The organism is Niabella sp. ZPM-14 (assembly GCF_055693045.2).
Map to the genome: position 1 here is coordinate 1,782,590 of NZ_CM181148.1, position 57,671 is coordinate 1,840,260.

General features: G+C 45.4%; 54 protein-coding genes (2 of these 54 running past the window's edge). 21 read left to right on the forward strand and 33 right to left on the reverse strand.

The window, feature by feature from the left end:
- The 3 genes from ACU37H_RS07565 to ACU37H_RS07575 form a co-directional block, all read left to right on the forward strand.
- A protein-coding gene (locus tag ACU37H_RS07565) for a GMC oxidoreductase (RefSeq protein WP_472702136.1) crosses the window boundary here: on the forward strand, positions 1–85 show its 3' end. The gene continues 1,595 nt to the left of window position 1, outside the view; only the last 85 of its 1,680 coding nucleotides appear in the window; its start codon lies off the left edge, out of view; it ends in the stop codon at positions 83–85.
- Positions 86–183: 98 nt separating this feature from the next.
- On the forward strand, positions 184–843 hold the full coding sequence (locus ACU37H_RS07570; protein WP_472702135.1) for a gluconate 2-dehydrogenase subunit 3 family protein: 660 nt from the start codon (positions 184–186) through the stop codon (positions 841–843).
- A 157-nt stretch (positions 844–1,000) separates the two neighbouring features.
- The gene (locus tag ACU37H_RS07575) at positions 1,001–2,050 is read left to right on the forward strand and encodes a 3-oxoacyl-ACP synthase III family protein (RefSeq protein ID WP_472702134.1); all 1,050 of its coding nucleotides are present in this window, start codon (positions 1,001–1,003) and stop codon (positions 2,048–2,050) included.
- Positions 2,051–2,247: 197 nt separating this feature from the next.
- Here the strand turns inward: ACU37H_RS07575 and flxB are convergent, their stop codons facing one another.
- From flxB to ACU37H_RS07590, 3 genes are all read right to left on the reverse strand, one after another.
- Positions 2,248–2,976, reverse strand: a complete 729-nt coding sequence (flxB, locus tag ACU37H_RS07580; protein ID WP_472702133.1) for a flexirubin biosynthesis SDR family reductase FlxB — start codon at positions 2,974–2,976, stop codon at positions 2,248–2,250.
- 175 nt (positions 2,977–3,151) lie between these two features.
- A complete protein-coding gene (flxA, locus tag ACU37H_RS07585) occupies positions 3,152–4,699 on the reverse strand; it encodes a flexirubin biosynthesis tyrosine ammonia-lyase FlxA (protein ID WP_472702132.1) in 1,548 nt (515 codons plus the stop codon).
- A gap of 85 nt (positions 4,700–4,784) precedes the next feature.
- Positions 4,785–5,402, reverse strand: a complete 618-nt coding sequence (locus ACU37H_RS07590) for a helix-turn-helix domain-containing protein (RefSeq protein ID WP_472702131.1) — start codon at positions 5,400–5,402, stop codon at positions 4,785–4,787.
- A 141-nt stretch (positions 5,403–5,543) separates the two neighbouring features.
- On the opposite strand from ACU37H_RS07590, the gene ACU37H_RS07595 reads away from it, so the two are divergent.
- From ACU37H_RS07595 to ACU37H_RS07620, 6 genes are all read left to right on the forward strand, one after another.
- Positions 5,544–5,930 (forward strand): hypothetical protein, encoded by a 387-nt coding sequence (locus ACU37H_RS07595; RefSeq protein WP_472702130.1) that lies wholly within the window; start codon positions 5,544–5,546, stop codon positions 5,928–5,930.
- 111 nt (positions 5,931–6,041) lie between these two features.
- Positions 6,042–6,779: a PspA/IM30 family protein gene (locus ACU37H_RS07600; protein ID WP_472702129.1), complete on the forward strand. Its 738-nt coding sequence runs from the start codon at positions 6,042–6,044 to the stop codon at positions 6,777–6,779.
- A gap of 11 nt (positions 6,780–6,790) precedes the next feature.
- Positions 6,791–7,426 (forward strand): NfeD family protein, encoded by a 636-nt coding sequence (locus tag ACU37H_RS07605; protein WP_472702128.1) that lies wholly within the window; start codon positions 6,791–6,793, stop codon positions 7,424–7,426.
- Positions 7,427–7,445: 19 nt separating this feature from the next.
- Positions 7,446–9,512, forward strand: a complete 2,067-nt coding sequence (locus ACU37H_RS07610; protein WP_472702127.1) for a hypothetical protein — start codon at positions 7,446–7,448, stop codon at positions 9,510–9,512.
- 236 nt (positions 9,513–9,748) lie between these two features.
- Positions 9,749–11,143 (forward strand): serine hydrolase domain-containing protein, encoded by a 1,395-nt coding sequence (locus tag ACU37H_RS07615; protein WP_472702126.1) that lies wholly within the window; start codon positions 9,749–9,751, stop codon positions 11,141–11,143.
- A 79-nt stretch (positions 11,144–11,222) separates the two neighbouring features.
- Positions 11,223–16,073 carry a DNA repair ATPase gene (locus ACU37H_RS07620; RefSeq protein ID WP_472702125.1) on the forward strand — a complete coding sequence of 1,617 codons (4,851 nt, stop codon included), beginning with the start codon at positions 11,223–11,225 and terminating at the stop codon, positions 16,071–16,073.
- A 6-nt stretch (positions 16,074–16,079) separates the two neighbouring features.
- Here ACU37H_RS07620 and ACU37H_RS07625 read toward each other — a convergent pair whose 3' ends face one another.
- The 10 genes from ACU37H_RS07625 to hemA all read right to left on the reverse strand — a co-directional run bounded on the left by ACU37H_RS07625 (position 16,080) and on the right by hemA (position 25,968).
- On the reverse strand, positions 16,080–17,423 hold the full coding sequence (locus ACU37H_RS07625) for a YopA family protein (RefSeq protein ID WP_472702124.1): 1,344 nt from the start codon (positions 17,421–17,423) through the stop codon (positions 16,080–16,082).
- A gap of 1 nt (position 17,424) precedes the next feature.
- Positions 17,425–18,714, reverse strand: a complete 1,290-nt coding sequence (hemL, locus tag ACU37H_RS07630; protein WP_472702123.1) for a glutamate-1-semialdehyde 2,1-aminomutase — start codon at positions 18,712–18,714, stop codon at positions 17,425–17,427.
- Positions 18,715–18,827: 113 nt separating this feature from the next.
- Positions 18,828–19,349: an STM3941 family protein gene (locus tag ACU37H_RS07635; RefSeq protein ID WP_472702122.1), complete on the reverse strand. Its 522-nt coding sequence runs from the start codon at positions 19,347–19,349 to the stop codon at positions 18,828–18,830.
- Between the two features lie 89 nt (positions 19,350–19,438).
- Positions 19,439–20,422 carry a porphobilinogen synthase gene (gene hemB, locus ACU37H_RS07640; protein ID WP_472702121.1) on the reverse strand — a complete coding sequence of 328 codons (984 nt, stop codon included), beginning with the start codon at positions 20,420–20,422 and terminating at the stop codon, positions 19,439–19,441.
- 31 nt (positions 20,423–20,453) lie between these two features.
- On the reverse strand, positions 20,454–20,855 hold the full coding sequence (locus ACU37H_RS07645) for a four helix bundle protein (protein WP_472702120.1): 402 nt from the start codon (positions 20,853–20,855) through the stop codon (positions 20,454–20,456).
- 102 nt (positions 20,856–20,957) lie between these two features.
- On the reverse strand, positions 20,958–22,013 hold the full coding sequence (gene hemF / locus ACU37H_RS07650) for an oxygen-dependent coproporphyrinogen oxidase (RefSeq protein WP_472702119.1): 1,056 nt from the start codon (positions 22,011–22,013) through the stop codon (positions 20,958–20,960).
- A gap of 11 nt (positions 22,014–22,024) precedes the next feature.
- Positions 22,025–23,062: a uroporphyrinogen decarboxylase gene (gene hemE / locus ACU37H_RS07655; RefSeq protein WP_472702118.1), complete on the reverse strand. Its 1,038-nt coding sequence runs from the start codon at positions 23,060–23,062 to the stop codon at positions 22,025–22,027.
- 17 nt (positions 23,063–23,079) lie between these two features.
- Positions 23,080–23,778, reverse strand: coding sequence for a uroporphyrinogen-III synthase (locus ACU37H_RS07660; protein ID WP_472702117.1), 699 nt, complete (start codon positions 23,776–23,778; stop codon positions 23,080–23,082).
- The gene (hemC, locus tag ACU37H_RS07665; protein WP_472702116.1) at positions 23,768–24,727 is read right to left on the reverse strand and encodes a hydroxymethylbilane synthase; all 960 of its coding nucleotides are present in this window, start codon (positions 24,725–24,727) and stop codon (positions 23,768–23,770) included. Before hemC ends, ACU37H_RS07660 begins: the two co-directional genes overlap by 11 nt.
- Positions 24,727–25,968 (reverse strand): glutamyl-tRNA reductase, encoded by a 1,242-nt coding sequence (gene hemA / locus ACU37H_RS07670; RefSeq protein ID WP_472702115.1) that lies wholly within the window; start codon positions 25,966–25,968, stop codon positions 24,727–24,729. The genes hemC and hemA overlap by 1 nt, the downstream gene beginning before the upstream one ends.
- Before the next feature lie 287 nt (positions 25,969–26,255).
- Here hemA and hemH point away from each other — a divergent pair, with 287 nt between their 5' ends.
- From hemH to ACU37H_RS07690, 4 genes are all read left to right on the forward strand, one after another.
- Positions 26,256–27,278: a ferrochelatase gene (gene hemH, locus ACU37H_RS07675; protein WP_472702114.1), complete on the forward strand. Its 1,023-nt coding sequence runs from the start codon at positions 26,256–26,258 to the stop codon at positions 27,276–27,278.
- A gap of 83 nt (positions 27,279–27,361) precedes the next feature.
- Positions 27,362–27,832, forward strand: a complete 471-nt coding sequence (locus tag ACU37H_RS07680) for an OsmC family protein (RefSeq protein ID WP_472702113.1) — start codon at positions 27,362–27,364, stop codon at positions 27,830–27,832.
- Positions 27,832–28,389, forward strand: coding sequence for a CopD family protein (locus ACU37H_RS07685; RefSeq protein ID WP_472702112.1), 558 nt, complete (start codon positions 27,832–27,834; stop codon positions 28,387–28,389). Before ACU37H_RS07680 ends, ACU37H_RS07685 begins: the two co-directional genes overlap by 1 nt.
- A gap of 43 nt (positions 28,390–28,432) precedes the next feature.
- The gene (locus ACU37H_RS07690; protein ID WP_472702111.1) at positions 28,433–29,653 is read left to right on the forward strand and encodes a purple acid phosphatase family protein; all 1,221 of its coding nucleotides are present in this window, start codon (positions 28,433–28,435) and stop codon (positions 29,651–29,653) included.
- A gap of 56 nt (positions 29,654–29,709) precedes the next feature.
- Here the strand turns inward: ACU37H_RS07690 and atpH are convergent, their stop codons facing one another.
- From atpH to ruvC, 7 genes are all read right to left on the reverse strand, one after another.
- Positions 29,710–30,273 carry an ATP synthase F1 subunit delta gene (gene atpH / locus ACU37H_RS07695; protein ID WP_472702110.1) on the reverse strand — a complete coding sequence of 188 codons (564 nt, stop codon included), beginning with the start codon at positions 30,271–30,273 and terminating at the stop codon, positions 29,710–29,712.
- Positions 30,274–30,318: 45 nt separating this feature from the next.
- Positions 30,319–30,813, reverse strand: a complete 495-nt coding sequence (gene atpF / locus ACU37H_RS07700; RefSeq protein WP_472702109.1) for a F0F1 ATP synthase subunit B — start codon at positions 30,811–30,813, stop codon at positions 30,319–30,321.
- A 217-nt stretch (positions 30,814–31,030) separates the two neighbouring features.
- Positions 31,031–31,282, reverse strand: coding sequence for an ATP synthase F0 subunit C (gene atpE / locus ACU37H_RS07705; RefSeq protein ID WP_346236528.1), 252 nt, complete (start codon positions 31,280–31,282; stop codon positions 31,031–31,033).
- Positions 31,283–31,404: 122 nt separating this feature from the next.
- Complete coding sequence (gene atpB, locus ACU37H_RS07710) at positions 31,405–32,553, reverse strand: F0F1 ATP synthase subunit A (protein WP_472702108.1); 1,149 nt, start codon at positions 32,551–32,553, stop codon at positions 31,405–31,407.
- Between the two features lie 122 nt (positions 32,554–32,675).
- Positions 32,676–33,152: a nucleotidyltransferase gene (locus ACU37H_RS07715; RefSeq protein ID WP_472702107.1), complete on the reverse strand. Its 477-nt coding sequence runs from the start codon at positions 33,150–33,152 to the stop codon at positions 32,676–32,678.
- A gap of 14 nt (positions 33,153–33,166) precedes the next feature.
- A complete protein-coding gene (locus ACU37H_RS07720) occupies positions 33,167–33,385 on the reverse strand; it encodes a hypothetical protein (RefSeq protein ID WP_472702106.1) in 219 nt (72 codons plus the stop codon).
- Between the two features lie 73 nt (positions 33,386–33,458).
- Positions 33,459–34,016 (reverse strand): crossover junction endodeoxyribonuclease RuvC, encoded by a 558-nt coding sequence (gene ruvC, locus ACU37H_RS07725; RefSeq protein WP_472702105.1) that lies wholly within the window; start codon positions 34,014–34,016, stop codon positions 33,459–33,461.
- A 29-nt stretch (positions 34,017–34,045) separates the two neighbouring features.
- Between ruvC and ACU37H_RS07730 the strand changes: the two genes are divergently transcribed.
- Positions 34,046–35,056, forward strand: a complete 1,011-nt coding sequence (locus tag ACU37H_RS07730) for a lysylphosphatidylglycerol synthase transmembrane domain-containing protein (RefSeq protein ID WP_472702104.1) — start codon at positions 34,046–34,048, stop codon at positions 35,054–35,056.
- 65 nt (positions 35,057–35,121) lie between these two features.
- Positions 35,122–35,946: a DUF3108 domain-containing protein gene (locus ACU37H_RS07735; protein WP_472702103.1), complete on the forward strand. Its 825-nt coding sequence runs from the start codon at positions 35,122–35,124 to the stop codon at positions 35,944–35,946.
- Between the two features lie 75 nt (positions 35,947–36,021).
- Here the strand turns inward: ACU37H_RS07735 and proS are convergent, their stop codons facing one another.
- A complete protein-coding gene (gene proS, locus ACU37H_RS07740) occupies positions 36,022–37,500 on the reverse strand; it encodes a proline--tRNA ligase (RefSeq protein WP_472702102.1) in 1,479 nt (492 codons plus the stop codon).
- A gap of 438 nt (positions 37,501–37,938) precedes the next feature.
- Between proS and ACU37H_RS07745 the strand changes: the two genes are divergently transcribed.
- Both ACU37H_RS07745 and ACU37H_RS07750 read left to right on the forward strand, forming a co-directional pair.
- Positions 37,939–38,940 carry a hypothetical protein gene (locus ACU37H_RS07745; RefSeq protein WP_472702101.1) on the forward strand — a complete coding sequence of 334 codons (1,002 nt, stop codon included), beginning with the start codon at positions 37,939–37,941 and terminating at the stop codon, positions 38,938–38,940.
- 50 nt (positions 38,941–38,990) lie between these two features.
- Positions 38,991–40,481, forward strand: coding sequence for an OmpP1/FadL family transporter (locus tag ACU37H_RS07750; protein WP_472702100.1), 1,491 nt, complete (start codon positions 38,991–38,993; stop codon positions 40,479–40,481).
- A 70-nt stretch (positions 40,482–40,551) separates the two neighbouring features.
- On the opposite strand, the gene ACU37H_RS07755 is transcribed toward ACU37H_RS07750, so the two are convergent.
- The 5 genes from ACU37H_RS07755 to ACU37H_RS07775 all read right to left on the reverse strand — a co-directional run bounded on the left by ACU37H_RS07755 (position 40,552) and on the right by ACU37H_RS07775 (position 44,316).
- Positions 40,552–40,965, reverse strand: a complete 414-nt coding sequence (locus ACU37H_RS07755) for an OsmC family protein (protein ID WP_472702099.1) — start codon at positions 40,963–40,965, stop codon at positions 40,552–40,554.
- A 59-nt stretch (positions 40,966–41,024) separates the two neighbouring features.
- Entirely contained in the window at positions 41,025–41,819 is a 795-nt protein-coding gene (locus tag ACU37H_RS07760) for a segregation and condensation protein A (protein ID WP_472702098.1), read from the reverse strand.
- Between the two features lie 93 nt (positions 41,820–41,912).
- Positions 41,913–42,296, reverse strand: a complete 384-nt coding sequence (mscL, locus tag ACU37H_RS07765; protein ID WP_472702097.1) for a large conductance mechanosensitive channel protein MscL — start codon at positions 42,294–42,296, stop codon at positions 41,913–41,915.
- Between the two features lie 240 nt (positions 42,297–42,536).
- The gene (gene frr / locus ACU37H_RS07770) at positions 42,537–43,100 is read right to left on the reverse strand and encodes a ribosome recycling factor (RefSeq protein WP_472702096.1); all 564 of its coding nucleotides are present in this window, start codon (positions 43,098–43,100) and stop codon (positions 42,537–42,539) included.
- A 70-nt stretch (positions 43,101–43,170) separates the two neighbouring features.
- Complete coding sequence (locus ACU37H_RS07775; RefSeq protein WP_472702095.1) at positions 43,171–44,316, reverse strand: glycosyltransferase family 4 protein; 1,146 nt, start codon at positions 44,314–44,316, stop codon at positions 43,171–43,173.
- A 145-nt stretch (positions 44,317–44,461) separates the two neighbouring features.
- Here ACU37H_RS07775 and ACU37H_RS07780 point away from each other — a divergent pair, with 145 nt between their 5' ends.
- Positions 44,462–45,295 carry a transketolase gene (locus ACU37H_RS07780; RefSeq protein WP_472702094.1) on the forward strand — a complete coding sequence of 278 codons (834 nt, stop codon included), beginning with the start codon at positions 44,462–44,464 and terminating at the stop codon, positions 45,293–45,295.
- A 77-nt stretch (positions 45,296–45,372) separates the two neighbouring features.
- On the opposite strand, the gene ACU37H_RS07785 is transcribed toward ACU37H_RS07780, so the two are convergent.
- The 7 genes from ACU37H_RS07785 to ACU37H_RS07815 all read right to left on the reverse strand — a co-directional run bounded on the left by ACU37H_RS07785 (position 45,373) and on the right by ACU37H_RS07815 (position 54,176).
- A complete protein-coding gene (locus tag ACU37H_RS07785) occupies positions 45,373–46,422 on the reverse strand; it encodes a hypothetical protein (RefSeq protein WP_472702093.1) in 1,050 nt (349 codons plus the stop codon).
- Between the two features lie 49 nt (positions 46,423–46,471).
- On the reverse strand, positions 46,472–47,191 hold the full coding sequence (locus ACU37H_RS07790; RefSeq protein WP_472702092.1) for an EcsC family protein: 720 nt from the start codon (positions 47,189–47,191) through the stop codon (positions 46,472–46,474).
- A gap of 92 nt (positions 47,192–47,283) precedes the next feature.
- Positions 47,284–49,017, reverse strand: coding sequence for a sodium:solute symporter family transporter (locus ACU37H_RS07795; protein ID WP_472702091.1), 1,734 nt, complete (start codon positions 49,015–49,017; stop codon positions 47,284–47,286).
- 76 nt (positions 49,018–49,093) lie between these two features.
- Positions 49,094–50,596 carry an L-arabinose isomerase gene (gene araA, locus ACU37H_RS07800; protein ID WP_472702090.1) on the reverse strand — a complete coding sequence of 501 codons (1,503 nt, stop codon included), beginning with the start codon at positions 50,594–50,596 and terminating at the stop codon, positions 49,094–49,096.
- Positions 50,597–50,739: 143 nt separating this feature from the next.
- Positions 50,740–51,438, reverse strand: coding sequence for an L-ribulose-5-phosphate 4-epimerase (locus ACU37H_RS07805; RefSeq protein WP_472702089.1), 699 nt, complete (start codon positions 51,436–51,438; stop codon positions 50,740–50,742).
- 78 nt (positions 51,439–51,516) lie between these two features.
- Positions 51,517–53,154: a ribulokinase gene (locus ACU37H_RS07810; RefSeq protein ID WP_472702088.1), complete on the reverse strand. Its 1,638-nt coding sequence runs from the start codon at positions 53,152–53,154 to the stop codon at positions 51,517–51,519.
- Positions 53,155–53,204: 50 nt separating this feature from the next.
- Positions 53,205–54,176 (reverse strand): glycoside hydrolase family 43 protein, encoded by a 972-nt coding sequence (locus tag ACU37H_RS07815; RefSeq protein ID WP_472702087.1) that lies wholly within the window; start codon positions 54,174–54,176, stop codon positions 53,205–53,207.
- A gap of 351 nt (positions 54,177–54,527) precedes the next feature.
- Here ACU37H_RS07815 and ku point away from each other — a divergent pair, with 351 nt between their 5' ends.
- The 3 genes from ku to ligD form a co-directional block, all read left to right on the forward strand.
- Positions 54,528–55,298, forward strand: coding sequence for a non-homologous end joining protein Ku (ku, locus tag ACU37H_RS07820; RefSeq protein WP_472702086.1), 771 nt, complete (start codon positions 54,528–54,530; stop codon positions 55,296–55,298).
- 3 nt (positions 55,299–55,301) lie between these two features.
- Positions 55,302–55,943 (forward strand): DNA polymerase ligase N-terminal domain-containing protein, encoded by a 642-nt coding sequence (locus ACU37H_RS07825; RefSeq protein ID WP_472702085.1) that lies wholly within the window; start codon positions 55,302–55,304, stop codon positions 55,941–55,943.
- Between the two features lie 62 nt (positions 55,944–56,005).
- Positions 56,006–57,671 carry the 5' portion of a DNA ligase D gene (gene ligD, locus ACU37H_RS07830; RefSeq protein ID WP_472702365.1) on the forward strand. 233 nt of this gene lie beyond the right edge of the window, so only the first 1,666 of its 1,899 coding nucleotides appear in the window; its start codon is at positions 56,006–56,008; the stop codon falls past the right edge of the window.

The following is a 57,671-nucleotide window of genomic DNA, read 5'->3' on the forward strand; positions in this document are numbered from 1 at the left end:
TGTTAATCCATCACTGACCTATATGGCTTTTACGGCTCGCGCGGTTGATCACGCAGTAAGTGAGTTAAAGAAAAACAATCTTTAAACAATTCGCCGTTTTAGAATATAGTTCCCGGGGAAATTGACATTTCCCGATGGCTATATTCAGCATATGTTGTTCATCTGTCACTTCAAAATAATATTATGAATAGAAGAGAAGCTTTAATGCGGGTATCTGTTTTACTTGGAGGAAGCATCGTTGGCGCCGAAATCTTTTTGTCCGGCTGCAAAAACGCAACCGTTGACAATAACTTATTTTCAGCGGAAGACATTAGCCTGCTAAACGAAGTTGCGGAAACGATCATCCCCGCTACACCCGACTCAGGTGGGGGAAAAGTCGCTTTGGCCGGAGCTTTTATGGGCACCATTGTCACAGACTGTTATAATGAGGAAGAACAAAAAGTTTTTTTAGAAGGGATTAAGAAGCTGAAGACATCCTGCCAGGAAAAATACAAAACGGACTTTATCAGCTTGTCTGACACGGAAAAAGCTGCATTTTTAACCGACTTGTACCAGGAAGCCAAAGACTATGTAAAAACTGACGCTTATAAAAAGCAAAAAGAAGCTTTTGATCAACAACAGGAAGATTGGGTAAAAGCAGAAGCAGCCAGGCAAAATTTTGGCGCCGCTTATCTAAAGAAACAATTTCCACCTCACTATTTCAGCATGATGAGACAACTGACATTGTGGGGATATTTTTCTTCCAAAGAAGGTATGACGAAAGCCTTGCGTTATGTTGAAACGCCCGGCCGGTATGATGGCGCCTATCCTTATCAAAAAGGAGATAAAGCCTGGGCCTTATAAAAGCCCATAAAAAAAACTATCTATTTTACGGACCTGCGCATCTTTTAAAGTTCGCAGGTTTTTCATTTTTACAGATCATCAATGCGTCAAATTATTTCGTTCACCCGCTTCGCTACTTGATGTATTTTGTTATCTTGCCTGAATAACGACCATTAGTATGAATTCGACGATTATAGCCGGCATAGGAAAATATGTTCCGGAGCAGGTAGTAACTAATGAAGACCTCACAAAAGTGATGGATACCAGCGACAGCTGGATACAGGAGCGCACCGGCATACAAGAGCGCCGGTATGCCGCACGCTTTGAAGAAACAACGGCTACACTAGGCGCCAAAGCCGCCAGAGTGGCTATGGAACGGGCGGGCGTAACCGCGTCTGACATCGATTTCCTGATTTTTGCCACGTTGAGTCCTGATTATTTTTTTCCGGGTTGCGGGGTGTTAGTACAACGCATGCTGGGATTGAAAGAAGTGGGCGCACTCGACGTCCGAAATCAATGCAGCGGCTTCGTGTATGCACTGAGCATTGGCGATCAGTTTATCAAAACGGGGATGTACAAAAACATCTTGGTGATCGGTGCAGAGATCCACTCCTACGCACTGGATTTTAGTACCCGCGGACGTAATGTTTCTGTCATCTTTGGCGACGGCGCCGGAGCGGTGATCCTCCAACCCTCGCCCGATAAGGATCGTGGCATCCTGAGTACGCATCTGCACAGCGACGGTGCGGAGGCTGAAATTTTGAGTATGCCTAACCCCGGTTTTCATGCAGGCGTTCATAATCATGCCTGGAAACCACCTGTTCCTGACGCGCCTTACGGCAACTTGTTCATCACGCAGCAACTGTTAGACAAAGAAGATGTCTTCCCTTATATGGACGGACAAGCGGTGTTTAAGAGAGCGGTGGTGAAAATGCCCGAGGTCATTTATGAAGCGCTACATCAAAATGGCTACACACCGGAGGACCTGAAACTGTTGGTGCCTCATCAGGCAAACCTTCGCATTGCACAATTTATCCAGCAGCAACTCAGGCTCAGGGATGACCAGGTATTCAATAATATTCAAAAGTATGGGAACACCACAGCGGCGTCGGTGCCGTTAGCATTGTGCGAAGCCTGGGAAGCGGGGAAGGTTCAAGAAGGCGACCTGGTTTGCCTGTCGGCTTTTGGAAGTGGGTTTACCTGGGCGAGCGCCCTGATGAAGTGGTAAAGGTTAAAGCGTGGAAAACAGGGAGAAGCGAGTGGCATGGTGTCAAGCGAGGCTCGCTGTTCAGCAGGAGAGAGCCGGTTACAAAAATACCCCGGGAAGGGTCGGCCCAGCAGCTTCTGGCGCTTTAGTAGCGAGTGGTTCCTGTTGTAACATTCGATAATAGTTTTGACACCTAGGGATGCAGATGATAGTTTCCCTTAAGTATACAATCCGCCGTTTACAGAAAGCACCTGGCCCGTGATATAAGCAGCTTCTTTCGTTACAAAAAAGCCGACGGCATGGGCTACTTCTTCGGGAGTACCAAAACGATTGGCCGGAATCAGTTGTTTCATCTGTGCTTCGTCCACATCAACGGTCATGTCGGTTTTAATAAAGCCCGGCGCGACCGCATTTACCGTAACATTCCGCTTGCCTGCTTCCTGTGCGAGCGCCTTGGTGGCGGCAATGACCCCGCCCTTAGCAGCTGAGTAATTGGTCTGACCAGCCAGCCCCTTTAAACCGCTCAGCGACACCACATTCACAATCCTTCCATAACGCTGGCGCAACATACTATTGACGATGATCCTGGTCACATTGAAAAACCCACCCAGACTGGTGTCCAGCACGTTATCCCATTGCTCGTCTTTCATCCACATCAGCAATACATCGTCCTTGATGCCGGCGTTGTTGACCAAAACTTCAATTATTTTATCGGAATTGGCTTCTATCCAGCCGTTCAGTACGGTTTGTACCTCGTCGCGATTGGCTACGTCAAACTGCAACAACGCTCCATCACTACCCGCTGCTTTCACCTCAGCCAACGTTTCCGCGGCTTTCTGCTGATTGCCTTTGTAATTGATCAATACATAATAACCCATCGAAGCAAGCTTGATGCAAATGGCTCTTCCTATTCCCCGGGAGCCGCCTGTTACTAAAGCACAGTTCATTTTTGATTTCTGATTTGGGATGTCTGATTTCTCATCTGGGCAACGCACCTCGTCAACCAAACATCGTATATAAAGGATGATTTATATTCTGCAGCACAAGAGTGCGACGCCCGTCCGAACGGGTCTTCCGGGCCGACAATACCGACACTATCAAGTCTTCAGCCGGTAATATCATTTAACCAACCACTGTATCCGGCGCATTCGCTTCCAGCCAGGTTCTCACCTTAGCCAGGCTTTTATACAACGGACCATCTTCTACAAACTTTGGAAAAATATTTCGCAACGCACTGTAAATAGCTTTTGTCTTAGCAGACATTTTTTCCTGGCAATCGAGGTAATCCACCGCCTGTAAAAGGGTCATGGCTTGGATGGAAATGATTTCATAACTATTATCGATCACCTTTTTCGTCAATTGCGCCGCGTTGAAGCCCATGCTCACGATATCCTGATTGTCGTTATTGTTCGGGATACTGTGCACATACATCGGGAATGACAATGTTTGATTTTCAGCCGTTGTAGAGGTGGCAGTAAACTGAATACCCTGCATACCAAAATTCAGTCCCAAAACGCCGAGATTTACAAATGGCGGAAACTTCTGATTCAACCGGCTGTTCAAAAAATAATTTAACTGGCGCTCGCTCAGCATGCTCAGCTTGGTAACGGCAATCTTGATCTTATCCATTTCAAAGGAGACATAATCTCCGTGAAAATTTCCGCCATGGAAGATGTTCTGATTGGCCACATCCACCACCGGGTTATCATTTACTGAATTCAGTTCATTCACCACCGTCTCTTCCGCATGCATCAGCGCGTCGTATACCGGGCCTAACACCTGGGTCACGCATCGCAGTGAATAGTATTCCTGCACTTTATCTTCAAACACATCGTGCTGAATATTTTCAGGATTGTATAAATATTCAGAGCGGCTGCGGATCATCTGGCTGTCCTGCAGGATATTCCTGAAGGCTTCCGCGATATGATTTTGTCCTTTATGATGCTTAACGATATTCAGTTCGTGAGAGAAATGATCATCATACACTTCCATTAACTCGTTGGTGATGGCAGAAAGCATGATGGACCAATCGAGCAATTTGTGGGCGCGGATAATATTCAGCAGGCCGACCCCTGTCATAGCCGAAGTGCCATTGATCAGAGAAAGCCCTTCGCGGATATGCACCTGCAACGGCTTCAGCCCGGCCAGTTCAAAACCCTGGGCCGCCGGCATCAGCTGCCCCTGGTACCACACTTCCCCTTCCCCTATGATACCCAGTGCCAGGTGGGCCAATTGTACCAGGTCGCCACTGGCGCCTACCCCGCCGTGCTCGTAAATGCAAGGCACGAGGTCGGCATTGATCATAGCGGTCAGAAGCCCGACGAGCTCCATATGCACCCCTGAGTATCCCTGTAAATGATTGTTTAATCGCGCGATCATCACAGCCCGGCCCAATAGCGGATTGAGTACGGTGCCACCGCCGCTGCTGTGGCTTCTGATAAGATTGTATTGCAGCTGAAGAATATTCTCATCACTGATCTTGTATTGAGCCATCGGCCCGAAGCCGGTGTTAATGCCGTAGATCAGTTTATGGTTCGAAAACTGCTGTAAAAAATTGAACGAGGCCTCAACACGCTCCCTGGCTGCATCGTCAATGGTTATCGGCTTTTTATATAAAAGGATTTCTTCAAAATCCTTCAAGGACAGCTTACTACCTCCTATTTTTATCATTTCCAATAGAATTATTTAAACAAGGTAACAAAAGAACAAAATATATGGGTGGCAGCAAAAAATAACTTTACTTTCAGGACCGGGCCTAAGACACCCTTTCCTCCAGGTCTCTGAGTCTGCGTTTAATGTCCTCGATCTCTGTGTGAATATCTGTAGCCGCTCTTTCAATCGGCTGGTAATAGCCCAGGACAGTGAATATACCGGAGAGCTTTGCCAGCGGAATCTTGTGATTCCCTATGACGATCACATCTTTTTCTACTTTTTTCCGGCGCGCCACATACATGGCTTCGGGCGTAACAATCACCTGCGGCAGCTCCTCGCGGAGCTCATCTTGCTTTGCTAATATTATTGGATTATTGTTGGTCAACTCGTCAACTGTAATAGCACCCCGTATGCTAATCCACTTTGCATTTACGGGAAACAGTGAAGCGGGAACACCAGAATCCGGCAACGAGGTCTTTTCAATGGACGGGAGTTTAAAATTAGTCAAATCGTTAACAGTGAGCTTTTTACCGATCAGATCGTCCATGCTAATCTCGAAGATCTGTGAAGCCCTGGAAAGGGTTTCGATCTTTGGCTCCGCCCTTCCTTCTTCATAAGAGCTAACCGCTGCTCTTGTCAGCCCCAATATCTCCGCAAGGTGTTGCTGGGTATAGTTCTTAAGGCTTCTGATCTTTTTGATATTACTGCCAAAATAGGACATACTTGCTCCTTTTACTGCAAATATATATAACAAAAAAGCAAATTAGAATAACAATATGCTAATATTTGTGCTAATAATATTTGCATAATTCATTTTTTATTGTATCTTTGGTTTAACATTAACTACTTAAACAAACAAACTATGGAAAAATGGTTCGGTAAGGTAAAGAACTACGTTACAGAGCTTGACTACGAAATTCTATATGAAAATGAGGCAGACGGGATCATGGTCATAGACAAGCAGGAAAACGGCATTCACAATATGGTACTGGGTGTCGCAAATCCCATCCTGATTGTGGAGCAGTATTTATTTGACTGTAAAGACGACGCTGTCTATCGCGAATTACTGATTAAAAACCGGGACATCGTCCACGGAGCTTTTGTCCTGGATGAAACCGGCACTAAAGTGATCTTCAGAAATACGCTGCAGGTAGAGTCGCTCGACAAAAGAGAACTCGAAACCACGATCAACTCGTTGTCACTCTTACTTTCCGAATACTCCAACGAAGTTTTGAGATTCAGCAAATGAGGTCTGCAACAAGTGCTATGCTATAAAGCTAAAGACGCGCTGCCTGCTTTAGGATACAGTCGTCAAATGAAGCTGCAATCATCCATTTCTTAACAACTAAATTCAAATGCAATGAATATTTTTAAAAGACTCTTTAAAATCGGCCAGGCCGAAACGCATTCAGCCATTGACAAGCTGGAAGACCCCATCAAAATGATTGAGCAGGGAATCAGGGACCTGCACACCGAACTGGACCAGGCTAACCGGGCATTGGCAGAAGTGAAAGCGATGCACATCCGCCGCGGAAATGAGCTGAAGCAATACCGCGAAGACCAGGGCAGCGTTCACAACAAATCTGTGCTGTTGCTCAAAAAAGCACAGGAAGGCGTGATTCAAAATGACGAGGCTGATCAGCTGGTAAAAGAAAATCTCAGAAAAAAATCAGATATTACGAAAAAGATCGCTAACGCTGAACAGGAAGTGGCATCGCTGAGCCAGCAAGTCAACGGCCTGGAAGCAAATGTGATAAAGATCAAAGCCAGTATTGCGCAATGGGAAAGCGAGCTTAAAACCTTACGGGCCCGCGTAAAGGTCAGCAATGCCACGCAAAAGATCAACAAACAACTGATGAAGATGGATTCTAACAGTGTTGCTAACATGCTGGAGCGTATGAAGGATAAAGTGCTGGATGAAGAAGCGCTGGCGAGCGCTTACGGCGCCATGAATCAAAAAGAAGAAAGCCATGACGAAAAAGTAAACAAGATCATTGAAGATATTTCGGTGGAAGACGAGCTGGCTCAATTAAAAAATCAATTGGGTATCAGCACCGGACCGGATCAAGCCAATAACAACACCGCTAACCCGTCTTAATCATTACGAATATGCAGGAGTTTATTCACGTTGCCTTTTCTAAAGTGAACTTTGTGCCCACATTGCTGGCCATCTTGTTTGCCATCTACTGGGTCATCACCATCTTTACCGGCCTGGATATAGAAGTGGCCGATGCGGATGTAGATGTAGACGGCGACACGCATCATCCGGACACGCAACACAGTGGGGACGGCGCCTGGGATAGCATACTCAAATTCTTTTATATCGGTGAGCTGCCTATCTTATTTATCCTTTCGCTGGTGAGCATATTCATGTGGCTGATCCTCGTGAATATCACACCTTTGCTGGGATGGGAAGACCGATGGATTGGCTTTGTTCTTTACCTGCCTGCATTTATTGTCGCACTGCTGCTGACCAAACTGATCGCGATGCCGTTCCTGAAATTATACCGCATGTTCAATCACAAAGGTGAAGAAAGCATCGACTTCATCGGCAAGGTAGGCACCGTGGTCGCGCGTGTAAGACCTGATCAGATCGGGCAGATCGAAATCAAACATGCGGGCGATGTCATCCGCGTCTACGCCCGGTCCATGACCGAGGAAACCTACCAGTCCGGCCAGCAGGTGATTGTGCTGGAAGCGTCGCCTGATGAGAAATTTTATTTTGTTCAATCCTACACACTATAATTTCCAAACTATCCATTTTATGAACTACTCATTTTACATTACTGCTGCTTTCCTGGTGCTCGTCATCATTGGTCTTATCTTCTGGCTGATCTCTATGTATAAAAAGATCAGTCAGGGTAAAGTGCTGATCCGTACCGGTCAGGGTGGCGTCAAAGTATTCTTCAACGCCGGCCTGGTTATTCCCATTCTCCACAAACAGGAGATCATGGATATTTCTGTAAAGAAGCTCGACATTGAGCGCATGGGCAAAGAAGGCCTGATCTGCAAAGACAATATGCGTGCAGATATCAAAGTTGCCTTCTTTGTACGCGTGAACAAATCGGTCGATGATATTATCAACGTCGCACAAACCATTGGTACCGACCGCGCTTCGTCGCACGAAACACTCACCGACCTGTTTGAATCCAAATTCTCTGAAGCCCTGAAAACAGTGGGTAAAAAATTCGACTTCATCGAACTGTATGAAGCACGCCGCGAATTTCGTGAAGAGATCATCAACATCATCGGTACAGACCTCAACGGTTATGTGCTGGACGACTGCGCCATCGATTACCTGGAACAAACCAGGGTGGAGCTGCTGGACAGGGAGAATATCCTGGATGCAGAAGGGATCAAGAAGATCACCGAACTAACAGCGGTGCAAAACATCAAGTCTAACCTGATCCGGAGAGACGAAGAACGTACGATCAAGAAGCAGGACGTGGAAGCCCGCGAAGCGATCCTGGAACTGGAGCGTCAGTTAAAAGAAAAAGAAGAAACACAACGCCGGGAAATTGAAAACATTAAAGCCCGCGAGCAAGCTGAGATCGATTCCGTAAAAGAACTGGAGCGGCTGAAGGCAGAACGCATCCGCATACAAACCGAAGAACAGTTACAGATCCAGGAAGAGAACAAGCTGCGCCAGGTGATTATTGCCGCTAAAAACAAAGAGCGCGCCGAAGCCGTAGAAACAGAGCGCGTGCTGAAAGACAAGTACCTCGAACTGACCGAGCGCGAGCGTGTAGTTGCTTTAGCCGGTATTGAAAAAGACAAGGCCGTTGAAATCGAAAAGAAAAACATCCAGGATGCCATCCGCGAACGCGTTGCACTTGAGAAAACCGTAGTGGAAGAACAGGAGAAAATCAAAGACGTACAGGTGCTGAAAGAAGCGAATCGTTTGAAAGAGGCTGCGATCATCAAGGCCAGCCAGGACGCGGAAGCTAAACTGATCGAAGAAGTGAAGAAGGCAGAATCTCTGGAAAAAGCCGCGACCCACGAAGCTCAGAAAGTGTTGATAGAAGCCAACGCCCGTAAAGAGGCTGCAGGTAAGGAAGCAGAAGCCAGAAAAACAATAGCCGACGCGAAAGCAAAAGAAGAAGCCACTGTTGGTCTGTCAGAAGCACAAGTGATGCATGCAAAAGCAGAGGCGATGGAAAGACAAGGCCTGGTTGATGCAGAAGTGATCGCCAAGACCGCTATTGCCGAAGCCGCGGGCATCGAAGCGAAAGCGGAAGCAAAACGTAAAGAAGGTCTGGCAGAAGCCGAAGTGATCAGAGAAAAGATAGTGGCTGAGGCAAAAGGTATTGAAGAAAAGTCTCAGGCTATTAAAAAACTGAATGATGCCGGCAAAGATCACGAAGAGTTCCGTCTCACTTTGCAAAAAGAAAAAGAAGTGGAACTGGCGGGCATCCATATTCAAAAAGATATTGCCGAAGCGCAGGCGTCTGTATTGGGTGAAGCGTTTAAAAACGCGAAGATCGATATCGTTGGCGGAGAAAACACCTTCTTCGATAACGTGGTACGCCAGATCTCCAATGGTAAAGGGCTTGACAAGCTGATCGACAACTCTTATCATCTTTCGCAGTTGTCGGATAACCTGCTGGGCGATGGCAACGGCGCAGAGGACGTGGTAATGAAGATCCGCAACATGGCTGAAAAATATGCGATCAGCAGCGAGGATATAAAAAACCTGTCCATCTCCGCCCTGATTGCGCGCATGCAATACGGCGCATCCGGCGCGGACAAAGGCTTCCTGGGCAACCTGTTGAACTTTGCCAAAAGCATGGGCATCGAGGGGAAAAAGCTGGGACAGGTGAGGTCGAATTAACAAGGTCACAAGGAAAAAGGTTGAAAGGTTGACAAATTGATGGATGGTGGAGTGTTGTCTGTCAGTTGCTGAATACTTGTAACCGCAGATACTCTTCCTACCGGGCGAAGTAAAACGAAGTCGAGGAAACTCTATGTTATAGAAGAGATGCCTCCACTCGCTTGACTTGAAGAAAAAAAGCTCGGTCAAAACGACAATGAAGCGTAAATATTGGTTAACGTGATATAAAAGTATCAATGAAGAAATTAGCTTCTTTTCTGATTACATCTTTTGTGGTACAGGTACTATTTGCCCAAACTGAAAACTATACAATTGCAATAGACAGTTTTCAATCCCGCTACAACACAGAAAAGTATGATGATATATTTAACAGTTTTTCGGGGGAAATGCAGCAGGCTTTGCCTCTTGACAAAACAAGGGCATTCTTTACCGGTCTGAAATTGCAGGCCGGTAAAATAAAGAGTTATGAGTGGATCCAATTAAGTGAAGAAGCACAAGCTTCTTTCAAAGCGACTTTTGAAAAAGCGATCTTCTCGATACTTATTACTCTTGATGCGCAGAATAAGATGAGTGGTCTTTTGATAAGACCTTATATCGAACCTGGCCAAAGAAGAAAAGAGCCGGTCAATGTGTTGACAGGCATACCGCACGAAGTAGCGCAGCATATCTTCTCCAACCTGAAAGATCTGCCTGACAAAGCTCAGGTTTCCATAGCGATCATTCAAAATGGCAGCACAGACTTTTACGGCATCCTTAATGAAAGGGATACGATGAAAACAACCAGCAATCAGAACAGCTTATTTGAAATTGGTTCGATCACTAAGGTTTTGACGGCAACCGTTCTCGCGTCTTTAATTGAAAGTGGTAACGTGAAGGAGTCGGATTGCATCAACCCCTTCTATTCATTTCCTTTTAAAGACAGCACGCAAATAAGCTTTGAACGCTTAGCGAATCACAGTTCCGGGCTACCAAGGCTTCCGGAAAACCTGAATCCCGGGGATCCTCAAAATCCGTATGCAGACTATGGGAAGAGCCAGCTTGAAACCTATCTTCAAACCTTGTTAAGTATTAAGCAAAAAGAACCGGCTTACGCCTACTCTAACCTGGGAGCAGGATTGCTGGGTTATACCCTGGGACTTTCGATGAATACCAGCTTTGAAGCGCTATTGCAAAAGAAGGTCTTCGAACGCTATCACATGGCCAGCTCATCCCTTAGATTTAAGGGTACAAAAAATCCACTCGTTGGCGGCCTAAACCAACGTGGAGAACCTGTTTCTAATTGGAGCTTTGACGTACTGGCAGGTGCCGGCGGCGCCTTATCAACCACGGCCGATCTTGCAAAGTTTGCAGAAGCGCATTTCAACCCTGATGACCGGATACTGGCCCTGACCAGGAAACCCACCTTAAAAGTGAATGACCGGTTACAGATTGGATTGGGATGGCATATCGTACCAGCGGATAACAATAAAAACCTATTTTTTCATAATGGTGGAACAGGAGGTTATTCATCGGCAATAGCCGTTAACACCGACAATAAAACAGCGGTTATCATCTTGTCAAATGTCTCAGGCATTAACAAGGACATCGATGCACTTTGTTTTGAATTGATGGCCCGCATGAATAATGATTAGTTCACCTACCGATGATCGTGTTGAGTTGAATGGGCAACAACAAAACCATCTATTTTTCGCATGTAGAATGCAGTAAATCATGGCAACAACTACTACTCATATACAAATGGACTCAGGCGCTTACGAAGTGATCCTGCAGCGTTTACAGACTCAGAAAAATAAACTGCTGGAAGATATGGCGCGGCTGAACGAGGACCGCAAAGAGGTATTTGGCGCCACCAGCTTTGAACTGCTGGCCAACCTGCGGATCAATACGGCCAATAATTGTATTGCAAAAGACATCATCGCATTGGGCAATAATTGCATCTTTGGTTACAATGTGCAATTTGGTCTGAAGCAGGATATTGACATTGCCGATGTCTTCAGCATCTATCAATTTGACGGCAATGAGTTTGTGGCCCGGGATCTTACTTTATTGCAGGATGATGCTTTCCTGACAGAGTTCAAAAACCTGTATAAATATTTTCGTAACGCATCCTTTTCGCGTTTTCATGTAAAAGACAATTTTCTGTACATGGTCTTTCAGCAAAGCCAGAATGTGCAGGATATAAAAGCCTTTAAATGGCTGATCGAAGACGAGCGTCTCCGGTTCATGGACGCGAGGAGCGGTTCGGAAGTGAAATATCCCCTTCAACATGAGTTTGAATGGACGAAGGCCACGAGGGATATGCAGCGGACGGGAAAGAATCCACATGTATCTATTTTAGACCGGGTGTTTGTAGAAACGATTCATGGAGACCTGTCTATAAAGATCGAGGACAACACGGAATCCGGAAAGGGTATTTACCATGAAGACGTGGAGCAGAAAGACCAGACGCTGGATGATGGCGAGATCTATTTTGCAGACCTTGGCAATATCATCCTGCTGCGCATTAAACCGTACATGGAAACCGAGCGGTTCTTTATTTTTAACGACCGCCTGAAATCCGTTACCCGCGTGGACACGCTGGCAGACGCGGGTTTGCTGCTACCCGAAGAGCAGGGCTTACTGCTTTCCAACGGTTATTATTTGCAAAACGGAGAACATAAGATATTTGACCGGGCGCTTGAAAACCTGCGCTTCCTTTCCCGCATGGACGCGCCCAACGGCGAAGATTTTTTGTATGTATTCTTTGAAGAAAGCAGCAATGATTATGTATTGCTTTCTTATAACGTCATCGAACAAAAGGTGATTACACCGATCTACTGCAATGGCTTTACACTTTTTCAAAATGGTACGCTGGCGTATTTTATTGCTGAAAAAGAGCCAACGCGTCATCACCTGGTTCAAACCTGGAAAACGCCCTTCTCTAAAGAGTTAACATTAAATGAGGCTTTAAGCCAGCATCACTTGTATAAGATCGGTAATAAGCCGATCGTGCAGGGCATGGCAGAGATCCGGGAGCTATTGGTCTTGCTGGATCAACCTGATAATTATGAAGGGCTATATGATGATATCTTCCAAAAGAGCCGTGAGATCTATGACTCCTACTTCTGGATACAGGATCCTACGCATTACCAGTTTGCAAATACCTTAACAGAAATCCGGCAGATCTCGGCCAATGCGATTGAAGAGTTTAAGAAAGTGGTGAAGATGCGGGCCCAGGCCCGGCAATTGATGCAGGAGGCCGCGGAGAAGGTCGATAAGTTGTTGTTTGATGTCCGGACCAAAAAAAAGGAAACACTCCAGGATTATGTCCAGCTGCTCAGTATGTTGCGGATCCTGAAGGGTGAACTGATCGGGCTGAAAAAAATTGCTTACACCGATGTGCCTGTGATTGAAAATCATGAGGCCCTGTTAACCGAAAAGTCAGAGGAATTGTCCAGGGATTGCGTGGAATTTCTCTTGCGCGAAGACGCCTTGCTGCCCTACAAAGAGCAGATAGAAGCGCTACAACAAGCGCTGCCGGAAGCATCGAAGGTAGTAGAGGTCAAAGAACTCGAACAAAGGAGCGGCGAAATCAGTACTGCATTAGAAATGCTGATCGAGATCGTGAACCAGTTGAAAATTGAAGACGCTTCTCACACGACGAAGATTATCGAAAATATCTCTCAGCTTTTTTCCCGGTTGAATCAGCTAAGAAGCCAGTTGAACCATAAACGCAACGAGTTGAACAAGAAGGAATCTGAAGCGGAATTCAACGCACAGATGACCCTGCTGGATCAATCGATCATCAACTTCCTGGACATGGCCGATACCACGGAAAAGGCGGATGAATACCTGTCGAGGCTCACGATACAACTGGAAGAGATTGAAATGCGTTTCGCTGAATGGGATGAAGTGCAGGCGAAGACATCCGAAAAAAGGCAAACCTTGTACGATAGTTTCGAAGCACGCAAGGTGCAACTGCTGGAACAGAAAAACAAAAGAAGCGGACAGTTGCTTCAGGCGGCAGAACGCATCGTATCAGGCATAAAAAACAAAGCTGCCAATTTTCAGTCGGAAGCCGAGATCAATGCTTTCTTCTCTTCAGACTTGATGGTGGATCGCGCGCGCCAGATCGCGCGGGACCTTATGCAGATGGAAGACGCCGCCAAATCGGAAGAGATCGAACAGCAATTATTGGTGGTTCAACAGGAGGCGATTCGCAACCTTCAGGATAAAAAGGAATTGTATGTAGATGGTGCCCAGATCTTATCGATGGGCAAGCATCGCTTTGCGATACAGTCGCAAAATGTCGCGCTCACACTAGCCAATCGTGAGGGAGCGTATTACTATCACATCACCGGAACTTCCTATTTCGAACCGGTCGATCACCCCGAATTGTCCGGCTTGCAGGAAGTGTTTGACCAGGAATACATTTCGGAAAACAAGTTACTGCGAAAAGCGGAATACCTTGCCTGGCGTATCCTCCAGCAGCTTACCGCGCCTACGGCCGTATCTGAAAAAGACTTGCAACAACAAGTAACGGATTATCTCACCTCTCACCCTTCGGAAGGGTACGTAAAAGGAGTCCACGACAAGGATGCATTGCTTATAGCTTATAGCTGGCTGCAACTATTAAACGGATTAGGTGGCTTACGGTTTTTACCCGAAGAGCGCGCCGTCGCAGCAATTTTCTGGCATTACTTAGCCCCTGATGAGAAAAGAAGGATGCAAACAAAAATCGCGGCAGTAAAATTTCTGAAAGATCATTATCAACAGGAAAAGGAAATACAGGCCTTCATCCATGAGGCTTCTCAGAATATAAAAGATTTTCTCCTGTCCGAGTTCCCCGGAAATGCCGCGGATACTGACGCTGCGGCAGCTTTTCTATACACTAACCCTGCCGATAGCGTTCCGGTAGCCCGTAAAAATCATGAAATCTTCAGCGCCTTCAAAAACCATTTGAAATCCGAACTGATCGATAAAAAATATGAGGAGTACCTTGACGAGTTGAGAGACCGGCCCGCCATGCTTTGGGCATTGGTGGAAAGCTGGCTACACCGCTTTTCTGAAAAAGAAAAGGTACTGCTCGCTCCCGACCTGGCTACCGAACTCACTGCTTTGCTTATTGTCGAAGATAACACAAGACTTACTGTTGAAGAGCATTATCAAGAAGTATCCGTTAACGGGATACAATCCATCCCATCTGAAGACAGCAGACCATACTTATTAAATCACTACGAATTAACGCGCATCCTCAAACACTATGATGAATATGTAGCGCCGAAATTCAGAAGATTGCAACAACTGAAAAAACTATTGATCGCAGAAAAGAACCAGGCGCTGAAGCTGGATAATTTCAAAACAAAGGTGCTGACTTCTTTTGTCAGAAACCAGCTGATCAACCAGGTGTACTTTCCGTTAGTAGGCGCCAATTTTGCTAAACAGATTGGTGAAGCGGGAGATGCTAAACGCAGCGATCGTAGCGGCTTGCTGCTGTTAGTATCGCCGCCCGGTTACGGAAAAACGACGTTGATGGAATATATAGCGGACCGCCTGGGGTTGGTGTTTATCAAGATCAACGGACCTTCGCTGGGACACAGCATCACTTCTGTGGATCCCGATGAAGCGAAAGACGCAGCGGCCGCAAGCGAACTAAAAAAGCTGAACCTTGCTTTGGAAATGGGCGACAATGTTATGCTGTACATCGATGACATTCAACACTGCCATCCAGAATTCCTGCAAAAATTCATTTCGCTGGCAGATGGTCAACGGCGCATGGACGGCGTATTCAATGGGATTTCTAAAACCTATGATCTGCGCGGCAAACGTTTCGCGCTGGTAATGGCGGGCAACCCGTACACGGAATCGGGCGATGTGTTTAAAATTCCCGACATGCTGACCAACCGGGCTGACATTTACAACCTGGGGGACATGACGTCTGTGAACCAAGAGCACTTTGAGATGAGCATGCTGGAGAATGCGCTCATGTCGAACACTTACTTCCGGCAACTTTCACAAAGCGGCACTAAAAATCTCCACAAGCTGGTAGGTTACCTAAAGGATCCCGAAAGCAATCTGCCTAATCTGGAGGGCAATTTCTCCGCATCGGAAATACAGGACTTTATCAAAGTGGTGCGGCACGCCCTGCAAGCACGCGATACCGTACTTCAGGTAAACAGTGCGTACACTCATTCGGCCGGTATTATGGACGCATTCCGCGAAGAGCCTCCGTTCAAGCTGCAGGGCTCCTATCGTAATATGAACAAGATACTGGCTGCTATCGTGCCTATTATGAATGCGGAGGAAGTGACGCAGTTGGTGCTGAACCATTATAAAAATGAATCGCAAACGCTTACTAAAGACGCCGAAGCAAATTTGCTGAAGCTGAAAGAACTGATGCACCTGCTTACCCCCGAAGAGGCCGAACGATGGAAGGATATCAAAACCGAATTCAAAAAATACCGGATATTGCAAGGCCTGGGCGACCAGGATCGCTTTGCCCAAATCATTGCGCAAATGAACCAGTTTGTAGAAGGGCTGGAAGGCATCAGGGAGGTGTTGAAGGGGCGAAGAGAAATCTAAAACTGACTACTTTGAAAACTGCTCAATCTTCTTTTTACATCGATTAAAATAAGTTCCCTCATACTTAAAAATAAACAACAAGGCAAATTCGATATACCATATACTTAATTTAAGCGCCTCTACACGCGTTATAGCTTCAACCTTAGTTAGTTTTTTTCTCTTGTCAAGTTGAGAATGAACAATAGCGTTTCTAATCTGCACTATCGCTTCTGGACCATCATTAAATTTATTGTCTCTACGATATTCCTCTAATGCGTTAAGCTCTTTAGGAATTTGAGCTTCACATTTTATTGCAGACAACAAAAGACTTATCTTATTCGATGCCGATATTTTTTTGCTATCTTCACCTATAATAGCTTTGTTCATCTCTACAATTAACCAATTATAAATCAACTCAAGATTTGTCTGTGCCAATATCAAAGCCCCTTCGGCAAAACCAGAGTTATTATTTGCTTCTAGATACCAATGAATAGCCGTTGACAAAAAATCTTCATCATTTTCGTTTAAGTAAAAGGCAAGGAAATTATTCCATAAATTATTAAGCCCTAAAACTGATTTTGAATTGGACCAAGAAAATTTGATTTGAAAAGAATCAATATTTTGCTCGGAATAATTAACCCATACTTGTTTTTTCCCAGAAATTCCATGAGGAAACATTGTTGCTACCCTTCTTCCGTTTACAAATGAAAGATAATCGCTCAAGATTCTCAATATTCGTTTTGTTTCTCCAAAACTAACCCTGCCTTTTTCCGGAATCAATTCACCAGCAGCCAGAAATATATATCCCCCATTTTCATGAAGCATTTCCAATTTGTTTTTGTGGTCAAACTGAAAATCAATATGAATTTTATGCGCTTCCGTTTTTAATATCAGGCGATTTCTTGCAGATCGAACACTTCCCTGCGTTTCCTTTTTAACCAGGTCACCATAAAACCACTTAACATTTGGTAAACAAAAGATTACTTTTTCAACAGAAATCGACCGATCGCCTAAAAGGAAATCATCATCAATTTCACCCTTTATATTAATTTTCGCATCGGTGGTATTACTAAAAACAAAATTGGTTAGACGCCCATATCCAACCAAATCTTCGTTTATATAAAGGGGGAATAATTCATTCGTAGAAAATATATTTTGTATTGATGAAATAAGTTTAGAGTTGCTCTTTTCAACAAGAGCAGCCTTAAACTTCACACCTGAGGTATGGGCCCAGCTAAAAAACACCTCGCCATGAAGCTTAAATTCCTCATCTTTATTTCGTATACGAAAGTCCCCTTGAAATACTTGAATAATCTCATTTGGACTATTCATTTTAATTGGAATTTCTATTATATCACTAATACTTCCCATATCAGATCTCTTCCAAACTTTCTATCACCGCTTTTATCGTGTTATCCAGATCTTGATAAGTTAAGGCATTATTAAGGAACCAGCTTTCATAAGCAGAGGGTGGCAGATAAACGCCCCGCTTCAGCATCGCGTGGAAAAAGGTTTTAAACTTGTCGATATCGCAAGCCGCAGCGCTGGCAAAATCAGTAACAGGCTGTGTTCCGAAATGAAGACTGATCATACTTCCTAAATGATTGATGACATGAGGTTGCCCCCATTCCTTCAACACTTTTTCCAGGCCCAGTTTCAGATATTGCGTTTTATCGTCCAGCTCTTTTAACAATGAAGGATGCTCTTTCAACTCTTTTAACAATGTATAACCGGCGATCATTGCAATCGGGTTACCGCTCAAAGTGCCCGCCTGGTATACATTTCCCAGCGGCGCTATACATTCCATGATCTCTCTTTTACCACCAAAAGCACCGACCGGCATACCGGCGCCAATCACTTTTCCGTAAGTAACAAGATCAGCGGCTACACCGAGCTTCTCCTGTGCACCGCCTAATGCCAAACGGAAGCCTGTCATCACTTCATCAAATATCAACACAATTTTTTCTTCATCACAAATCGTTCTCAGTCCTTCTAAGAAGCCCGATTGAGGAACGATGCAGCCCATATTACCGGCTACCGGCTCTACAATAATCGCTGCTACTTCATCCTTATTTTCGCTCACTAATTGCTTCACCGCATCCAGATCGTTATAAGCACAGGTAAGTGTATCGTTGGCAATGGCCGCCGTCACTCCCGGAACAGTTTGAATATTGAAAGTAGCCACGCCACTACCGGCCTTTACTAAAAATGCATCGGCATGACCATGATAGCAGCCTTCAAATTTGATGAACTTATTCCTCCCCGTGTAGCCGCGGGCCAAACGCAGTGCGCTCATACAAGCTTCTGTACCGCTGCTTACCATCCGGATCAAATCGACATTCGGCACCATCGATTTAATCAATTCGGCCATCTCGATTTCGAGTTCGGTCGGAGCACCGAAGGACGTTGAATCCTGCGCACGATCGCAGATCGCTTTTACCACAGGCCCGTAGGCATGGCCCAATATCATTGGCCCCCATGAGGCGATATAGTCTATGTATTGATTATCATCCTCGTCGTACAAATAAGCACCTTTGGCTTTTTTAATAAACAAGGGTGTTCCACCCACACTCTTAAACGCGCGCACGGGCGAGTTGACACCGCCAGGAATGGATTGTTGTGCTCTTTCAAATAATGCTTTGCTCGATTCGTAACTATACATAATTATTTCTTCTTTTATTTCATCAGTGCGATTATTACTATCATCTGTCTTACAACCTAAATGAATATTTCGGTCAGGCCCGCTTGTACCGCAATGCATCATTTACTCAACCATTAACGCCGCTTTTCAAACTCCCCTTTAACAATAGCCATCAGCTCATTAAAATCCGCTTTTAACCGGCTTGCAGCAATATTCACGGGTGTTTTTAATGAGGCGTAATTCAGCTCCAGCATTTTTCTCTTTACCGTATTGGGTTCGCTGGCGATGAATGCCTCTGGTTGTTTGATAAAAACAGTAATAAAGTCGTCGCCGGATATTTTGATGTGCCTGATATCGGCTACCTCTTTCCATAAGACTTTTTGAAAAGCAACGTTCATGGAATTATCGGTAATGCCCTCCTCATCGATCATCAGTCCCGGCTTTTTGGTAAACACTTTTTGCGATACAAAAGCTGCGCAAAAAATAAATATCAACGTGCCAATATAGCCCATCACTTTGATGAATCCATAGTTATTGCCTTTTATAAATAAGTCCGGCCGGATGGCCATACCCGTGAACACAATAATTAATACCACAAACAGCACAAATCGTTTTATGGCTTTAGACTTATCAAGAGGAACGCGAACACGAGGCATAGTAATATGTCTGATTTAGGATGTTTGATTTGTGATGTCTGATTTTTGATTTCTGATTCGAAGTGCTTGTAAGATTGTCAACATTTAACCTATCCACCTATCAATTCAACTGCCTGCCTCGCAAAATAAGTCGCTATCAGGTCTGCCCCCGCTCTCTTGATGGAAGTAAGACTTTCTAACACCGCCTTGTTCTCATCCAGCCAGCCTTTTTCAGCAGCAGCTTTGATCATCGCATACTCACCGCTTACATGATACGCTGATACAGGAACCGTCACGGTGTTTTTTATTTCACGAATGATATCAAGGTAGGCCATCGCGGGTTTCACCATTACAATATCAGCCCCTTGTTTCACATCCTGCAAGGTTTCATTGATGGCTTCTATGCGGTTGGCGTAATTCATCTGGTAAGTCTTTTTATCGCCAAAGCCGGGTGCGCTGTCTAACGCATCTCTGAAAGGCCCGTAAAAGCAACTGGCATACTTGGCACTGTAACTCATGATGCCGACATCATGATAACCATTCTCTTCCAAAGCCTTCCTGAAGGCGCCAATCCGTCCATCCATCATATCACTGGGCGCGATGAAATCTGCTCCGGCTTCCGCATGCGAAAGACTCATCAGGGTCAATGCTTCAACTGTTTCATCATTTAATATCGTTCCCTTTTCAACGTTGACAATTCCATCGTGTCCGTAGATGGAATAAGGGTCCAATGCTACGTCTGTCATCACCAGCATATCCGGAACCGCATTTTTTATTTCTTTAACGGCACGCTGCATCAGCCCATCCGGATTCCATGCTTCCTTCCCGGTATTGTCTTTCACTTCGTCCTTTGCTTTTACAAAAAGCAACACACTTTTCAAACCCATCGACCAAAGCTCTTTAACTTCTTTGACCGTTATATCCAGGCTATTACGGTAATAGCCGGGCATGGATGCTATTTCTGTTTTATTATTTTCTCCTTCATCGATAAACAAAGGAACAATAAAATCATTAGGCGTCAATATCGTTTCAGCCACTAACGCTCTTGCTGCTGCTGACTTACGGGTTATTCTGTTTCTTCTGTTTAAATACATACTGTTGGATTTCTGATGTATGATGTTTGATTCAGGATTTCTTTTGATCTGACTCACTATCATCTCCATCAACTCTGTTTCTGATCTTCAACTTATTTGTTTTATCCGTTGCTGCGAAAATCGCCGTCAATTCGTTCGCTTCCTTAATTAATCTATCCAGCTCATCGCTCTTATGTAAACCTGCTTCTTTAATTACTTCAAGCCAATAATGGCTTTCATCCGCTTCTTCCAGAACAATCGCTATTTTGTATAAAAAATCTGCCGGAGACTTTGCTCTTACGGTTGCCCGATAATTGGCCCCAACAGAACCCGCCGACCTTATTAATTGCTTCGCGGTTTCGAACCCAGCTGCGTTTTTTGGGAAATACTCACAGATGTGGATCACATCAACATGAAATTTCCTTGTCCTTCTTTGTAATTCCTTTCTATCCATATAGATAATATTTTACTAATGAATATAATCGAATTATCAAATATCATAATATAAAAATCTGCATCGAGACCTTGTCACAAATCCGACATCGTAAATTCAACATCAGACATTGCTTGTCACCCAATCCCGCGGCTTCAAACAAACCTGCACCAACCGATCTTCCGGGCTTCCCGGATCCGGCTGATAATTGTAATCGAACCTTACTGTTGGCGGCAAACTCATTAAAATACTTTCCGTCCGCCCATTCGTTTTCAGACCAAAAATAGTACCTCTGTCGTGAACCAGGTTGAACTCCACATACCGCCCTCTTCGAATCTCTTGCCAGTACTTGTGTTGCCCTTCAAAGGCCATGCTTTTTCTCCGGGCAACAATCGGAAGATAAGCCGGGAGGAATGCGGTACCACAGGCCTTGCCAAAATTGATCCAGAAGTCGACATTTTTATGAGTGTCCGGTTTTTGATGATCATAAAAGATACCACCTATGCCACGGCGCTCCTGATTACGGTGTGTATTCACAAAGTAATCGTCGCAGATCTTTTTGAATTGAGGATAAAACGACTGGTCGAAGTCATCACACACATTTTTATACGTTTGATGAAAGTGAACCGCATCTTCATCGAAAAGATAGTACGGCGTCAGGTCTGTGCCACCGCCAAACCAACGATCGATGGTGTTCCCTTCGGTATCGTACAACTCAAACATCCGGTAGTTACAATGCACCGTGGGCACAAACGGATTGAAGGGGTGTATCACCAGACTTAACCCCGCCGCGAACCATCGATCGCCATTGATGCCAAGTGCTTTCCGCATGGTATCAGTTACCTCCCCGTGCACCACCGAAGTATTGACACCGCCTTTTTCAAAAACAGCACCATTGGCGATTACCCGCGTTTTTCCACCGCCACCGCCTTCGCGTTCCCACTTATCTTCAATAAACTTTGCTTTGCCATCCTCCTGCTCCAATCCGGCACAAATTTCGTCCTGCAATTGGTGGATGAAAGCAACCCAGCGGTCACGTATGGAAGTATCTTGTTGCATCATTGTTGGAACATGTTGAACGGTCGTTGGAAGTATGTTGAATGTGGATGAATTGTCGTTGAATACAGTTGAATAGTCGATCAGGATAAAACTGTTATTCAACCACCATTCAACTGTCATTAAACCCCTTATTAAAAGGCCTCTTTCACCGTCTCCACAAAAGCTTTTGCGTGATCGACCGGAACATTGGGCAAAATACCGTGTCCCAGGTTGGCGATATGCCTGCCGGGTCCAAAGGCTGTAAGCATTTCCTTCACTTCTTTCCGGATCACAGAAACAGGCGATAACAATTTAGCCGGATCAAAATTTCCCTGTAACGTAACAGCATCGCCAGCTAGTTGTCTGGCCATTTCAGGTTCGATACACCAATCGATGCCCAGGCCATGCGCGCCGGTCGCAGCCATTTCACCCAACGAGCTCCACGCTCCTTTTGCGAACACAATTGTCGGAGCTTCTTCTTTAATGGCAGCTACGATCTGCCTGATGTATTGTAAGGAAAAAGTCTCAAAATCCTTTTTACTTAATAGCCCGCCCCAACTGTCGAAAACCTGCACCATGTCTGCACCTGCAGCAATCTGTCCTTTTAAATAGGCGATTGTAGTGTCTGTGATCATTTGCAATAAAGTATGCGCCAGTTCAGGGTTTTGATAACAAAAGCCTTTTGCTTCGTCAAAGGTTTTGCTGCCTTTGCCTTGCACCATGTAGCACAGCAATGTCCAGGGAGCGCCGGCAAAGCCAATTAGTGGAACCTGACCGTTTAATTCCTGCTTGATTAAGCGGATCGCATCGAACACGTAATGTAACGAGTCCTGTACATCAGGCACCTGGATGCGGTTGATGTCCTCCCGCGTTTTGATAGGTTCCGGCAACAGCGGCCCTACTTTCTCAATAAGCTGTACTTCCATACCCATCGCCTGAGGCACTACGAGAATGTCTGAGAAAAGAATAGCTGCATCAACACCAACAATATCCACAGGCTGCAGGGTGATCTCGCAAGCCAGCTCCGGATTTTGACATCTTTCAAAGAAAGAATACTTTTCGCGAAGCTTAATGTATTCCGGCAGATATCGGCCGGCCTGCCGCATCATCCATACCGGAGTGCGCTCCGTCTTTTCACCGAGTAACGTGCGGATGATCAAATCATTTTTTATAGTAGTATCTCGTTTCATGTAATTGTTCTTTTGGGTCATAAAGCTTTTGTGCTTTTGATGACCTTATTCAGCATTGCCTCTCCACTGGCGCTATCGGCAACCATAATATTATCAGAATAAGGCTCCAATGATTTTGCAGTAGTATGGCCCACTGCAAAACACCTGGTTTCCTCATGCATTTCATTTAAAGAAAAAAAACTCTCCACTGCGCTCGGACTAAAAAACAGTACACCGTCATATTCCCGTGTTACTTTGTGTGGCGTTGCAATGGTATTATACACTGTGTACTGATGCAGCACGAGACCTGTGTTGGCCAACTTTTCAGGAATCGTGTCCATTCTTTTATTGCCACAAAAAAAATGCGCCTCTTGCAATCCCTCTTTCAGGATCTGCTCTGCCAGCGCCGCACTGTCCTGCGCGGTCGCATGAATAACAGATCCCGGAAAATACTTTTGAACACGTTGTTTGGTAGCACCGAACAAACAGTAAATAGTCCACCGCGGTTGCTGTTGTAACAGAGAAGCCACGACGGATACAGCCTTGGAACTGGTGAAAATAATATGGGCAGGTCGAGTTGCCAGATCCAGAACCCGTTTTGTCAGACCATCATTTACAACCGGAACTGACTCAATAAAAGGTAAACAGCTAAGATGGATAAAATGAGCCTGAGCTTTCGCAATAACAGCTGGCTCCAGAACCTTTGTACTTAATATGTCTGTAAATTTATTTTGCATTCTTAAATGCAGCTACGAGTTCCTTTCCTCCCTGATCCAGGATATATTGTCCGGCGATAGTCCCGGCTTCTTCCAAATCATTAAAAGAAAAACTTTGTTCTACTTCAATTTTCTCCTTTCCGTCCGGTGAAACAATATTGCCTTTGAACAAGATCTCGTCGCCATTTACCTGTGCTAATCCGCTGATCGGCGTAGAACACCCGCCCATCAAGGCACTCAGGAAATCTCTTTCCACTTTTACACAAGCTGCTGTCGAAGCATCATCGAGCAGCGCACAGGCCTCTAAAACAGCCTGATCTTGTTCTTTTGCCACTACCATAATCGCGCCCTGAGCCGGGGCGGGCAACATCCAATCTAAATCCACACTATTCTCAGGCCGCAAGTGGATCCGTTCCAATCCTGCAGCGGCAAATATGGCTCCGTGCCAGTTACTTTCGGCCACCTTCTTTAAGCGCGTATTTACATTTCCGCGCAGGTTTTCGATTATAGAATCGGGATAGCGGTTCAACCATTGTGCTCTACGACGGATGCTGCTGGTAGCAATGCTGATAGTTGACGGTTGAGCGTTGACGGTTGACAGGCTTTCCCTCAATAGCTTCTTACTATCATCTGTCATCTGCTCTCTAATCACTAAAATATCTTTATGACTGGCGCGCTTCAACACAGCGGCTTGCACAATACCTTGAGGCAGCTGTACCGGTACATCTTTCATACTATGCACCGCAATATCGATTCTGTTGTTTAATAAAGCTGCGTCAAGACTTCTGGTGAATACGCCCTGAACCCCCATAGCATAAAGGGGGGTTACCAGGTCCATATCACCTTCGCTTTTGATAAACACCAACTCTGCGGCATGACCGTTTTTTTCGAGTAACTGCTTTACAAGATCTGCCTGCCATACGGCCAACTGGCTTTCTCTTGTACCTATTCGGATGGGATTATTTTGCATCAGGACATTTGCAGGTAATCATTAATCAAATTGATGAACTGGCAACCTTTGTCATTTTTTGTCTTCAGGTTCACGGCGAGTTGCTTCACCGCCTTTTGTGCCTTTACGGTTTGCTGCCTCAGATTGGCATCTTTGGCAAATTCGCAAGGATGCAACTGCAGCTTATCAATTTCCTGCAGTTTACTTTTCCAGGTTTTCAGGTGAAGGGCATACCTGTAGTCTTTGAGCCACTGCCAGAACTCCTGCGTATAAAATTCAATAATGGCTTCCGCCTTGGGCACTTCAGCCCTGCGTCTGGCCAGCGTTTTGTCTAAAATGGTGGTAGAGATCTCATCTACATCTATTACCAGTTTACCGTCCATCGATTTTACATCGGGGTGGACGTTAACCGGAACAGACAGATCAAGGATCAGCTTGTCGTCTGTCTCATTAAAATGAGAAGGCAGCACGGTAGGCTCATTCGCATTGGTACATACAATCACTACGTCTGACTCTGCGATCGCCTGAGCTTTGTTTTTATATTCGGAAAAATGAATCCCGTTGGAACGTGACAGCGCCAACGCCGTATCATCCGTACGATTCATCACCGTAAGCGTAACACCCGGAAAATAAGTCACCAGATTCTTGCACACGTTAGCTCCAAATTTGCCGGCACCGATCACCAGTATTTTTTTTGCATGCAGGTCCGGAATGGCCTGAAGCAACTCGATCGCGGCAAAGGAAACGGATACCGTTCCATTGCTAAGCTCTGTTTCTGTCTTAATACGTTTAGAAGCCTGGAACACGAAGTTGAGCGTGCGATCCATCACGGGGCCAATTACGCCATTGAGCTTCGCCAGGTCAACAGCTTTCTTAATCTGCCCCAGGATTTCATAGTCACCTAAAATCTGGGAATCAAGGCCGGATGCTACATTGAAAAGATGTTGAAGCGCGGGATTACCATTCTTAAGATAGGCATACTCGAAAAAAGTATTCCTGTCGGCTTTACACTGATCCAGCAATAAGTTGACTAATTGCATAACAGATTCAGCGAAACCATAGATCTCTGTACGGTTACAGGTAGACACTACAAAAACGCTCTTAAGATCGGCAGCTTTCGCAGCGAGGGCCAGCCTGGCAAACTGCTCACTGTTGATGGAAAACAAACCACGGGTTGCGGTATCAGCTTTATGATAGTTGATTCCTGCAACGCAAAACCTATCGAGCACTTGTTTTGAAATATGAAAATCTTCGGCAGACATGTGAGTCGTGCAAATGTATATAAGCCTGGCATTATTAACGTCATTTTTTTGTCATGTAGCATAAAAAGCGGGAAGCGCTTTTTAATATTTGTGTTAGATCAATTTTGCTCATCCCGCTGCATATTTTGCTACCTTTGCGAAAATTTTTCCGGACCTGCCTTGGCTTTAATTCCTGATGATTCTGCAGTCATGCAACAGCGGTAATAAGTCTATCGCTGGCATGGAGAAAAAATAAAAGAAGAGAAGGACAGAAGCGCTAAGCGGATATAATAAATATGACTCTCGCAATGAACAAAAAAGGAATAATACTGATGAATCTCGGGTCTCCGGATTCCACCAGCCGGTCAGACGTAAAAGAATATCTTGATGAGTTTTTGATGGATGAAAGAGTGATTGACAAGCCTTATTGGCTGCGCTTATTGTTGGTAAAAGGTGTTATCACACCGTTCAGAGCAGCGAAATCTGCAGAAGCTTATAAAACGATCTGGTGGGAAGAAGGGTCACCGCTTGTGGTGCTGACAGAACGATTGCAGCAGGCGTTACAGGAAAAAACGGACACGCCTATAGAAGTAGCGATGCGCTACCGAAAACCGCATCCCAAAACGGCCTACGACAATTTGTTGGCAAAGGTGCCGGACCTGGAAGAAGTAATCCTGGTACCACTTTACCCGCATTATGCCATGAGCAGCTGGGAGACGGCGGTGGAATACATGAAAGAGATCCACAAGAAGCATCGCTACTCGTTTTCGCTGAAGATCGTGCCTCCGTTTTATAAGCATCCCGCCTATATCAATGCGTTGGCCGAAAGCATGAAGCCTTATTTACAGGATGACTTTGATCAGTTATTGTTCAGTTACCATGGTATCCCGGAAAGGCACGTATTGAAGACAGATCCCACCAAAAGCCATTGCATGCAGGTGGATAACTGTTGCTTTAAGTCGAGCGCTTCACATCCTACCTGTTATCGGCACCAGGTGACCATTACCAGCGAACTGGTGACCAAAAAATTAGGGCTGAAAAAAACACAGTGGGCGCAGGCCTACCAGAGCCGCCTGGGACGGGACCCTTGGTTGCTGCCCAGTACCCAGGAGCGACTGCCCAACCTCCCCAAAGAGGGCGTAAAGAAAATAAAGGTCGTTTGTCCGTCTTTTGTGAGCGATTGCCTGGAAACACTGGAAGAAATCGAAGAGCGGGGGAAAGAGGATTTTATGGCTAATGGAGGAATCAGGTATGAGTATATTCCCTGCATGAATACGCAAGAGGTTTGGGTAGATGCTTTGCTACAACTAATAGAAGAAGTATCATCTTGATGAACACTTTTAAATTGAATATCTTTTAGATTAAATAATTATCACGGAGAAAGCCGCCCTTGCGGCTTTTTAATTTCTAAGACATGTCAAAAGAACATCATTATCAGCTGACGCTTAACTGGCAGAGCCCGACCGGTACTGAAAATTACCAGTCCTACCAGCGTGATCATACCATCAGTATTGCTAACAAACCTGAGATAGAAGCCAGTTCTGACAGTGCTTTCCGGGGCAATCCGCGCAAGCACAACCCGGAAGAACTCTTTTTAGCCTCCATTGCAAGCTGCCATATGCTTTGGTATCTACACCTTTGTGCAGTAAATGGAATTACCGTGATCCGCTATGAAGACCAGGCGTCCGGAGTGATGGAAGAAACAGCGGACGGTGCGGGAAAGTTCACTTCAGTCTCGTTGAACCCGGTTGTAACCATCACTAGCGGAGCGCTTTTGGAGAAAGCCAGGGAATTGCACAAAGAAGCGAACAAATTTTGTTTTATCGCCAATTCTCTGAACTTTGCGGTGGCGCATCAGCCGACAATCATTGTTAAAGCCAATTAATGACCAACGCGTATCTCTACTTTAAAGCCATCCACATCATCTTTGTCGTAACCTGGTTTGCGGGACTTTTCTATATGCCGCGCCTGCTTATCTACAATGTGGAAGCGAATGAGAAGGAAGAGGGCGCGAAGCAAGTACTACAAAATCAATTTGCCATCATGATGAAAAGATTGTGGTATGGCATCACCTGGCCTTCTGCTTTACTGACCTTACTGTTTGGCCTGACCGTGTTGATTAAGGGGGACTGGGACAGGGTCTTATTAAAAAAAGAAGGCCTTTGGCTGCTTCTCAAGTTGATACTCGTATTGTTCCTGTATGGATACCATTTGTATACGCATCGCATCTTTAAACAACAGCTGAAAGGAAAGTTTACATTAACTTCACAGCAGTTGCGCATGTGGAATGAAGTAGCCACCTTATTTTTGATTGGCATTGTGATGCTGGTGGTGGTGAAACAAGGGGTGAGTCTGGTCTGGGGATTGGTGGGTACGCTGCTGCTGGTAATTGTGTTAATGCTTGCTATAAAAATTTATAAACGAATCAGAACGGGGAACTGATGTTTTCGATCCTCTATACGCTCTAACTCTTAAAACCTCTATTATGCCGATTAAACGTCGCGATTTTCTGGGCAACGTGTCCAAGGCGGGCCTGTTGGGCGCGCTCGGAATTGGGAACGGGATTCAATTGATTGATGATGTAAATGATCTTTCAGCGCGTCCGGAACAAGGGCACGTTTTTTTATCTCAGCCCTACCTTCAGGCGCCCTCAGCGAGCAGTATGAATATTTTCTGGATCACCAATAAGCTTTGTTATAGCTGGGTCGAGTATGGTGAAGGAGATAACCTGGATCAGAAGGCACACGAGGTGAATAATGGATTGGTCAACGCTTACAACCGTGTCAACAATGTGAAGCTGAGCAACCTGAAGCCTAACACTACCTACAGGTATCGTGTCGTATCAAAAGAAATTTCGGAGTTTTTACCTTACAAATTGACTTACGGAGAAACGATTACCAGTGATGTAAAAACCTTTACCACCGTCAATCCTTCAGCAGAAGAAGTAAGCTGGCTGATCATGAACGACATTCACGACCGCCCGCATTCTTTCGGACAGCTGATGAAGCTGAACGGAGACGAACCTTATGATTATGTGTTTCTGAATGGTGATATGTTTGACTACCAGAAGGATGAGCAACAACTTATCGATCATCTCATACAGCCCTGCACGGATGTATTTGCCAGCACTAAACCATTTTTCTTTGTGCGGGGTAACCATGAGACCAGGGGTAAGTATAGCCGGGACCTGGCGGATTATTTTACGTCTCCATCTGGCAATTACTATCATAGTTACCAGTGGGGTCCGGTATATAATGTTGTGCTCGATACCGGGGAAGATAAACCTGATGACGCTCCTGTATACGCGGGTATCGTCGACTTTGATTCCTATCGAAAAGAGCAGGCAGCGTGGTTTGAGAAGGAAGCGCAGACCACCGCTTTTAAAAAAGCTCCGTTCCGAGTGGTGATGATGCATATTCCCCACTTTTACTCCGGCGATTGGCATGGCACCATGCATTGCCGTGAATTATTTGCACCTCTGTTCAATAAATACAAGGTGGACATGGTAATATCCGGGCATACACACCGCTTTGGCGTGTTCAAGCCTGAGAAGGGAACGCATAACTATCCCATCATTATCGGGGGCGGACCTCAGGAAGGCCGTAGAACGATCATGAAAGTGAAGGCCAACCGGCAGGAATTGAACCTGAAAATGATCAAAGATGACGGAACGGAAGTAGGCAGCTATTTAGTAAAAAGCCGATAATAAAGAAGCCCGCAGACAAGATCTGCGGGCTTTTGCTTTAATATTATGGTAACTGCTTATCTCACTTTGTAGATGAAGTCATTGTTCTTAAACTGTTTTGCCACTTCGCGCAGATCGTATGCTATGCTTGCGTCTACCATCTTGTCTCCCATTTCCAGCACAAAGCCACCGATAATATCCGGATTCACTTTTTCCTCCAGCTCCACTTTTTCCACGCCTGCCGCTTTCTTAACCTGAGCGATAATATTTGCCCTTGTGGCTTCATTTACAGGAACGGCTGTTGTTAGTTTTACGGTATTGATATTGTTATATGTTTTGTATAACCGGACAAATTCGTTCAACATTTCGGGTAGGTGCAATTCGCGCCCTTTAGCGATCAGCAAGCGAATGAAACCCGATGTGATCTCTCCGATATTATTTTTGGCCACCGCATCGATGATCGCCTGCTTTTTATCGGCCTTGACAATAGGACTGCGCAACAAGCTTACAAAATCGCTGCTGCTTTTACAAACAGCCTGTAACCATTGCACATCTGCAAATACTTTTTCTAACTGGCCTTTCTCTACAGAGATGTCCAATAGAGCCTTTGCGTACCTGTATGCTAACCTGGGATTAAGCATTGTTTATTTTTCTGATTTGAAATTTCTGATTCTGATTCCTGTTGCTTAGTTAAGCTTGATGCTGTCTACCAAACCGTTGATGTGTGCTTCCTGCTTGTTTTCGCTGCTCAACTCCTGCTTCAACACTTTTTCGCTCACTTCGATAACCAGCTTTCCTACCTCGTTTTTCACTTCAGTCAGGGCCGCCATCTTTTGTGCGTTGATCGCTTGCTGTGCGTCAGCAATAATTTTAGATGCTTCCGCTTTTGCCTGCTCTTTAGCTTCGTTGATCATTTTGTCCTTAGTCTCGCGCGCATCTTTCAGCAGCGCTGCTCTTTCTTCGCGGGCTTTCGCCAATAATGCTTCGTTTTCGCTTTGCAAAGCAGCCATCTCCGCTTTTACTTTTTCTGCAGTAGCAATAGCACCCGCAATGTTTTGTTCACGATCGTTCAATGATTTCAGAATCGGCTTCCAGGCAAATTTTTTCAGTATTAAAAATACCACTACAAAGGCAACGAGCGCCCATACAAAGTAGCCAAGATCAGGAGTAAGTAATTGCATTGTTGTATGTTGATGTTAATAGTCCACGGACGATGGTCAATAGACCATGGACAAAATTGTTATTTATATTCTACAAATTCATTGTGCAACACGCGCCCGGATGAACTTTCGTTCGGACAGGCAACAAAGATAATAGTAGCACAAAAGCTGATTAGATAATTAAAAATACTGCATCCTCCGCCCTTTGCTTTGGATGCAATAATTTTTTGCGAAGCTATTACTTCAATACAGCCAATAAGCCTGCGATTACCGCAAACAGGGCAACACCCTCGATAAAGGCTGCAGTCAAGATCATAGCACCACGAATGTCGTTAGCTGCTTCTGGCTGACGGGCGATACCTTCGGTAGCACCTTTACCGATTTGGCCAATACCCAAACCAGCACCAATTGCTGCTAAACCAGCACCTAAAGCACCACCTACGTGAGACCAGCTACCGGTTACTTCCAACAAAGTGTTTAATAAATCCATGATTGTGATTTTATATAATTAAAAATAAAAAACGTGTTTCTGTTTGACGTCTGATTTTTTGATGTCTGATTGTTAGCCATCTGTCAACTACCATCCGTCCTCTGTCCTCCGTCCACTATCACTTAATGATGCGGCTGCACATCTTCTTCATAATGATGATCGCCAATAGCGCCACCGATGAATACGGATGTTAACACCGTAAAGATGTACGCCTGGATAAAGGCTACCAAAATTTCTATTACATAAATGAAAACAGCAAACGCAATCGATATAGGACTAAATGCCCAACCAGCTGTTTTGCTCATTTCACCAAAGATGAAAATAAGGCTTACGAAACTCAGGATAATGATGTGACCCGCCGTCATGTTGGCAAACAAACGCACAATTAACGCGAACGGCTTGGTGAATACACCTAAAAGCTCCACGGGGATCATTAATATTTTGACAGGCAACGGAACGCCGGGAAACCAGAAGATGTGCTCCCAGTAGTGCTTGTTGGTGCTGAATAAGATCACGAGCAAAGAGATGATTCCCATCACAGCTGTAAAGGCTATATTGCCCGTAACGTTTGCCGCGCCGGGTAATAGCCCGAAAATATTATTGATCAGGATAAAGAAGAAAACAGTAAGCAGGTAAGGCAAATACTTCTTGTACTTAGGACCAAGATTGGGCTTAGCAATATCGTCACGTACAAAAGTGATCACCGGCTCCACTGCATTCTGAAAACCTTTGGGTGCAGAAGTAACGCCTTCGCCTTTTTTATATTTTTTCGCCAGAGATGTTAAGATCAGTATCAGCACGATCAGCGCCAGCAACATTTGAGCAACGTTCTTCGTGATGGAAAAGTCGTACACTTTCACTGACTCGTCCACATTTCCCGCTTCATCCACCGCTACCACTTTATCATGCTCTAATTTGTAGCCATTATACGCTTCATGTCCATGGTGAAAGTTGGACGACATGAAAGCCGAAAAACCTCTCTGAGGAGAATACACCAGAACCGGCAAAGGCAACGTAGCGTGAAACTCACTACCATCGCTGTTTTTCAAGGTGAAAAAATGAAATTCGTGCGCATCTGCAATGTGGTGTAAAATCGCTTCACCGGGATTAAACGCTTCTTCTGTTTCAGCACCATGCGCTGCCGCGCCATGTGCTGCATCAGCAGTTTCATGAGACGTTTCGTGCTGCGCAAAGGCAGATTGGCCAGCGAATACTAAAAACAAGCTGAAAGCCGCTACTATAAAGGATTTGAAGCCGTTAGAACCCATCATTCAGTGAAATTTGGCGCAAAGATAAGGGGAGTTAAGGAAAGTTGACAATTTTGCGGGGTGAAATATGCTCCCAAATGGTGCGTTCCACAAATCAAAATTGGCATGTCCGTTACCGGGATCACTCACTCATCTGCGGTGATTATTTTAATTTTCTCCAGCTCGATAATATCAATCTGATCTTTAGGCCAGGCCACAGCTTTTTTGTTAGCAAGTAAGTCGTCAATGCTTAAGAATGGTACTTTAACGCCATTGAAGTCGGCTATTTTTGCCCGGGAAAGGCATTCCTCAAAACTGATGCCCTCCAACCCTTTCATCGAAGTCATAATATCCAGAATCAGCCCTTTAGCAATATAGAACTGAGTCCATCCTGGCACAAATGGCATGGTTTCTAATGAAGGGAAATCTCCGTAGTTCAGGTCTTTAAATGCTTTTCTCAGCTTTTGTCGATTACCTAGCTCATCCATTAGCCACAGATCCGCATCGTCTGTGACACGATTGAATCCTTGCATATTTACAGCGAACCCTCCCACCATTATATAGGATACCCCGTTGGTATTCAGCAGTTCCCAAAATTTGAGTAGCTCTTCATCAAGATCCATCTGACAAAAAAGGATTATGAAATCTTGGCGGCAGACAACATCTTGCCTATTTGCATCATGCGGCAAAGCGTTTGGAGTCGTTCCATGTCGGTTTTTTGAAGCCGTTGTTTCAGATTATATTCTTCGGCTTCCTCCTGGGAGGAAAACGACCTCATAAACGGCACATCTGGTTCGTTAACCACCGAAAGAAGCTCGTCTTCTTTACAAATGATATATCGTTTGTTCTCCTCCATGAAATGCAATTTGCTTATTTTTTGGCTGATCATCTAAGACTCCACAAATTGGAGGTTTCTCCAATTGCTGGTCTCACTTCACCCTCGCCGGATTCTTTTTAATAAAATCTTCCCACCCATTAAACCCCGAGGATAGCGGAATCGGGGACATCAGCTGGTAGTGGTGGCAAATTGCGACGGCCAAAGCATCGGTGGCATCAAAATACTGGGGCAGCTCGGTCAGCTTCATCATTTGCTGTAACATTTTCCAGACCTGTGTTTTGTCAGCATTTCCGTTGCCTGTTACGGCTTGTTTCACCTTCTTTGGGGAATATTCCGTAATCGGCAGATTATGATGCATGGCTGCAGCGATCGCAACGCCTTGTGCCCTTCCTAATTTCAACATACTTTGAACGTTTTTGCCAAAAAAAGGCGCCTCAATAGCAAATTCGGTAGGTTGGTAGGTATGGATCAGCTCCGTCACCTTTTGATGGATCAGGTTCAGCCGCTCATAATTGTTTTTTCGGGCGGGAAGCTTTAACGCTTCCATCTCCAGTAATTGCACTTTTTGTCCGTTACACAGAATAATTCCGTATCCCATGACAATGGTGCCCGGGTCAATACCTAATATTATTTTGGAAGATTGTTGCAAACAGGTCTATTTTTACGCTTCCGGTGAAGGTGAACAAAAATATCAAAATATTCATCAACTATTTTTTAGGACCGCTTTTGTTTGTCTGGTTGGCCTGGTCCATTTACACCCAGATCAGCCGTCAGCCGGGGCTGGAAGATGCATTGCTTGAAATACAGGCTTCCTTAGCCAGTTCGAATATTTTTTACCTGGTGCTCACCATTGTATTAATGTTGGTCAACTGGAGCCTTGAAGCCTATAAATGGATGCTGGCCGTAAAAAGAATTCAAACCATCAGCTTCGCCAGAGCTTTTAAAGCCATTTTTTCTGGTATTTCCTTTTCAATAAGCACGCCCAATTCAATCGGCGAATATGTTGGCCGTGTATTATATATGAGTGAAGGAAACCGGATCAAGGCAATTTCCCTGACGGTTGTTGCTAATATGAGCCAGCTCATCGTCACCTTTATAATGGGCTTCTCTGCACTGCTTTTGTTAAAAGATGATTTGATAAAAGCGGGCATCGTGAGCGTGGCGTTCGCAAATGCCTTTCTATGGGTTTCGGCGATTATTGTTATTATATTGCTATTATTTTACTTCCGTCTGCCATGGTTAATAAAAATAATCGATAAATTGCCGCAAATCAGCAAGTTCTCTTGGGCGATCGAGGCGGTGGAGCATGTAAGTGCAACTTTATTGGTAAAGTTTTTGTCTTTATCAGTAGTACGTTTTCTCGTTTTTAGCTTACAGTATTTCTTGCTATTCGAGCTGTTTGAAGTAAACGTGGATATGGTACAAAGCTGGATGGGGATCAGTGTTATGTTCCTGGTGATGGCGATCATCCCCACTATCGCTCTTTTCACGGATCTGGGGTTAAAAAATGAATTGAGCATCCAGTTAATGGGACTTTTCACCACGAATCACCTGGGCGTGAGCCTGACCTCCTTATCAATCTGGCTGATCAACCTGGTGTTTCCCGCGCTGATAGGCAGCTTGCTGATATTAGGAATAAAAAAGATTTTTAAAAATACACGTAAACAACCGGAAAATATTTCCGTATAAGAACATTTCGCTGCACATGTTCCCAATCACGTTTCATGTACACGAAATGAAAAAAACACACACAAATGAAAGCACTTAGATTATCTATTTTAGGGTTATTTTCCATCGCTGCTATGGCTAATACTACGATGCCGGTAGCAGATAATGGAGAAGTTGCACCCAAATGCGGCATTAGCAACACTGCTTTTAAAGCAGGAGAAAAGGTCGGCTTTATAGTTTATTATACAGCAGCTAAAATTATCAATGTAGCGGCAGGAGCCGGCTCCTTCACAACAACACTTGAAAAGTTGAATGGAAGGTCGGTTTATCATGTCGTGGGTGAAGGACACACACTCCCTTCTTACGAGTGGGCCTACAAAGCCAAGGATACTTATGAAACCTTCATGGATGTAGAAACGCTGCAGCCATTGAAATTTGTAAGGAATGTAAATGAAGGAGGATACAAAAAATACCAGAATGTCAGCTTTAACCGCGCGGCCAATACCGCCATCAGCAGCGAAGGTGTCTTTAAAATACATGCTTGCGCACATGACGTGGTAAGCGCCGTTTTTTATGCCCGGAACATTGATTTCAGCAGGCTAAAACCTAACGATCGTATTCCCTTTAATGTGTTCCTGGATAATGAAATGCACTCCATGTATGTTCGTTATCTCGGGAAAGAAGTTATCAGCACGAAGTACGGGAAATTCAAAACCATCAAATTCAGGCCTTTGACAATAAAGGGGACCATATTTGAGGGAGGCGAGCAGATGACGGTTTGGGTTACGGATGACGCCAACCATGTACCGATTCGCATCGAAAGCCCGATCATTGTAGGAAAGGTAAGGATTGACATGACGAGCTTTGATAATCTTCGCAGTCCCATGTCAGCACTGATCAAGAAATTTTAATTATTCATCTGGTGAATAAGAAAACGGCCAAAAGAAATCCTCTTGGCCGTTTTTTAATATATATAATTATTTAAATTAATAAGCTCTCGCAAAAAGCACCCGTCGCTGTGAGGGCTTGCCGCTCAGGATACAGGTTCCGCCTTCGACGCCTAAATCATCAATTGGGATACAGCGGATCGTTGCTTTTGTTTTTTCTTTGATCTCATTCTCTGTTTCCGCAGTACCATCCCAATGAGCTAAAACAAATCCTCCTTTTTCATCCAATAGTCTCACAAACTCTTCCCAGGTATCAGCTTTGGTGATATGCTCATCTCGGAAGGTTTTCGCTTTTTGGAACATATTATTTTGGATATCATTCAGCAAACCGTCGATATACTGGCTGATGCCATCCAGGCCAATCGTCTGTTTTTCCTTGGTATCGCGGCGTGCCACCTCCACTACATTCTTTTCCAGATCCCGCGCACCGAGGGCTAGTCTGACAGGCACTCCTTTCATTTCGTATTCTGCAAACTTCCAACCCGGACGGGCGTTGTCGTTATCGTCATATTTAGCCCGGATACCCAAACCTTTTAAATTAGAAAGGATTTCTTCTGCCTTTGCATCAATCATCGCTTTCTGTTCCGCCCCTTTATAGATGGGTACAATCACCACCTGGAGCGGCGCGATCCGGGGAGGCAGGATAAGGCCTGCATCGTCGCTATGTGCCATCACCAGCGCGCCCACGAGTCGGGTGCTCACTCCCCAGCTGGTCGCCCACACATATTCCAGCTGATTTTCCTTACTTAAAAACTTAACGTCAAACGCTTTGGCGAAATTCTGACCGAGAAAATGCGATGTCCCGGCCTGCAGCGCCTTACCGTCTTGCATCAGCGCCTCAATGCAGTAGGTGTCGACCGCTCCGGCAAACCGCTCGCTCGCGGTTTTTACACCTTTTATTACGGGAACCGCCATAAATTCTTCGACAAAAGTGGCGTAGACGTCCAGCATTTTCTTAGCCTCTTCTTCGGCCTCCGGCTGAGTGGCATGGGCAGTGTGCCCCTCCTGCCACAGGAATTCTGCAGTACGCAGGAACAGGCGGGTACGCATTTCCCACCTCACCACGTTGGCCCACTGGTTCACGAGAATGGGTAAGTCTCGATATGATTGGATCCAGTCTTTATAGGTATTCCAAATGATCGTTTCACTGGTGGGCCGCACGATCAACTCTTCTTCGAGCTTAGCTTCCGGATCCACGATTACGCCTTTTCCGTCAGGATCATTTTTTAACCGGTAATGAGTAACCACCGCACACTCCTTAGCAAAGCCCTCTACGTGGGCAGCCTCCTTGCTTAAAAAGCTTTTGGGAATAAAGAGCGGAAAGTAGGCATTCACGTGGCCCGTATCCTTGAACATCTTATCCAGCGCGTCGCGCATATGCTCCCAAAGCGTGAAACCATACGGCTTGATCACCATGCAGCCTCTGACAGCTGAGTAGTCGGCCAAACCTCCTTTCAGAACCAGGTCGTTATACCATTGCGCATAATCCTGTTGCCTCGATGTTATTTCTTTACTCATATTTAATTTGTTACTCTTAATATTTTCCGAACGCCTCTCTACTCCAAATTTGAACCTTTCTTTCGACTCCAACCAACTTTTTCCCAATTGTATCCGTCCTCCAGATTAAGCGATCATTTTGCCAACTTATTTTAACAAAATATGTTGTGAATTAACAGCAGTTTGTGCATCCTTTTACAACATTCCAACGTCCAACTGGTAACGGAATATGTCTTATTTTTACAACTTGCTGTTTTGGGATCGCAAATGTAAATTTTAAGCCCAATTAAAACAATTAATAAGGATATTTATAAATCACCAAAATGAAACGAAGCACATAATTGCCTGAAAATCGGTGGATCATTTACCTGCTCCGTTTCATTAAAATTAAACAACCTTACAACTTGAACACTAAATTCGCGAAAGTTTACTGACGATAAAGAACAAAAAAACACACAGATGAAAATAAAATCTACAACCCTACTTCTTCTTTTGGGAGTGATGATTGCCCTGGCAAGCTGTTCATCCGCCTATAGGACAGGACAAACGCCGGACGACGTGTACAGTTCACCCGCGCCCACAGAGGAAGAATATGCAAAAATTAAGAAAACCGATGAAAAGCGGTATCGTAATTACGATGACGAGGAAGGTGAATACGAAGATTATGACGACCGGTACCTGAGGATGAAGGTTAGAAACCGCGACCGTTGGAGTGCCCTCGATGACTGGTATTATTATGGCGACCGGTACAACTTCAGCTATTACAACAACTGGGCTTACTGGAACGACCCGTGGTATTGGAATAACCCATGGAGCCCCGTGAGCTACTGGAATATGTGGTATAATCCCTGGTACACCGGCTGGTACGGTGGATGGGGTCCCGGATGGGGATTGGGCTGGGGATGGAACCGGCCCTGGTATGGTGGCTGGTACGCCGGATGGGGCGGCTGGTACGGCGGCGGCTTTGGCTGGGGTGGCTGGTACGATCCCTGGTATACCGGATGGTACGGACCCGGTTGGGGCTGGGGCGGCTGGTATGGCGGCGGCATCATAGCCGGACGCAGAGCAGATTACGGTCCGAGAACTACGAACTTAGGTAGCTATAACAGAGGAAATGTATCAATAGGTAACGGAAGAAGTACGACGCCCGGATATAGAAATAATTCTGGTGTAACTTACAGAAGCACTTACGGCGTCCGGAACGGTTCCAGTGTCAACACGGATACCCGCAACTCTTCGAGCTATCGCAATACAGGACGCTATTCTAACAATCAAAGTTATAGCCGTTCCTACAGAAACGACAACTACAGCCGTAGCAACGACTCTTACTCGCCCAGAACAGAAAGCAGACCTACGTATAGTCCTCCTGCGACTTCACCGCGTAGCAGTGGTGGATCTTATGGCGGAGGCGGCGGAGGTGGTAGCCGCGGCGGCGGTGGCAGCAGCGGCAGAAGATTCTAATCTTCGAGATCAGATAGTTAGATTATATTAACATTATTAAGCGCATATACATGAAAAAACTTTTTCTGGCTGCGACATTAGTTGTCGCATATGGGGCCTCACAGGCTCAAACCCCCGAGGACGCGTTGAGATATTCGTGGCTGCAATCTTCGGGTACCGCTCGTTCTCAGGCGATTGGTAACGCTAACGGCGCGATTGGTGGTGAAATATCTACCATTTTTTCCAACCCTGCCAACATTGGCTTTTACAAGACCGGTGACTTTGTAATCTCCGGCGGGGCCAATGTCTTTAACAATAACCTCACCTACCTCGGTGTTTCTCAAAATGAAGGCAAAACCAGCGGGTTTTTAGGTACTACCGGATTTGTACTGGGGAAACCGAACTATGGTCAAGGGTCATTGAAAAGTTCTGCATTTGGTATCGCTATCAACCGTACTGCAGATTTTAACAACCGCATGATCTTAACCAACAAAGGAGGCCAGCTGAGCCGTACTTCGATGGCGGACTACTTCATCGAAGACATTGTGGCGAACAATGGTCTGAACGATTACGGTTCAGGACTTGCAGTGGAAACTGATTGGATTACGGATGACGGCGAAGGAAATCTGTCATCTTCAGCTGTTGATCTGGCTATAGCCAGTGGTCTTGAACAAAGACAAGTAATAACTACCAATGGCGGCATTACCGAATTCGCTATTGCAGGAGCTGCCAACCTGAACGAAAAGGTGTTTCTTGGTGGTTCAATCGGCTTACCGGTATTAAGATATGGCCAGAACAGGCAATATACCGAACAGGATCCCACTACCAATGATAATGGTTTTGATGCGGCCTGGTTTGATGATGACCTGGTGACGAAAGGTGTGGGTATTAATATTAAGGCCGGCGTGGTATTTAAAGCTAATGATAACCTGAGGCTGGGTTTTGCCGCTCATTCGCCTACGTTTTATTCGCTGAGCGACAGTTATGTAGCTACGGCCGGCGCAAATCTGGATGATTTTGATAAAACTGCGTCCAGCAATGAACTGGTGTATGATTATAACCTGAATACACCTTATAAACTTATGGGTAGCTTCTCCGTATTATTTGGAAACGTTAACGATGTAAGTTCTCAAAAAGGTTTTGTCTCAGGTGACGTGGAATATGTAAACTACATGGCATCTCAATTCAGAACCACTTCTGATGATCAGGGTGCTAACAACGGTTATTTCCGCGGATTAAACAGCGCGATTGACAATGCTTATAAAGGTGCTGTTAACGCGCGTCTGGGAACTGAGTTGAAATTCAATACGCTGGCTGTGCGCCTGGGTGGTGCCTACTACGGCAACCCTTATAAAAATATTGCCGGTGAGAAAGGTGAACTGGTTCAGGCCACCGGTGGTTTAGGCTACCGTAACAGAGGCTTCTTTGTGGATCTTGGATATGTACACTCCTTCGGAAAGGATGTGATCTATCCTTACCGCTTAACAAATGCCGACTTTTTCCCTGCTAATATCAAAAGTAACAACTCGAGGATTCTGCTGACGCTTGGTTTCAAGATTTAAGCAATCAAATATTCATATACGAAAAATCCCCGTCTTTAAAAGATGGGGATTTTTTTTCAATGAATTTATCTTAAACCAGCTGGGCCGAAGAAGAAATTTTCGTGTTCAACAGCTTACTGATCGGACAGTTTTCTTCTGCATTTTTTACTGCCTGCTGGAACTGGGCATCATCTATTTCCGGGATGGAAGCCGTCACCTCCAGATGACTGGAAACTACCGCTCCGTCCTGGAAGTCCACTGTGCATTTGGTGTCGATATTATCGGCGGTAAAACCGGCTTCATTCAATACAAAACTGAGCTTCATAGTGAAGCAGCCCGCATGAGCAGCCGCGATCAGCTCTTCAGGATTTGTTCCGGGATTTCCGTCTTCAAAACGCGTTTTGAATGAATATTGCACTTTATCTAAAACGCCTGATTGAGTGGAGTTGGTTCCTTTACCTTCTTTACCTGATCCTTGCCAGTTGGCTGTTGCAAAACGTTTCATTTTTTAATGTTTATGGGGTTTAGTTAATTCGATGCTGTTCAATAAATAGTTTCAAAGATTTAATCGAAGGATGACACGTCGCTTACCTCTATATCCGGATCGCGGTCTTCCGGCTCTACAAATTCCAGCAGGAAATTATTTTTCCCTTCCCCGATCGTTATCTTAAGGAAGCTCTGCTGCACCAGCTCCAGAACGGAAAGAAACATAAAAATAGCCTGGACCCGGTTTTCAGCCACCTCGAATAATTTTTCGAAAGAAACATTTTTCTCGCGCTGCGCCAGATCGATCACCTGTCCGCGACTCGTCTCCATTGTATAGTTGTACTGGACCACCGTGTGCACCGGCTTATTGACTCTGTCGCTATATTTCTGCATGGCCTTTTCGAAGGCTTTCATGAGCTTGAACAAAGACAGCGCCTGGATCTCAGTACCTTCTCCGGCCTCCTCTCCCACCTGAGACAGTTCCTTTTGAATATTTCCCCGCTTGATCATCAACATGCGCAGCGCTTCCTGCTCTGCCAGCTGTGCCGCTGCTTCTTTGAACTTCTTATATTCGAGTATTTTGCTAATCAGTTCTTCCCTCGGATCAATCTCGTTGCCTTGCGCATCGATTTCTTTGCGGGGAATGAGCATTTTGGCTTTGATACGCATCAGCGTTGACACGAACAATATAAATTCGCTTGAAAGCTCGATATTTAAAGCTTCCTGATTGTGAATATAGTCGAGAAAATCATTCGTAATCTTCGTGATGGGAATATTGTAAATATCCAGCTCATCCCGTTCAATAAAAAACAGCAAAAGATCGAAAGGGCCTTCGAACTGGGAAAGTTTTATCTGGTAAGTTGAGTTGGTCACTACTTCTTTTTTCGTTCTTAATAAAAATAAAGTCCTGCAATGAAGCAGGACTACACAAACCTACAGAAATTTATAAGAAGGAGGGAGAAAAACTTAGGGACGTTTTTTGAGTTCGTCTCTGATCTCCATTAACAATTGGTCTGTTGAAGATGGTCCGGCAGGCGCAGCGGCCTCCTGCTTCTTTTTTAAGCCGTTGATCGTACGAACGATCAGGAATAAAGCCATTGCTATGATTAAAAACGAGATCACTTGCGAAAGAAAATTGCCATATTTAATTGCTGTACCGGGAATAGTTAGTTCGCTCAGGTGTTTCAGGTTCGCCTTTTCCAATGCCGGGGTAAGAATCGCCGGAGTAATGATATCCTCTACCAAAGAGTTCACAATTTTACCGAACGCGCCACCGATAACCACAGCAATAGCCAGATCGATTACATTTCCTTTGATGGCAAATTGTTTAAATTCTTTCAGAAATCCCATAATTAAGAGTTTTTATTAGTTAGAAAAACGAAAAGAGATTAATAATGATGCCAAAATGAATGTTCTGAATCAAACTTGTAATTAAGTCATGTTTCCATCACGTCGGGGCTCTTGTCAGCATTCAATAAGGGCATGCGAGAACTACGAGAAACAATTTGCTTCTTTGTAATTACACCGGCTGCTCTACATCGTCTTCCATACCGCTTTGTGCTTTCGCTAACCGGGAAAGCGCAAGGATCATCAGATCGACATAATTTCTTTCTCTTTAGCGGCTAAATGTTTCTCTACAAGGGTAATATAATTGTCGGTAAGTTGCTGAACGCTTGCTTCGGCATCCTTGGCTGCGTCTTCGCTCAAACCGTCTTTCTGTAGTTTTTTGATAGCTTCGATAGCATCCCTTCGGCCGCTTCTTACTCCTACTTTCGAGTTTTCACCTTCACCCTGGCTTTTCTTTACCAGCTCCCTTCTTCTTTCTTCAGTTAACGGTGGTAAAAACAACCTGATATTAACACCGTCATTCTGAGGGTTAATACCGATGTTGGCGGCAATGATCGCACGTTCGATAGGCTGCAGCATATTTTTTTCCCAGGGCTGGATATTCAAGGTACGGGCATCCATAACCGTAATATTGCCTACCTGGCTGATGGGAACGGTTGAACCATAATAGTCTACGACGATACCATCTACAATCTGCGGAGTGGCTTTACCAGCACGGATCTTAGCTAATTCACTCTCCAGGTGACTGATCGCCTTTTTCATACTTTCTTCTGAAGCCGCTATAATCTTATCGATTTGATCTTGCATACGTTATATTTTGAAGTGCGGCAAAACTAATGAAATGTCAGAAGAATTAGAAGTCCTTGGAATATATTAATTAGCCCTGGGCTTTTTCGGCCGGAACGTGTTGCTTAGTATTCAGATCAATTACTTTAGAGGTAGCTCTTCTGTCTTGTAAAACGGAAACGATCTGGCGCTGAACAACCAGCCGGCGCTTGGGCAGAGTGGTATATAATGCCCCGATTGCGGACACCGCCAGCACAAATACCGAGATCAGGAGAACGGTGTTGCCCAGGTTTCTGGCAAAATAAACACCGCCGATGATGAGGACATTAGCAAACACACACACCAGTGTTACTGAAGAGTGGCTTAGTCCTTTATCGAGTAAAATATGGTGAATGTGGTTCCTGTCTGGTGAAAAAGGAGATCGGCCTTTTAAAATTCTAATAGCAAAAACTCTGATCGTGTCTGCCAGCGGCACTAATAACAGCGTGACACCCACGGCCGCTGCAGAACTGATGGGCAAAAATGCTGCAGAGCTGCTAGCTACATTGATAAATTTTAGAACGAGTATCGAAGAAACCAGGCCAATGAGCAGCGACCCGGAATCCCCCATGAATATTTTTGCCGGGTGAAAATTGAAGATCAAAAATGCCACGAGCGCAGCAGACAATGAGAAGGAAAATGCCGCATATGCCGGAAGGCCGGCCAGGAAGAAATAAGTTCCTAATAAAAGCGTTGTCATAAGGCCCAGTCCTCCGGCAAGGCCATCGATCCCATCAATAAGATTGTAGGCATTCACTACTAAAATTATGGCTATGTATGTCAACGGAATGCCGTACATCGGATCCAGATCGGTTATACCGAAAATGCCGTACAAGCTGTCAATCTTAAGGCCACCGAGATGGATAACAATTCCTGCTGCAATGATCTGGACGATAAATTTTTTAAAGGCTGACAAGGCGATAATATCATCCTTCAGGCCGATAAAAAATATGGAAAACAGTGCTGCAAAAAAATACTGGAATTCGGGTTGCTGCCGGAAGTTGATGCAGAGCAAACAGGAAAAAGCAAAGGCGATAAAGACCCCCACGCCACCGAGTGACGCAATAGTGTGCTTATGTAGTTTTCGCTCGTCGGGAATGTCATACAGCTTTTTTTTATCGGCTATATGAATAATCACCGGTATTGCTAAGAAGGCTACTATAAACGAAATTATAGTGGTCACGAATATTTGAAGCATTCGATAAGGTTAAGGTTGTACAAAAGTAGACAATCCCATCTTAAAAACAATTTTCGAGCCGGTTTTTTATCGGGCGCCGCTTCAAACAATATTTCAAGCTTTTATAAAAAAAACGCATTTTTGCAGCTCATCAAAAACTAAAACGATGGCAACATTGCAAGAAATAGCTTCTCAGGTGAGAAGAGATATAGTCAGAATGGTTCATGGTGCACAAAGCGGGCATCCAGGTGGATCTTTGGGATGTGCAGATTTCCTGACGGCCCTTTATTTCAAAGTAATGGAGCACGATCCGTCCTTTAATATGGAGGGAAAGAATGAAAATCTGTTCTTTTTGTCCAACGGTCATATTTCCCCGGTATTTTACTCTGTCCTGGCACGTTCGGGTTATTTTGATATCAAGGAGTTGGCTACTTTCAGAAAGATCAATAGCCGCCTGCAGGGGCACCCTGCTACACACGAACATTTACCCGGTGTCAGGGTAGCAAGCGGATCATTGGGTCAGGGAATGAGCGTGGCGATTGGTGCTGCATTATCGAAAAAGATGAATGGAGACGATAAACTTGTTTATTCATTACACGGTGATGGAGAGTTGAATGAAGGACAAATCTGGGAAGCTGTTATGTTTGCAGCGCATCATAAGGTGGACAACCTGATCTCAACGGTTGACTGGAACGGCCAGCAGATCGATGGCCCTACTGATAAGGTGTTAAACATGGGCAACCTGCATGAAAAATTTGAGGCCTTCGGATGGCATGTGCTGGAAATGAACGGTAATGATATGGACGACGTAATCGCCGGTCTTGACAAAGCCAAAGCGGCTTCAGGAAAGGGCAAACCGGTAGCGATCATGATGCATACCGCAATGGGAAAAGGCGTCGATTTCATGGAGGGTACGCATGAATGGCATGGTATCGCCCCCAATGACGAGCAGTTGGCCAAAGCATTAGAGCAATTGCCCGAGACATTAGGAGATTATTAAACGACTGAGCTTTATATACTAAAAAGCCTGGAAGAAACGAAATTCTTCCAGGCTTTTTAGCTTTAAGCTACCAGGTGCTATTGATATTGGATGTACATCGGAATAGGCTTAAATTTCATAAGGTCTGCCGGTGTGTATAACCCTTTGGAGCCTTTCTTCAAATCGTTCTTATAAAATATTTTAAATCCTGCAAACTGGACGGGCTGCTCGTAAATATACCTCTTCCAGGTTCCTGCTTTTAATTCTTTTCCTCCCCAACCATCCATATCGATCACCACCTGCACCTCGGGGACTTTTTTGATTGATTTGTATTGTTGTACCATGTCGTTGGTGAAGCGGTGCACCGCAAGTATTTTGGGTGGCAGGTTATTGTCCTTTACAATTTTTGCCAAGAAACTGATGGCATAATTAATATCGTCAGCATTGAAGCTTCCAATCACGGTTCCTGGCTTGTTTCCTCCCTTCATGGAAAATTCCGGATCAATACCCAGATGAAAATCCGGAGACTTCAGATGTTGTTCAAAGCGCGGTAATTCATCCTGCAACCGGCTGAGTCCTACCTGCACATCTACAAAGGCTAATCCTCCTATTTCCCGGGCCCAGTTTTGAACGGTATCCAGCTGGTGAAGCGGCATACGCAACCGATACTTCCCATCTGACCCCGGAGCTCCCTGCGCCGTTACGCCAATATAATGTAATGCGGGAACGACGGGCGTTTCAGGATCAGCAGCCTCCCATTTACCGACCTCCCCTTTCAATTTACGGATCATTTCTTTTTTGGGCAGTTCCCCTAAGATCCCCATGCCTTTTGAGTACAAATTCCCGTAGTAAGCAATTACGCGTTTGAAAGGAAAAATGGCGCCCCTTACCGGATAAGGGCCCTTAGCGGGCCATCTGCCAGAGCTATCGCCGTTGGCCATCCATTGCATCCGTTTGTTGTAGGCCGCCGTATCAATGCCCGGCTCAAGACTAGCTGTATCAGCATCCGCAACGACGCTGTCCGCAGGAAGGGAATCTGCAGCCGCCACTAGACTGTCGTCGCCAACGTTGTCTGGTGCCGACGGTGTATTGTTACAGGCAAAGGCTACAATCAATAGCCCGGCAAAAAACGAAAAAGTTGATTTCATGTAAATGGTTTGGAGGGTAAATAAAAGGCTTTTTATCTGATTTTTATTGTTAGTTATCTAACAGTCGCATCCGGTATGCATTCATGGCTGTTGTGCCAAGTTTCCTTATAAGACTGTAATTGGCTATAATGCCCACAGGTGCACCGATTACCGGAAGTAACTGTGCCATTTTTGCCAGGTCAATATAGTCCCGGTATTCCTGTTGAAATTTTCGCCAGTCAAACTGGTTGATGTCGTCAGGAAGTGCCTGCGACACCTGTTTCCAGTTAACCAATTTCTGGTAAATGCTTTTACTGTGCATTCTGCTGGAAAAGGCAAGTTCAAAAATATGCAACAGGTAAACACGTTCTTTATAATCGTTCAGGTCGAACCCATAAACAGAAGCGATCTCATACAACAGCTTTAGCTTAATAGCCAGCAGCAGGGGGAAGTCGGCCAGGCCGAGGAAAATGCCACCCGCACCGGTAATCCCTCCTTCGACAGCCGCCGTGCTCCGGTAAAATTTAATTTTCTCTTTCACGACCAGCTCCCGCTCCATAAGCGAGCGATCTTTCCACGGCTTTTCAGTGGTATATTTTGCACCAAATAGAACGCCACGTATCATTTGCTTGACGACAACCGTTATTGCCTGATGCACTTTTTCGGGGATATAAGAGTTGATCTTATCCTGCGTTTTCTTAGACAATTTACCGAGCATTCCGGGTTCCTTCAGCATTTTAAATTGCCATTTTCTCAATTCCTGTTCTGCAAAAGCTGTGTATTGCGCCATACAAATGATTGGTCAAAAATTGTACCTGCGCTTCATTCAAAAGAAACGGCCAGGATAATTCCTGGCCGCCTATAATGAAGGTTCTGTAACTTCTACCAGAATCTCACATAAATCGCAGTGATCAAAAGTAACGTAACCACCACCAAAATGAGCGTCCTTGGATCGACTTTGAACATGCTCTTGTCAATAGCGAATGCTTTTGCATTTACTTTAGGACCGGCCAGACTGATAGCGATCATCACGGCTACCGTAATCACAAAGGACCAGCCCATGTTAATGAGGAACGGAATTTCAGTGATCGTATGCACTACACCTTTTTCCATTTTTTCGTAAGTAAAGGCAGTATACATCCAGGTTTCTTTACCGAAAATGTCAACAGCGTAGCTGTTAAAGAAAATAGCCAGCACAAAGCCCAGTATTACACCCACCAGGGCTGCCGTTCCTGTCGTACGTTTCCAGAACATTCCTAATAGGAACATGGCGAACACACCCGGGCTGATAAAGCCGGTATATTTTTGAATGAATGTAAAGCCGCCTTCTCCGCCAATGCCTAATGCATCTGTCCAGGTAAAGGCCAGCGCGATCAACATCGCGATGATAATGGCCCATCTACCGGTTCTTACCATTTGAATTTCAGTCGCATCACTTTTCAGGTACTTTTTATAAATATCAAGCGTGTAGATCGTAGAGATACTGTTTACTTTACCCGCGAGTGAAGCCACGATCGCCGCTGTCAGGGCTGCCACCGCCAATCCTTTTAAACCGACAGGCAAAAATCCCAAAATAGCAGAATAAGCTCCGTCCTTAACTCCGCTAAAACCGGGTAGCTGCCCCTTGCTGTGTAACACATAGGCCGCAATACCAGGCAGCATCACGATTACCGGCATGAATATTTTCAGGAACCCGGCGAATAGAATACCCGTACGCGCAGTTTTAAGATCAGCACCGAGCGCCCGCTGTGTAATATATTGGTTACATCCCCAGTAGTTCAGGTTCACGATCCACTGACCGGCAAAATACATTGCCAGGCCTGGAAGTACCACATATTTCTGAACGTCCAGATTTTCTGGCATGCTTAGGGTCGTGGTAGTAACCTGAGGTTTGTCGAGCATCAGGTTAAAATGTCCCGGCGCCTCGTTCAGCAGGGCTTTGAAGCCGGCAATGGCACTTCCAATCTCAGCGCCATTGATCCGCTGATCCACGATCTGCAAAGCCATATAAACTGTGGCAAAACCGCCAATGATGAGCACCGCTACCTGGATCACATCTGTATAACCAATCACCTTCATACCTCCCAAACCTATTAACAGCGCCATGATCAATAATACGATCATGATCACATGCAGATAACCACCGCCCAGTAAGGTATCGATCGCCAATGCACCCAAATAAAGAATAGAAGTAAGGTTTACGATCACATAGAGAAATAACCAGAAGATGGCCATTATGAGCGATACCGACTTATTGTAACGTGTTTCCAGGAACTGGGGCATCGTATATATCTTGTTTTTCAGGTAAACCGGAATAAACCAGATAGCCACAATGATCAGGGCTACTGCAGCCAGCCACTCATAGGCAGCCACCGCTACGCCGACAAAGAAACCTTCTCCGCTCATCCCGATAAACTGCTCGGCAGAAATGTTGGAAGCGATCAGTGAAGCACCGATAGCCCACCAGGTTAAAGATCCTTCGGCAAGAAAATAATCGTGCGATGCGGATACCGTCGCTTTTTTCTTGCGCATATAAACCCAGTAACCATACGATGCAACCAGGATGAAATAGGTAAAAAACACTACGTAGTCAAGCGTGCCCAAATTATTACTCATATTGACAGCAAAATTGAAAGTTGTTAAAAAAGTTTGCTAATATAATTAATAAAAATGTGTACCGAAGACATTTTTATTAGTTTTTATTCAACTGGTAATACACATCGCTCCACCGCAGCTCATTTTTAAAGCTGTAGAGGTCCGTATTTTTATTGATCAACGTAAATTCTATGCCTGCCATATCCGCGAAATCTTCGAGATGCTCTGCAGTCAGATTTTGGGAATACCCCGTGTGGTGAGCCCCACCCGCCAGGATCCAGGCCGCACAGCCGGTATTCATATCCGGATAAGGTTTCCAGAGCACGCGCGCCACGGGCAGTTTGGGTAAATCGTTCTGGGGTTCCACCGCTTCTACTTCGTTCACCAGCAACCTGAAGCGATTGCCCATGTCCACTACCGACGCATTCAAAGCGGGACCACCCGGCGCGTTGAACACCAGCCTCACCGGGTCTTCTTTACCACCAATGCCCAGTGGATGGATCTCTACATTTGCCTTCCCGCTTGCGATGGAAGGACAAATTTCCAACATGTGAGAACCTAATACGAGCGAGTTGTTGGGATCAAAATGATAAGTGTAATCTTCCATAAAGGAGTTACCACCAGGCAGGCCGGCGCCCATTACTTTCATAGCGCGAACCAGGGCCGCGGTTTTCCAATCACCCTCTCCCGCAAAGCCATAGCCCGCGGCCATCATACGCTGGGAGCCGATACCGGGCAACTGCTTCATCCCATAAAGATCTTCAAAAGTATCACTGTATCCTTTGTAATTGCCATCCTGGAGAAAATGCTTCAGGCCCAGCTCAATTTTGGCGGCGTCTACCAGCGACTGGTATTGCGTGCCGTTTTCGCGCAGGCTGTCCATGATATGATAAGTGTCAGCATATTCTGCGATCAGGTCGCTCACCTCTTTTTCGCTCACTTCATCGATCACTTTTACCAGGTCGCCTATGCCATGTGTATTCACACTATATCCGAAGCGCAGCTCGGCTTCCACCTTATCGCCATCTGTTACCGCCACGTACCGCATATTGTCGCCAAAACGGACAAAGCGGGCACCTTGCCAGTCGTGCCATCCTGCAGCCGCCCTGCTCCATACAGCAATGCGTTCGATTGCCTGATCATCTTTCCAATGTCCCACTACCACTTTGCGGCGCTTGCGCATACGGCTTACCATAAAACCAAATTCACGGTCTCCGTGAGCAGACTGGTTGGTGTTCATAAAGTCCATGTCGATCGACCCCCAGGGGATATCGCGGTTGTATTGGGTATGAAAATGTAATAACGGCTTGTGCAATATTTTCAGGCCGTTGATCCACATCTTCGCCGGTGAAAACGTGTGCATCCAGGTGATCACGCCGATACAATCCTGGCTGTGATTCGCCTCAGCACAAAAGTTATAAATCTCTTCCGTGGACTTTAAAGTGCCTTTGTAAATTACCGAAACAGGAATGGCACTATGCGTATTGAGGTAAGCAGCAATTTCTTTAGAGTGTTCGGCCACTTCAATCAAGGTCTGCTCTCCGTAAAGGTTCTGGCTGCCTGTGGCAAACCACACCTCTAATTTTTTTAATTCAATCATGAAATTATTTTAAAATTATTGATGGAATGAAATTTTTTCGGGTCGGCATTCTTGTACAGTTGTACATGACTTATCCTGGATATTCTTCTCATTGTAAGACCTGCGAAATCTTCGAAACCTTGCAGGTCTTACAAACCCATCAACTACGCCTGCCCATAATAGCTGTCCGGCCCGTGCTTCCGCTCGTAATGTTTATTAATTAAAGCCTGCTTTAATCGCGGAGCCTGCGGATTGATCTGCTCGGTAAGCAATGCCATTTTAGCGACCTGCTCCAGCACAGCGCTGTTGTGTACTGCCTTTGCAGCGGTTGTGCCCCAGGTAAAGGGTGCATGGTTACCCACCAGCACCATTTCTACTTCTTTATAATCAAGTCCCCTTTCCTGAAAGCAATTCATGATCTGGAAACCAGTTTCATACTCATAGTTACCGCGGATCATTTCGTCGCTCATAGGCGGCGCACAGGGAATATCTACCGTATTGTAATCAGCGTGCGTGGTGCCAAAGATCGGAATGTCCCGCTGCGATTGGGCCCATGCTGTTGCGTAGGTTGAATGCGTATGCACAATACCATTGATACCTTCCCAATGTTTATATAGAACCGCATGCGTTTTTGTGTCAGACGAAGGATTAAGCGTTCCTTCTACGGTGTGGCCTTCAAAGTCGACGATGACCATTTTTTCCGGAGAAAGATCGTCATAAGCTACGCCGCTGGGTTTGATCGCAAATACACCCTGGTCACGATCTGCCTCGCTTACATTTCCGAATGTAAACAATACCAGCCCGAGGCGCGGCAGTTGCATATTCGCTTCGTAGGCAGCTTCACGTATATTTTTATAGTTCATGATTCAGTGTTGGATGTTTGAAGTTTGATGTTTAGTCTTGGATGTTCAACGTTCACATGCCATGAACATCAACTTGCACTAATTCGCTTCAATGAATTGCCCAAAGTCTTCGTACTTTTTCATGCGCCGGGCATAATATGCTACATTTTCAGGGTTCGGATGGTATTCAGCATCGAATCCCTGGCCCATCGCATTCATGGCCTCCTGCACGTTCGGATAGAGACCTGCAGCTGTAGCGGCAAACATGGCTGCACCGGTTGCACAGGTTTGTTCTGAGCGATGTATTTTGATCGGCATGTTCATCACGTCTGCCATAACCTGCATGACATAAGGCGCTTTACGTGCGACACCGCCCACCCCTATCAGGCCTTTTACCGGCACGCCTTCCCGGTTGAACCGATCCACGATGGCACGGGCGCCAAAGCAGCTGGCTTCGACCAACGCTTTGAAAATGGCCGGGGCGTCGCTACCCAGATTGAGGCCGCTAATAGCGCCTTTGAGCAACTGGCTGGCATCGGGCGTGCGACGGCCGTTTAGCCAGTCGACGGCCAGTTCATCTTCATCATGCAGAGGAAGTTTGGCGGCTTCTGATGCTAACGCCGATATGATCCTGGACTCTACCGCCCGGCGTTCGGTTTCGCTTTCCAGGAACTGTAATGGCCATGAGAGCAGGTTTTTAAACCAGGCGTAAATATCCCCGAAAGCACTTTGTCCGGCCTCGAGGCCCATCATTCCCGGGATCACGGAGCCAGGTACCTGCCCGCAAATACCCCGTACCAGCTTGTCTCCTATTTCATCTGACGGAGCAACCAGCATGTCGCAGGTAGAAGTCCCCATGACCTTGCTTAGAAAATAAGGTTCTATCTGTCCGCCGACAGCGCCCATGTGCGCATCGAACGCACCGATACCGATGACTACATCTGTGCTAAGGCCCAATTTGTTGGCCCATTCAGCTGATAAATGTCCGGCCGCCTGATCGGCGGTATAGGTTTCATCGGGAAGTTTAGCGGTAAATCCATCGAGGAGCGGATCCAGGCTGGCAAAAAAATCATTTGGAGGAAACCCATTAAACGCCTCGGACCAAAGCCCTTTATGCCCCGCTGAGCAAACGCCGCGCTTTAATTCCTTTACGTCACTGCCACCGGTTAACAAAAAGGGTATCCAGTCGCAATGCTCTACCCAACTGGCTGTGGCGTTCCTCACCGCTTCATCTTCACGAAAAACGTGAAGCAGCTTGGCCCAGAACCATTCACTGGAATAAATACCGCCCACATATTGCAGATAGTTGGTATCAAATTTAGCAGCATGCTTATTGATTTCGTCTGCCTCTTTAATGGACGTGTGATCCTTCCAAAGCACAAACATGGCGTTGGGATTTTCAGCAAATTCCGGTGTTAATGCCAAAGGCGTGCCTGTTTCATTCACGGCTACAGGCGTAGAACCGGTGGTGTCTACCGAAATACCTTTAACGTTCCTGGCTATATCTGCGCCCGCTTTTGCAATACATTCTTTGATGGTTGACTCCAAGCCTTCAACATAATCAAGAGGATGTTGACGAAATTGATTGGCAGCGGCATCGCAGTAGAGGCCCCGCTTCCAGCGCGGATACTCGAATACCGATGCCGCCACTTCTGCCCCGTTCCCGGCGTTTACAATCACTGACCGGACCGAATCCGATCCATAATCAACTCCAATAACATAAACATCTTGCAACATGGCCGCAATTTTTACCCGCTAAAATAGACAAATAATTGTACATTTTACAATTATTTTATTTTCCTGGGAGCCACGCCTTCATTGGTGATGATCACCGGCTTAATGAAGCCCTGACCATCGAATTCCATCTTGTCAATGCACACCACGCGGGAGTTACCGTCTTTTTCAGTCAGCGGACGGCGGTGGTAAATAATGTAGTATTCATCCTTCCCGGGAATCTGCAGTACGGAGTGGTGGCCCGCTCCTGTCGCAATCGCCGGATTTTGTTGAAGGATCGTTCCGACTCTTTTGAACGGACCCATAGGAGAGTCGGCAATGGCATAGGCAACGCTGTAATCGGGACCGGTCCATCCTCCTTCTGACCACATGAAATAATATTTGCCGTTTCTAATGAACATAAAAGGACCCTCAACGTATTTCTCAGGAGTTACTTCCTTAAAGGTGGTGCCATCTTCAAAGGGCTCAAACCCGGTGAAGTCGCTTTTCAATCTGGCAATATTGCAATGACGCCAGCCGCCATAAAACATGTAATACTGTCCGTCCTTGTCCTTAAATACAAACTGGTCAATAGGCTGGGCGCCATTGTGAAATTTATCAATCAGCGGCTTTCCCAGCAGATCTTTAAACGGACCGGAAGGTTTGCCGGCGACAGCCACTCCTATCCCACCGGTTTCCTGGTCGCTTTGAATGTCATTGGCAGCGAAGAATAAATAATATTTTTTGTCTTTTTCAATAATAGCAGGCGCCCACATGGCTCTTTTAGCCCATTTCACAGCAGCGGTATCAACAATCCGCGCATGTTTTTTCCAATCAACCAAGTTATTGGAAGAGAAAGCATCCAGGAACACCTGCTTTCCGTAAGGAGCAGAAAACGTTGGGAATATCCAGAACTCTTTGTTAAAAACAGCCACTTCCGGATCGGCATACCAGCCTGTAAATACAGGATTTCCGGACATTCGCTTTTGCCCCTGGGCTACCATGGCAACGAAAACGGTCAGCAAAAAAAACGATACTTTCTTCATGATTTAAAGTTATAAAGCAATAATGCTTAGTTAGAGATCGCCCTAAGGTACAGCTTGCGACCGTGTAAGACAAATTCGGTACCTGATGAAGCAATGAAGAGCACTCTGCCCCGGACAATCACGGAGATGGGGTCAACAAGAACTATTGAATCTCACGCAACGACGCTGCCTTTCAATCCTTTGGTATCAATTTTGTTTTCTCGACTACAGGCGATTGATCGCTTAACATTTGAACCGGTCAGGAAGTAACATTACAACGCACAACAAATGTGATCTTTTTCGCTCAAATCGAGTACAATCATAGGATCACGCCCGATTAACAGATCGCCCTAAACACTAAAAAATATACGAATGAAAGCAATCTGGAATGGAGCCATTGGTTTTGGCCTAGTAAATATCCCCGTGAAATTGTATTCAGCCACCGAAGAAAGCAACTTAAGTCTGGATATGTTGGACAAGAAAGATCTCAGCCATATCAAGTATAAGCGGGTAAACGAAAAAACCGGAAAAGAAGTGGAATGGGGCAATATTGTGAAGGGTTACGACTATGACGGGAAATATATTGTGCTGGATGAGAAAGATTTTGAAAAAGCCAGCCCTGAAAAGACAAAAATATTATCTATCGACTCCTTTGTTAAAGAAGAAGAAATTGACAGCGTCTACTTCGAAACGCCCTATTTCCTTGAGCCACAGAAGAATGGAGAAGCTCCTTACACCCTCCTTGCAGAGGCTTTGAAGAAAACCAAGATGGCCGGCATCGGAACTTTTGTGATGCGGAATAAAGAAGTGTTGGGCATATTAAGACATTATGAAGATATGATCCTGTTTCAGAGAATACGGTATGCCGAGGAGATCAGGAAGCCTACAGATCTGTCCATTCCGAAACGCACGGTGAAGCCCGCTGAGTTAAAAATGGCCGTTACGCTGATCGAGCAACTTTCTGAAAAGTTTGATATTTCAGCTTATAAAGATACTTATTCCGACAAGCTGATGAAAGTGATTGAAGCGAAAGCAAAAGGCAAAAAAGTAACAACCCCGAAATTGAGAGTGGCGCACGTGAAGACAAAAGACCTGATGGAACAATTGAAAGCAAGCTTGTCTGCAAAAAAGAAAGCCTCCTAAATTATGGCAACACTTACTACCTATAAAAAGAAAAGAAATTTCTCTTCTACCGCTGAGCCTGAAGGAAAAGTGACGAGAGCAGGTAAAGAACTGAAGTTCGTGATTCAACGTCATGCGGCTACGCGCCTGCACTATGACTTCCGGCTGGAAATGGAAGGCGTCTTAAAAAGCTGGGCGGTCCCCAAGGGACCTTCGCTGAACCCGGCAGATAAACGGCTGGCCATGATGGTAGAAGACCATCCATATGATTACCGCACTTTTGAAGGAACCATTCCTGAAGGAAATTACGGCGCCGGGGAAGTCGAAATATGGGATGAAGGCACTTATGAAGCCCTGCAGAAAGACAGCAGCAAAAAGGATGAAACGGTTCTATTGAAAGAATTGAAAAGCGGGTCACTTAAATTTATCCTTCATGGCAAAAAACTAAAGGGCGAGTTTGCGCTGGTAAAAATGAAAACGGAAGACGCCGGTAACGCGTGGTTGCTTATCAAACATAAAGATGAGCACGCCGTGACAACGAAATACGACGCGGAAAAATTTACAAAGAAGAGATCGAAGGTCACGAAGGCCGTTGAAGCAAAGGCAAGTAAAAAAACCGCTCCTAAAAAAGCGGCAGTAAAAAAAAAATCGCTGAACCGGAGCTAAAAACAAAACGCTATGCGGCTTATCTGTCAGGTGAAAAAAAGTTAAAAGATTTTGTGCGTCCCATGCTCGCTACGCTGGGCAAAGATCCCTTTGATGATCCTGACTGGATCTTTGAGATCAAATGGGACGGTTACCGCGCCATCGCAGAGATTGGCAAAGAATTAAAACTATACTCCAGGAACGGGATTTCCTTTGATCGCAAGTTTACGCCGGTGGCGGAAGCACTGCAAGAGCAGGAACATGAAATGATTCTCGACGGAGAAATTGTAGCGTATAACGAGGACAACCTGCCGGACTTCCAGACCTTACAACATTTTGGCGAGCACCCCGACGTGCCATTGGTATATCATGTCTTTGACTTGTTGTATCTAAACGGCCACGACACCCAATCGCTAACCAACCTGGAAAGAAAAGAGCTGCTGAAAGATGCGCTGATTGAGAATGATTTCATCAAATATTGTGATCATATTGAAAAAAACGGGGTTGACTTTTTCAAAGTAGCCAAAGAAAATAACCTTGAAGGAATCATCGCGAAACGGGCGTCTGCTCCCTATATTGCCGGCCAACGCAGCGGAGATTGGCTAAAGATCAAACATCATAATACCGAAGAAGTGATCATTGCGGGCTTTACGGCGCCGCGCGGTTCAAGAAAAGAGTTTGGCGCACTGATCCTCGGCCGTTATCAGGACGGTAAATTGATCTACGCGGGCCACACAGGAACTGGCTTCGACGAACCGTCGCTATCAGAAATGGCGCGCAAACTAAAGCCCTTGATCAGGAAAAAGTCTCCGTTTGAAGTGACCCCTAAAACAAATATGCCCGCAACCTGGGTAGAACCTAAATTGGTTTGCAACATCAAGTTCACCGAGCTCACCAAGGAACATATTTTCAGGCACCCGGTATTTATGGGCCTCAGAATAGACAAATCTGCCGAAGAAGTAACTATCCCAAAAAACGAAAACGTAATGGCGAAGCAAACAGCAAAAAAAACAATTAATAAGGCGCCGGCAAAAAAGTCGGCAACACCAACGAAAGCGTCTGCTAAGACAACTAAAGATGGCGCGATCAAAATAGGGGGAAAGGAGGTGAAGCTGACCAACCAGGAAAAAGTGTATTGGCCGGACGAGGGAATTACGAAGGGGGACCTGATCGCTTACTATGATCAAATGTCAAAATATATCTTACCGTATCTGAAGGACCGCCCGGAAAGCCTGAACCGATTTCCGAATGGCATAAACGGCAGCAGCTTTTACCAGAAAGACGCGGGAGACACCGCCCCCGACTGGGTGACCTCGATCGAGGTGTTCTCGGAAAGCAACCAGAAAAATATCGATTATATCGTGTGCAACGACAAAGCCACCCTGATCTACCTGGCGAATTTGGGTTGTATTGAAATGAACCCGTGGAACAGCACTACGAAAAAACAGGAATCTCCGACGTACATGATCATCGATATAGACCCCAGTGAGAACAATACGTTTGAACAAGTGATCGATACAGCGCTCGCCACCAGGCAAGTGCTGGATGAGTGTGGGGTAAAATCCTTTTGTAAAACCTCCGGCTCTTCGGGTCTCCATGTCTTCGTACCAATGGCTGACAAATACGACTATGAACATGTTAAAAACTTTGCGCATCTCACCGCGATGAAGGTGACAGAATTATTGCCTGATTTTACGACACTGGAGCGCAACCTCAAGAAAAGGGGAACGAAAAAAATTTACGTCGATT

Coding starts and splice junctions, on each gene's coding strand:
- ACU37H_RS07570 (WP_472702135.1), top strand. CDS start 184: ATGAATAGAAGAGAAGCTTTAATGCGGGTATCTGTTTTACTTGGAGGA.
- ACU37H_RS07575 (WP_472702134.1), top strand. CDS start 1,001: ATGAATTCGACGATTATAGCCGGCATAGGAAAATATGTTCCGGAGCAG.
- flxB (WP_472702133.1), bottom strand. CDS start 2,976: ATGAACTGTGCTTTAGTAACAGGCGGCTCCCGGGGAATAGGAAGAGCC.
- flxA (WP_472702132.1), bottom strand. CDS start 4,699: ATGATAAAAATAGGAGGTAGTAAGCTGTCCTTGAAGGATTTTGAAGAA.
- ACU37H_RS07590 (WP_472702131.1), bottom strand. CDS start 5,402: ATGTCCTATTTTGGCAGTAATATCAAAAAGATCAGAAGCCTTAAGAAC.
- ACU37H_RS07595 (WP_472702130.1), top strand. CDS start 5,544: ATGGAAAAATGGTTCGGTAAGGTAAAGAACTACGTTACAGAGCTTGAC.
- ACU37H_RS07600 (WP_472702129.1), top strand. CDS start 6,042: ATGAATATTTTTAAAAGACTCTTTAAAATCGGCCAGGCCGAAACGCAT.
- ACU37H_RS07605 (WP_472702128.1), top strand. CDS start 6,791: ATGCAGGAGTTTATTCACGTTGCCTTTTCTAAAGTGAACTTTGTGCCC.
- ACU37H_RS07610 (WP_472702127.1), top strand. CDS start 7,446: ATGAACTACTCATTTTACATTACTGCTGCTTTCCTGGTGCTCGTCATC.
- ACU37H_RS07615 (WP_472702126.1), top strand. CDS start 9,749: ATGAAGAAATTAGCTTCTTTTCTGATTACATCTTTTGTGGTACAGGTA.
- ACU37H_RS07620 (WP_472702125.1), top strand. CDS start 11,223: ATGGCAACAACTACTACTCATATACAAATGGACTCAGGCGCTTACGAA.
- ACU37H_RS07625 (WP_472702124.1), bottom strand. CDS start 17,423: ATGGGAAGTATTAGTGATATAATAGAAATTCCAATTAAAATGAATAGT.
- hemL (WP_472702123.1), bottom strand. CDS start 18,714: ATGTATAGTTACGAATCGAGCAAAGCATTATTTGAAAGAGCACAACAA.
- ACU37H_RS07635 (WP_472702122.1), bottom strand. CDS start 19,349: ATGCCTCGTGTTCGCGTTCCTCTTGATAAGTCTAAAGCCATAAAACGA.
- hemB (WP_472702121.1), bottom strand. CDS start 20,422: ATGTATTTAAACAGAAGAAACAGAATAACCCGTAAGTCAGCAGCAGCA.
- ACU37H_RS07645 (WP_472702120.1), bottom strand. CDS start 20,855: ATGGATAGAAAGGAATTACAAAGAAGGACAAGGAAATTTCATGTTGAT.
- hemF (WP_472702119.1), bottom strand. CDS start 22,013: ATGACAGTTGAATGGTGGTTGAATAACAGTTTTATCCTGATCGACTAT.
- hemE (WP_472702118.1), bottom strand. CDS start 23,062: ATGAAACGAGATACTACTATAAAAAATGATTTGATCATCCGCACGTTA.
- ACU37H_RS07660 (WP_472702117.1), bottom strand. CDS start 23,778: ATGCAAAATAAATTTACAGACATATTAAGTACAAAGGTTCTGGAGCCA.
- hemC (WP_472702116.1), bottom strand. CDS start 24,727: ATGCAAAATAATCCCATCCGAATAGGTACAAGAGAAAGCCAGTTGGCC.
- hemA (WP_472702115.1), bottom strand. CDS start 25,968: ATGTCTGCCGAAGATTTTCATATTTCAAAACAAGTGCTCGATAGGTTT.
- hemH (WP_472702114.1), top strand. CDS start 26,256: ATGAACAAAAAAGGAATAATACTGATGAATCTCGGGTCTCCGGATTCC.
- ACU37H_RS07680 (WP_472702113.1), top strand. CDS start 27,362: ATGTCAAAAGAACATCATTATCAGCTGACGCTTAACTGGCAGAGCCCG.
- ACU37H_RS07685 (WP_472702112.1), top strand. CDS start 27,832: ATGACCAACGCGTATCTCTACTTTAAAGCCATCCACATCATCTTTGTC.
- ACU37H_RS07690 (WP_472702111.1), top strand. CDS start 28,433: ATGCCGATTAAACGTCGCGATTTTCTGGGCAACGTGTCCAAGGCGGGC.
- atpH (WP_472702110.1), bottom strand. CDS start 30,273: ATGCTTAATCCCAGGTTAGCATACAGGTACGCAAAGGCTCTATTGGAC.
- atpF (WP_472702109.1), bottom strand. CDS start 30,813: ATGCAATTACTTACTCCTGATCTTGGCTACTTTGTATGGGCGCTCGTT.
- atpE (WP_346236528.1), bottom strand. CDS start 31,282: ATGGATTTATTAAACACTTTGTTGGAAGTAACCGGTAGCTGGTCTCAC.
- atpB (WP_472702108.1), bottom strand. CDS start 32,553: ATGATGGGTTCTAACGGCTTCAAATCCTTTATAGTAGCGGCTTTCAGC.
- ACU37H_RS07715 (WP_472702107.1), bottom strand. CDS start 33,152: ATGGATCTTGATGAAGAGCTACTCAAATTTTGGGAACTGCTGAATACC.
- ACU37H_RS07720 (WP_472702106.1), bottom strand. CDS start 33,385: ATGGAGGAGAACAAACGATATATCATTTGTAAAGAAGACGAGCTTCTT.
- ACU37H_RS07735 (WP_472702103.1), top strand. CDS start 35,122: ATGAAAGCACTTAGATTATCTATTTTAGGGTTATTTTCCATCGCTGCT.
- proS (WP_472702102.1), bottom strand. CDS start 37,500: ATGAGTAAAGAAATAACATCGAGGCAACAGGATTATGCGCAATGGTAT.
- ACU37H_RS07745 (WP_472702101.1), top strand. CDS start 37,939: ATGAAAATAAAATCTACAACCCTACTTCTTCTTTTGGGAGTGATGATT.
- ACU37H_RS07750 (WP_472702100.1), top strand. CDS start 38,991: ATGAAAAAACTTTTTCTGGCTGCGACATTAGTTGTCGCATATGGGGCC.
- ACU37H_RS07755 (WP_472702099.1), bottom strand. CDS start 40,965: ATGAAACGTTTTGCAACAGCCAACTGGCAAGGATCAGGTAAAGAAGGT.
- mscL (WP_472702097.1), bottom strand. CDS start 42,296: ATGGGATTTCTGAAAGAATTTAAACAATTTGCCATCAAAGGAAATGTA.
- frr (WP_472702096.1), bottom strand. CDS start 43,100: ATGCAAGATCAAATCGATAAGATTATAGCGGCTTCAGAAGAAAGTATG.
- ACU37H_RS07775 (WP_472702095.1), bottom strand. CDS start 44,316: ATGCTTCAAATATTCGTGACCACTATAATTTCGTTTATAGTAGCCTTC.
- ACU37H_RS07780 (WP_472702094.1), top strand. CDS start 44,462: ATGGCAACATTGCAAGAAATAGCTTCTCAGGTGAGAAGAGATATAGTC.
- ACU37H_RS07785 (WP_472702093.1), bottom strand. CDS start 46,422: ATGAAATCAACTTTTTCGTTTTTTGCCGGGCTATTGATTGTAGCCTTT.
- ACU37H_RS07790 (WP_472702092.1), bottom strand. CDS start 47,191: ATGGCGCAATACACAGCTTTTGCAGAACAGGAATTGAGAAAATGGCAA.
- ACU37H_RS07795 (WP_472702091.1), bottom strand. CDS start 49,017: ATGAGTAATAATTTGGGCACGCTTGACTACGTAGTGTTTTTTACCTAT.
- araA (WP_472702090.1), bottom strand. CDS start 50,596: ATGATTGAATTAAAAAAATTAGAGGTGTGGTTTGCCACAGGCAGCCAG.
- ACU37H_RS07805 (WP_472702089.1), bottom strand. CDS start 51,438: ATGAACTATAAAAATATACGTGAAGCTGCCTACGAAGCGAATATGCAA.
- ACU37H_RS07810 (WP_472702088.1), bottom strand. CDS start 53,154: ATGTTGCAAGATGTTTATGTTATTGGAGTTGATTATGGATCGGATTCG.
- ACU37H_RS07815 (WP_472702087.1), bottom strand. CDS start 54,176: ATGAAGAAAGTATCGTTTTTTTTGCTGACCGTTTTCGTTGCCATGGTA.
- ku (WP_472702086.1), top strand. CDS start 54,528: ATGAAAGCAATCTGGAATGGAGCCATTGGTTTTGGCCTAGTAAATATC.
- ACU37H_RS07825 (WP_472702085.1), top strand. CDS start 55,302: ATGGCAACACTTACTACCTATAAAAAGAAAAGAAATTTCTCTTCTACC.